The 56,015-nt window shown below is 65.3% G+C and carries 55 protein-coding genes and 4 pseudogenes (1 of these 59 running past the window's edge); 33 read left to right on the forward strand and 26 right to left on the reverse strand.

The window, feature by feature from the left end; genetic code table 11:
- Positions 1–549: 30S ribosomal protein S2 (locus J1902_RS19350; protein WP_242701918.1), on the forward strand; the 549-nt coding region annotated here is incomplete at its 5' end.
- A 643-nt stretch (positions 550–1,192) separates the two neighbouring features.
- Here J1902_RS19350 and J1902_RS11355 read toward each other — a convergent pair.
- Positions 1,193–2,629 (reverse strand): AAA family ATPase, encoded by a 1,437-nt coding sequence (locus J1902_RS11355; protein WP_207616370.1) that lies wholly within the window; start codon positions 2,627–2,629, stop codon positions 1,193–1,195.
- 301 nt (positions 2,630–2,930) lie between these two features.
- On the opposite strand from J1902_RS11355, the gene J1902_RS11360 reads away from it, so the two are divergent.
- Positions 2,931–3,854 (forward strand): SMP-30/gluconolactonase/LRE family protein, encoded by a 924-nt coding sequence (locus tag J1902_RS11360; protein ID WP_242701919.1) that lies wholly within the window; start codon positions 2,931–2,933, stop codon positions 3,852–3,854.
- 24 nt (positions 3,855–3,878) lie between these two features.
- On the opposite strand, the gene J1902_RS11365 is transcribed toward J1902_RS11360, so the two are convergent.
- The 3 genes from J1902_RS11365 to J1902_RS11375 are packed head-to-tail and all read right to left on the reverse strand — an operon-like array spanning position 3,879 to position 7,333.
- Positions 3,879–4,682, reverse strand: coding sequence for an enoyl-CoA hydratase/isomerase family protein (locus J1902_RS11365; protein WP_207616371.1), 804 nt, complete (start codon positions 4,680–4,682; stop codon positions 3,879–3,881).
- A complete protein-coding gene (locus J1902_RS11370; protein WP_207616372.1) occupies positions 4,679–5,911 on the reverse strand; it encodes a CaiB/BaiF CoA transferase family protein in 1,233 nt (410 codons plus the stop codon). The genes J1902_RS11365 and J1902_RS11370 overlap by 4 nt, the downstream gene beginning before the upstream one ends.
- Before the next feature lie 36 nt (positions 5,912–5,947).
- Positions 5,948–7,333, reverse strand: a complete 1,386-nt coding sequence (locus J1902_RS11375; protein ID WP_207616373.1) for an SLC13 family permease — start codon at positions 7,331–7,333, stop codon at positions 5,948–5,950.
- A gap of 122 nt (positions 7,334–7,455) precedes the next feature.
- On the opposite strand from J1902_RS11375, the gene J1902_RS11380 reads away from it, so the two are divergent.
- Both J1902_RS11380 and J1902_RS11385 read left to right on the forward strand, forming a co-directional pair.
- Positions 7,456–8,220, forward strand: a complete 765-nt coding sequence (locus J1902_RS11380) for an IclR family transcriptional regulator (protein WP_207616374.1) — start codon at positions 7,456–7,458, stop codon at positions 8,218–8,220.
- Between the two features lie 138 nt (positions 8,221–8,358).
- Positions 8,359–9,165, forward strand: coding sequence for a DUF2637 domain-containing protein (locus J1902_RS11385; protein WP_207616375.1), 807 nt, complete (start codon positions 8,359–8,361; stop codon positions 9,163–9,165).
- Positions 9,166–9,189: 24 nt separating this feature from the next.
- Here J1902_RS11385 and J1902_RS11390 read toward each other — a convergent pair whose 3' ends face one another.
- On the reverse strand, positions 9,190–9,831 hold the full coding sequence (locus J1902_RS11390) for an NADPH-dependent F420 reductase (protein WP_207616376.1): 642 nt from the start codon (positions 9,829–9,831) through the stop codon (positions 9,190–9,192).
- 130 nt (positions 9,832–9,961) lie between these two features.
- Here J1902_RS11390 and J1902_RS11395 point away from each other — a divergent pair, with 130 nt between their 5' ends.
- Positions 9,962–10,561 carry a DnaJ family domain-containing protein gene (locus J1902_RS11395; protein WP_307794433.1) on the forward strand — a complete coding sequence of 200 codons (600 nt, stop codon included), beginning with the start codon at positions 9,962–9,964 and terminating at the stop codon, positions 10,559–10,561.
- 116 nt (positions 10,562–10,677) lie between these two features.
- Here J1902_RS11395 and J1902_RS11400 read toward each other — a convergent pair whose 3' ends face one another.
- Entirely contained in the window at positions 10,678–12,018 is a 1,341-nt protein-coding gene (locus J1902_RS11400; RefSeq protein ID WP_207616378.1) for an ammonium transporter, read from the reverse strand.
- 448 nt (positions 12,019–12,466) lie between these two features.
- Here J1902_RS11400 and J1902_RS11405 point away from each other — a divergent pair, with 448 nt between their 5' ends.
- The 4 genes from J1902_RS11405 to J1902_RS11420 all read left to right on the forward strand — a co-directional run bounded on the left by J1902_RS11405 (position 12,467) and on the right by J1902_RS11420 (position 17,593).
- Entirely contained in the window at positions 12,467–14,218 is a 1,752-nt protein-coding gene (locus tag J1902_RS11405) for an ABC transporter ATP-binding protein (RefSeq protein WP_207616379.1), read from the forward strand.
- Between the two features lie 107 nt (positions 14,219–14,325).
- Entirely contained in the window at positions 14,326–16,272 is a 1,947-nt protein-coding gene (locus tag J1902_RS11410; protein ID WP_307794437.1) for an ABC transporter ATP-binding protein, read from the forward strand.
- 173 nt (positions 16,273–16,445) lie between these two features.
- Positions 16,446–17,018, forward strand: coding sequence for a hypothetical protein (locus J1902_RS11415; RefSeq protein WP_207616380.1), 573 nt, complete (start codon positions 16,446–16,448; stop codon positions 17,016–17,018).
- A gap of 101 nt (positions 17,019–17,119) precedes the next feature.
- Positions 17,120–17,593, forward strand: a complete 474-nt coding sequence (locus tag J1902_RS11420) for an SRPBCC family protein (protein WP_207616381.1) — start codon at positions 17,120–17,122, stop codon at positions 17,591–17,593.
- Between the two features lie 63 nt (positions 17,594–17,656).
- Here the strand turns inward: J1902_RS11420 and J1902_RS11425 are convergent, their stop codons facing one another.
- From J1902_RS11425 to J1902_RS11445, 5 genes and pseudogenes are all read right to left on the reverse strand, one after another.
- Positions 17,657–19,219, reverse strand: coding sequence for an APC family permease (locus J1902_RS11425; protein WP_207616382.1), 1,563 nt, complete (start codon positions 19,217–19,219; stop codon positions 17,657–17,659).
- A gap of 119 nt (positions 19,220–19,338) precedes the next feature.
- The gene (locus J1902_RS11430) at positions 19,339–20,979 is read right to left on the reverse strand and encodes a GMC family oxidoreductase (protein ID WP_207616383.1); all 1,641 of its coding nucleotides are present in this window, start codon (positions 20,977–20,979) and stop codon (positions 19,339–19,341) included.
- Entirely contained in the window at positions 20,980–22,518 is a 1,539-nt protein-coding gene (locus tag J1902_RS11435) for an aldehyde dehydrogenase family protein (protein ID WP_207616384.1), read from the reverse strand.
- A 98-nt stretch (positions 22,519–22,616) separates the two neighbouring features.
- On the reverse strand, positions 22,617–23,243 hold the full coding sequence (locus J1902_RS11440; RefSeq protein WP_207616385.1) for a TetR/AcrR family transcriptional regulator: 627 nt from the start codon (positions 23,241–23,243) through the stop codon (positions 22,617–22,619).
- 68 nt (positions 23,244–23,311) lie between these two features.
- A pseudogene (locus J1902_RS11445) lies at positions 23,312–23,730 on the reverse strand (LysR substrate-binding domain-containing protein); the annotation flags it as partial.
- An 83-nt stretch (positions 23,731–23,813) separates the two neighbouring features.
- Between J1902_RS11445 and J1902_RS11450 the strand changes: the two are divergent.
- From J1902_RS11450 to J1902_RS11480, 7 genes and pseudogenes are all read left to right on the forward strand, one after another.
- Complete coding sequence (locus tag J1902_RS11450) at positions 23,814–25,331, forward strand: purine-cytosine permease family protein (protein WP_207616386.1); 1,518 nt, start codon at positions 23,814–23,816, stop codon at positions 25,329–25,331.
- Positions 25,324–25,932, forward strand: coding sequence for a TetR/AcrR family transcriptional regulator (locus J1902_RS11455; protein ID WP_207616387.1), 609 nt, complete (start codon positions 25,324–25,326; stop codon positions 25,930–25,932). The genes J1902_RS11450 and J1902_RS11455 overlap by 8 nt, the downstream gene beginning before the upstream one ends.
- A 99-nt stretch (positions 25,933–26,031) precedes the next feature.
- A complete protein-coding gene (locus tag J1902_RS11460; RefSeq protein WP_207616388.1) occupies positions 26,032–27,021 on the forward strand; it encodes a nitrilase-related carbon-nitrogen hydrolase in 990 nt (329 codons plus the stop codon).
- Positions 27,018–28,037 (forward strand): agmatine deiminase family protein, encoded by a 1,020-nt coding sequence (locus J1902_RS11465; RefSeq protein WP_207616389.1) that lies wholly within the window; start codon positions 27,018–27,020, stop codon positions 28,035–28,037. The genes J1902_RS11460 and J1902_RS11465 overlap by 4 nt, the downstream gene beginning before the upstream one ends.
- Positions 28,038–28,133: 96 nt before the next feature.
- A pseudogene (locus J1902_RS11470) lies at positions 28,134–28,502 on the forward strand (SDR family NAD(P)-dependent oxidoreductase); the annotation flags it as partial.
- A gap of 53 nt (positions 28,503–28,555) precedes the next feature.
- Positions 28,556–28,822 carry a type II toxin-antitoxin system Phd/YefM family antitoxin gene (locus tag J1902_RS11475; protein WP_207616390.1) on the forward strand — a complete coding sequence of 89 codons (267 nt, stop codon included), beginning with the start codon at positions 28,556–28,558 and terminating at the stop codon, positions 28,820–28,822.
- Positions 28,819–29,079: a type II toxin-antitoxin system RelE family toxin gene (locus J1902_RS11480; protein WP_207616391.1), complete on the forward strand. Its 261-nt coding sequence runs from the start codon at positions 28,819–28,821 to the stop codon at positions 29,077–29,079. Before J1902_RS11475 ends, J1902_RS11480 begins: the two co-directional genes overlap by 4 nt.
- A 231-nt stretch (positions 29,080–29,310) precedes the next feature.
- Here the strand turns inward: J1902_RS11480 and J1902_RS11485 are convergent, their stop codons facing one another.
- Complete coding sequence (locus tag J1902_RS11485) at positions 29,311–30,105, reverse strand: hypothetical protein (protein WP_207616392.1); 795 nt, start codon at positions 30,103–30,105, stop codon at positions 29,311–29,313.
- Entirely contained in the window at positions 30,098–30,793 is a 696-nt protein-coding gene (locus tag J1902_RS11490; protein ID WP_207616393.1) for a helix-turn-helix domain-containing protein, read from the reverse strand. Before J1902_RS11490 ends, J1902_RS11485 begins: the two co-directional genes overlap by 8 nt.
- A 123-nt stretch (positions 30,794–30,916) precedes the next feature.
- Here J1902_RS11490 and J1902_RS11495 point away from each other — a divergent pair, with 123 nt between their 5' ends.
- Positions 30,917–31,678: a formylglycine-generating enzyme family protein gene (locus tag J1902_RS11495; protein WP_207616394.1), complete on the forward strand. Its 762-nt coding sequence runs from the start codon at positions 30,917–30,919 to the stop codon at positions 31,676–31,678.
- A 39-nt stretch (positions 31,679–31,717) separates the two neighbouring features.
- Here the strand turns inward: J1902_RS11495 and J1902_RS11500 are convergent, their stop codons facing one another.
- Positions 31,718–32,182, reverse strand: a complete 465-nt coding sequence (locus J1902_RS11500) for an NUDIX hydrolase (RefSeq protein WP_207616395.1) — start codon at positions 32,180–32,182, stop codon at positions 31,718–31,720.
- 127 nt (positions 32,183–32,309) lie between these two features.
- Here J1902_RS11500 and J1902_RS11505 point away from each other — a divergent pair, with 127 nt between their 5' ends.
- Positions 32,310–32,948 (forward strand): GOLPH3/VPS74 family protein, encoded by a 639-nt coding sequence (locus tag J1902_RS11505; RefSeq protein ID WP_207616396.1) that lies wholly within the window; start codon positions 32,310–32,312, stop codon positions 32,946–32,948.
- Between the two features lie 37 nt (positions 32,949–32,985).
- Here J1902_RS11505 and J1902_RS11510 read toward each other — a convergent pair whose 3' ends face one another.
- The 3 genes from J1902_RS11510 to J1902_RS11520 all read right to left on the reverse strand — a co-directional run bounded on the left by J1902_RS11510 (position 32,986) and on the right by J1902_RS11520 (position 36,585).
- Positions 32,986–34,422 carry an MFS transporter gene (locus J1902_RS11510; protein ID WP_207616397.1) on the reverse strand — a complete coding sequence of 479 codons (1,437 nt, stop codon included), beginning with the start codon at positions 34,420–34,422 and terminating at the stop codon, positions 32,986–32,988.
- 85 nt (positions 34,423–34,507) lie between these two features.
- Positions 34,508–35,518, reverse strand: a complete 1,011-nt coding sequence (locus J1902_RS11515; RefSeq protein WP_207616398.1) for a CapA family protein — start codon at positions 35,516–35,518, stop codon at positions 34,508–34,510.
- Between the two features lie 155 nt (positions 35,519–35,673).
- Positions 35,674–36,585: a helix-turn-helix transcriptional regulator gene (locus J1902_RS11520; protein WP_207616399.1), complete on the reverse strand. Its 912-nt coding sequence runs from the start codon at positions 36,583–36,585 to the stop codon at positions 35,674–35,676.
- Positions 36,586–36,713: 128 nt separating this feature from the next.
- Between J1902_RS11520 and J1902_RS11525 the strand changes: the two genes are divergently transcribed.
- The 5 genes and pseudogenes from J1902_RS11525 (at position 36,714) to J1902_RS11545 (ending at position 40,458) form a co-directional block, all read left to right on the forward strand.
- Entirely contained in the window at positions 36,714–38,087 is a 1,374-nt protein-coding gene (locus J1902_RS11525) for an MFS transporter (protein WP_207616400.1), read from the forward strand.
- Positions 38,084–38,494 carry a (R)-mandelonitrile lyase gene (locus tag J1902_RS11530; RefSeq protein WP_207616401.1) on the forward strand — a complete coding sequence of 137 codons (411 nt, stop codon included), beginning with the start codon at positions 38,084–38,086 and terminating at the stop codon, positions 38,492–38,494. Before J1902_RS11525 ends, J1902_RS11530 begins: the two co-directional genes overlap by 4 nt.
- A gap of 33 nt (positions 38,495–38,527) precedes the next feature.
- Positions 38,528–39,385: pseudogene (locus J1902_RS11535) on the forward strand (aldo/keto reductase).
- Positions 39,386–39,396: 11 nt separating this feature from the next.
- The gene (locus J1902_RS11540; RefSeq protein ID WP_207616402.1) at positions 39,397–40,092 is read left to right on the forward strand and encodes a flavodoxin; all 696 of its coding nucleotides are present in this window, start codon (positions 39,397–39,399) and stop codon (positions 40,090–40,092) included.
- 45 nt (positions 40,093–40,137) lie between these two features.
- A complete protein-coding gene (locus J1902_RS11545; protein ID WP_207616403.1) occupies positions 40,138–40,458 on the forward strand; it encodes a carboxymuconolactone decarboxylase family protein in 321 nt (106 codons plus the stop codon).
- A 1-nt stretch (position 40,459) separates the two neighbouring features.
- Here the strand turns inward: J1902_RS11545 and J1902_RS19695 are convergent, their stop codons facing one another.
- A complete protein-coding gene (locus J1902_RS19695) occupies positions 40,460–40,591 on the reverse strand; it encodes a hypothetical protein (protein WP_278253627.1) in 132 nt (43 codons plus the stop codon).
- Positions 40,592–40,972: 381 nt separating this feature from the next.
- On the opposite strand from J1902_RS19695, the pseudogene J1902_RS19355 reads away from it, so the two are divergent.
- Positions 40,973–41,461 (forward strand): annotated as a pseudogene (locus tag J1902_RS19355) (phosphoribosyltransferase); the annotation flags it as partial.
- A gap of 831 nt (positions 41,462–42,292) precedes the next feature.
- A complete protein-coding gene (locus J1902_RS11555; RefSeq protein WP_207616464.1) occupies positions 42,293–42,859 on the forward strand; it encodes a type 1 glutamine amidotransferase domain-containing protein in 567 nt (188 codons plus the stop codon).
- A gap of 48 nt (positions 42,860–42,907) precedes the next feature.
- Here J1902_RS11555 and J1902_RS11560 read toward each other — a convergent pair whose 3' ends face one another.
- Complete coding sequence (locus tag J1902_RS11560; protein WP_207616404.1) at positions 42,908–44,137, reverse strand: NYN domain-containing protein; 1,230 nt, start codon at positions 44,135–44,137, stop codon at positions 42,908–42,910.
- Between the two features lie 100 nt (positions 44,138–44,237).
- On the opposite strand from J1902_RS11560, the gene J1902_RS11565 reads away from it, so the two are divergent.
- Positions 44,238–44,600 carry a TfoX/Sxy family protein gene (locus J1902_RS11565; protein ID WP_207616405.1) on the forward strand — a complete coding sequence of 121 codons (363 nt, stop codon included), beginning with the start codon at positions 44,238–44,240 and terminating at the stop codon, positions 44,598–44,600.
- A gap of 45 nt (positions 44,601–44,645) precedes the next feature.
- Here the strand turns inward: J1902_RS11565 and J1902_RS11570 are convergent, their stop codons facing one another.
- Genes J1902_RS11570 through J1902_RS11590 form a run of 5 tightly spaced genes read right to left on the reverse strand, consistent with a single transcriptional unit; the run spans position 44,646 to position 48,580 of the window.
- Complete coding sequence (locus tag J1902_RS11570; RefSeq protein WP_307794434.1) at positions 44,646–45,461, reverse strand: alpha/beta fold hydrolase; 816 nt, start codon at positions 45,459–45,461, stop codon at positions 44,646–44,648.
- Positions 45,458–46,618 (reverse strand): pyridoxal phosphate-dependent aminotransferase, encoded by a 1,161-nt coding sequence (locus J1902_RS11575; RefSeq protein WP_207616406.1) that lies wholly within the window; start codon positions 46,616–46,618, stop codon positions 45,458–45,460. Before J1902_RS11575 ends, J1902_RS11570 begins: the two co-directional genes overlap by 4 nt.
- A 14-nt stretch (positions 46,619–46,632) precedes the next feature.
- On the reverse strand, positions 46,633–47,223 hold the full coding sequence (locus J1902_RS11580; RefSeq protein WP_207616407.1) for an RraA family protein: 591 nt from the start codon (positions 47,221–47,223) through the stop codon (positions 46,633–46,635).
- A complete protein-coding gene (locus J1902_RS11585) occupies positions 47,220–47,885 on the reverse strand; it encodes an RraA family protein (RefSeq protein ID WP_207616408.1) in 666 nt (221 codons plus the stop codon). The genes J1902_RS11580 and J1902_RS11585 overlap by 4 nt, the downstream gene beginning before the upstream one ends.
- A complete protein-coding gene (locus J1902_RS11590) occupies positions 47,885–48,580 on the reverse strand; it encodes an RraA family protein (RefSeq protein WP_207616409.1) in 696 nt (231 codons plus the stop codon). The genes J1902_RS11585 and J1902_RS11590 overlap by 1 nt, the downstream gene beginning before the upstream one ends.
- 74 nt (positions 48,581–48,654) lie before the next feature.
- On the opposite strand from J1902_RS11590, the gene J1902_RS11595 reads away from it, so the two are divergent.
- Together J1902_RS11595 and J1902_RS11600 are read left to right on the forward strand one after the other, a co-directional pair.
- Positions 48,655–49,548 (forward strand): LysR substrate-binding domain-containing protein, encoded by an 894-nt coding sequence (locus J1902_RS11595; RefSeq protein WP_207616410.1) that lies wholly within the window; start codon positions 48,655–48,657, stop codon positions 49,546–49,548.
- 103 nt (positions 49,549–49,651) lie between these two features.
- On the forward strand, positions 49,652–50,428 hold the full coding sequence (locus J1902_RS11600) for an alpha/beta fold hydrolase (RefSeq protein ID WP_307794435.1): 777 nt from the start codon (positions 49,652–49,654) through the stop codon (positions 50,426–50,428).
- A 17-nt stretch (positions 50,429–50,445) separates the two neighbouring features.
- Here J1902_RS11600 and J1902_RS11605 read toward each other — a convergent pair whose 3' ends face one another.
- On the reverse strand, positions 50,446–51,630 hold the full coding sequence (locus J1902_RS11605) for an epoxide hydrolase family protein (protein WP_242701920.1): 1,185 nt from the start codon (positions 51,628–51,630) through the stop codon (positions 50,446–50,448).
- 137 nt (positions 51,631–51,767) lie between these two features.
- Positions 51,768–52,070 carry an ArsR/SmtB family transcription factor gene (locus tag J1902_RS11610; protein ID WP_207616411.1) on the reverse strand — a complete coding sequence of 101 codons (303 nt, stop codon included), beginning with the start codon at positions 52,068–52,070 and terminating at the stop codon, positions 51,768–51,770.
- A 102-nt stretch (positions 52,071–52,172) separates the two neighbouring features.
- Here J1902_RS11610 and J1902_RS11615 point away from each other — a divergent pair, with 102 nt between their 5' ends.
- From J1902_RS11615 to J1902_RS11635, 5 genes are all read left to right on the forward strand, one after another.
- Complete coding sequence (locus J1902_RS11615; protein ID WP_207616412.1) at positions 52,173–53,252, forward strand: NADH:flavin oxidoreductase/NADH oxidase; 1,080 nt, start codon at positions 52,173–52,175, stop codon at positions 53,250–53,252.
- 18 nt (positions 53,253–53,270) lie between these two features.
- The gene (locus tag J1902_RS11620; protein WP_207616413.1) at positions 53,271–54,140 is read left to right on the forward strand and encodes an arginase family protein; all 870 of its coding nucleotides are present in this window, start codon (positions 53,271–53,273) and stop codon (positions 54,138–54,140) included.
- An 81-nt stretch (positions 54,141–54,221) separates the two neighbouring features.
- Positions 54,222–54,554: an ArsR/SmtB family transcription factor gene (locus J1902_RS11625; protein WP_207616414.1), complete on the forward strand. Its 333-nt coding sequence runs from the start codon at positions 54,222–54,224 to the stop codon at positions 54,552–54,554.
- Between the two features lie 13 nt (positions 54,555–54,567).
- On the forward strand, positions 54,568–55,053 hold the full coding sequence (locus J1902_RS11630) for an SRPBCC family protein (RefSeq protein ID WP_207616415.1): 486 nt from the start codon (positions 54,568–54,570) through the stop codon (positions 55,051–55,053).
- Positions 55,054–55,185: 132 nt separating this feature from the next.
- Positions 55,186–56,015: the 5' portion of an LLM class flavin-dependent oxidoreductase gene (locus J1902_RS11635; RefSeq protein WP_207616416.1), read on the forward strand. It continues 214 nt past the right edge of the window; the window shows 830 of its 1,044 coding nt (coding positions 1–830); its start codon is at positions 55,186–55,188; the stop codon falls past the right edge of the window.

Genomic DNA, 56,015 nt, shown 5'->3' on the forward strand with positions numbered 1-56,015 from the left:
ACCAACTGCGACCCCGACGAAGTTGACTTCCCGATCCCGGGCAACGACGACGCCATCGGCTCCGTCTACCTGCTGACCCGCGTTGTTGCCGACGCCGTTGCCGAGGGCCTCATTGCCCGCAACCAGCGCGCAACCGGCACCACGGAAGCTCCGGAAGAGCCGGTGGCCGAGTGGGAGCGCGAGCTCCTCGAAGGCAGCAAGGCAGCACGGTTTGTCTCGTCTGAATCGAGTCCAAGGTTTAGCTTTACGCTGGCGTCAACTATCCTCCCCTTGGACCGGCCAGTTCTTGCATTTCTCGAGGGGGACCTGGGCCTCAAATTCAGGAATTTATGGAATAAAGAGGAGTGGGTTATCGGTGCCAGAGTACTCAGCCACGACGAATACGGCACTGTATTGATGCGGGCCGTGCGCGCAGGTGAATCCAAGTTGGGAATGGAGATAGAAATTGTTTGGACCACTCCAACCGAACCGACCGACTTAATCTCACAATACCTACTGGAAGTTCCTGCCCACGTAGAAAAATTGGAAGTTGCCCACCAGGGCCACTAGCCTCGACGTTGACGCTAATTCAAGGCCGCAACATATCGATCGATTCCCTCTAGGGTGTGCTGCCAACTTGGCAAAGCCGACAATGCCTCAAGATCCAATTGATCAAGTAGAATGCGTCGGTGGGCGCTAAATTTTCCGGCGGTTTTTTGCCGTCTTCGCCCAGTTTCTTGGCTGGCCAAAAGTATCGCCTCCTGAAGGAGTTTCTTTGGATCCCTGACATCCTCAATATGCTTCGGCGCAGGTAGTCGTAGATCAACCCCGGAGCTTGGCTTGCCAGCCACCCTTCGAATTGCTGCATGATTTAGAAGCGCCCATGCTTCAGTCATGGTTCGGGGGACCAGTGCGATCGTGGGGAATTCTGGTCCGAGTGCGTCCGCGACTGCCGAAGATATTTCTTCTAGTCGAGTTGAAGGTGCTTGATTGTCACAATCTCGGTGAATTACCAAGAACTCGAAGCCGGAGAAGAGTTTTTGCGCAGCCTGGATCTTTGCCGAGATGCTCTTACCAGCAGCTCCCAGTCGATCCGCGCCCAAGCTTCGTATATCGGCGTCTATGCCCCTCACGCCAAAGGCATCTGAAACGAGCCTGGCGAGGGGGTCATCAGAGGATCCCTCGCCAATGAACAAGCCCTGGGATCTTGGCATCATTTGAGGCCCGCAAATAGGTCGTCGGGCAGGGAAAGCTGAGCTCCGTGGGGAGTGGTCAAGTATGGGATGAGGTCACCCTTTTCGAACGATGGCTCATTAATCTCAGAACGCCATGAGCCCTTGTAAGGCAAGCATCTAAGTGCACGCACTGGAGTGCCTTCGTCGGAGCGAGTCCGTCGAACATCGGCCATGATCAGATCCTCCGGCGCGCACAGCTGTATCACGCCGGGTGAGTGCGTGTTTATGATGACCTGGCGGAAAGGATTGCCGTCGCCCGGTGCTTCACTGACATCCACTGCTATGTCTCGCACTAGTTCCACGATTGAGGGAAGATTCGCGGGGTGTATTCCGTTCTCAGGTTCTTCAAGACAAACCACGCCCGTGAACGATGGGTCCTCTAGAAGGACGCAAAGGGCCAAGAACCTCAGCGTTCCCTCCGACAGGGCCCTTGCCGGAAGGCGAAGCCCGCCGCGTTCTGTCATGAACAGGGTAAAGACTTCGCGAACAGGATCGAGTTCAACCTCGATCCTGTCAACGTCGATCCCTATGAGCTCGGACAGCCTCGTCGCAACCTGGGCATAGAGGTCATCGGCACTTCGACCACCGATGATCGACTCTGCGTCAGCGGCGATCCTGTACAGTGTCGCGGCTAGGTAGTTGCCATCTGAGGCCAGGTGCTTGGAATCGTTGAAGCTATTGGGTTTCCTCAGTGAAGATGGCTCAAGGGCTAGTTGCTGCCAGCTCTCCATTTCTCGGCGGGCAGCAAGAATGGTGGGATAGTCTTTGACATTCACAGTGCTGAGAATGGTGCGGCCTGTTTTTTGTGCTGCTCGAGGGGATGGTTTGCCTGAGCTGCCGCCATCTCCATGCATATTGATAACCGTGACGCCGTCCTTTTCGGCTGTGGACAGAAACAGACCGGCGCGTCGCTCGTTGGTTACGACGCTGTCGCGGAATTCCTTTGCAGAGTGTGGAAATCGCAGATGCTTCTTCGCCTCGCCCTTATTAATATGCGATAGCTGCTCGTGTCTCAGGATTAGTCGGCCAACGCCAGCGGGGCCATGAGGCTCCTCATACCCGAGTCCCAGTTCGTACCTCAAGAATGTGGTCTTAACCTCAGTGATAGCACCAAGGTCGTCCTCGACTACTCCAGGAACGATCATTTCGACGGCAAAATTCATCTCTCTCTGAGTCGCGGAGAATCCGTTCCAGAAGAGCTCGCGGGGATCTGCTGAGCGCGTTTCGGCGGACCCTCGAATCAGTTGACATGCTTCGTGAAGAGGTCTGCGTGCGGCATGGGCAAGGAACATTATCGCGTCGAAGATATTCGATTTTCCGATGCCATTGGGACCTGCTATGCAGGTGAAGGATCCGAACTCTAGCGTGACGTCCTGAAGATTCTTGAACCCCTGAACTTCGATTCTGGTCAGCAAATCAGGCCTTTCCTGCGAACGACGGACAATCGTGCCGAGTATCGACAGCAGTCTGTCGTTGCCTTCCAGTCTAGGCGGTTCGAGCCGCGAAGCTCGTGTAGTCGAGGCATGGCAGTCGCATCAGGTTGCTAGAGGCTGACAGTTTGCGTGTGGCGCGATGCTTGAATGTTCGCGATGACAAGGGTCGCTTCGTTTTCAGGGAGCCGAAAGTCCGGAGTCCTGCGCATGTCCTGTATATGGCATCGCTGTTACCGCTCGCATGTGCCCGCAGCAACCGGTCGGCCCTTCTGCGAAGAGTCAGTTGTCCCCATCGCCCTCTGGCAACCATCCCCACACCTGCCTAAACTGGCAGGACAATCGTGCGGAGCTCCTGGTCATCCCCGCGCCACTCGCCAGCGCCAAGCCGCCCGCTGCGCCGTCGGTCATTGAGCTGACAGGCGCTTCTTCCGCCGAAGGGATCGCCGCCGGACGTGGAAGCACGTTTTTCGCCGGCGACCTGGCCCTCGGCGACATCCGCGAAGGCACCGCCCAACTGTTCATCGACGCCCCGGCCGGCAGAGCCGCCGTCGGGATGACAACGGACCTGCGCAACAGCCTGCTGTTCGTCGCTGGCGGCGGCACGGGCCAGGGCTACGTCTACAACACGGACACCGGAGCCGCCGTGGCCGAGTACCAGCTGACCACGCTGGGAGGCTTCATCAACGATGTCACCCTGGCCCGGGACGGCGCGTGGTTCACCAACTCAAACCGCGGCGAACTGTACTTCGTGCCGGTCGGGCACCACGGCGAGCTGGGCGACGTCGAGACCCTCACCCTGAGCGGTCCGGCGGCGGACACCTCCTCCGCGTTCAACCTCAACGGCATCGCTGCAGCCGCCGGCGGCAGGATGCTCATCGTCGCGCATTCGGGCAACGGCGCGCTCTACACGGTCAACCCCGCCACCGGCGCGAGCGCGGCCATCGCCGGAGTCAGCGTCCCCGCCGTCGACGGCACCACGGTCAAAGGCGACACCCTTTGGGCCGTGCAGAACCAGCTCAATCAGATCAGCCGCGTCAGCCTCGCGTCCGATCTCTCTTCCGGCGTGGTGCAGGGCGTCATCGCGAGCCCCGGCTTCCAGACCCCGACGACGGCGGCCCTGTTGGGCAATACGCTCGCCGTGGTCAACGCGAAGTTCTTCACCCCTGGCGCCACCGATTTCGAGGTGGTTCTGGTACCGGCCCGCTGAGTTGCGTTCCCCGCACTGCTGCCCTCACCCCACCGGCGTCCACGTGAACTGCGGCTGCTCCCGGTTCAGGAACGCGTTGATGCCGATGCCCATGTCCGGGCTGTCCGGCATGGCGGCCCAGGCGTCCGCCCATTCCTGGTCGATGCGCGGGTGGTTCATGTCCGTCAGGTCCACCAGGCGCTTCATGGAATGCATTGAGAAACGTGAGCGGTTCCGGAGCGAGCCGACAACGGCGCTGCAGCGCTCCTCGAACTCATCATCCGGAACGGCCTCCGCAACCAAGCTGAGCGCCTGGGCCTGGGCCGCGGTGAACGCCTGGCCAGTGAGGAGGATGAACTTCGCGTTGGCGTGGCCCACCTGCCGGACGAGCCGCTCGATGCCCGGCCTGGGGTAGATGATGCCGATCTTGGCCGGCGTGATGGCGAACGCGGACCGTTCGCTCGCGATGATGAAATCGCAGGCCGCGGCGATCTGCCAGGCCCCTCCCATGCAGGCCCCGTCCACCAAGGCGACCGTGGGTTTCGTGATGGACGAGATGGCGAGGTCGGCCCGGCTCAGGTGATCCACGCTGGTGCAATCGTCCTGCCGGTCCAGAAGCACCGAGGACAGCTCGCTGATGGCCGCGCCCGCGCAGAAGGTATCGCCGACGCCGCGCAGCACCACCACGTTGACGTCCGGATCGGCCTCAAGCTTGGGCATCAGCTCCTGGATCTCCAGGCACATGGCCTTGGTCAGGGCGTTCCGCTGGGTGGGGTTGTCGATCTCGACGGTCGCCACGCCATCGCTGACGCTGACGTTGATCCTGGGGTTGCGTTCGGTCTTGCTCATCGCCGTGCTCCTACCGTTGATTCGTTGCTCATGACTTCGTTGTTCATGACCTTGCCGTTGGCCTCGAGCCGCTCGATGTCCTCCTCGGAGAATCCCATCTCCCGCAGCACCCTTGCAGTGTGTTCCCCCAACAGAGGCGGCGGCGACAGGATCTCGCTCGCATCGCCGTCGAGACTCAAGGGCCCCCGCAGGAGCGGCAGAACGGAACCGTCACGGCGCCGGCGCTGCTGGACCAGCCCCAGGGCGGCCACCTGCTCGGACGCCAGGGCCTGCGTGTAGTCGTAGATCGGGCCGCAGGGGATGCCTGCCTGGCTGATCATCGGGACCCACTCCGCCGCCGCCTTCGAGGACAGCGCCGATTCGATGAGCTCCGTCAGCTGGTCCCTGTTCGCTGAACGGTCCGCCGCGGTGAGGAAGCGCGGATCCCCCACAGCCAGCGGGATGCCGAGCAGGCCGCAAAAGGCCCGCCACTGCTTGTCGCTGCCGACGGCGATGTTAACGGGATCCGTGGCCGTGGCGAACATGCCGTAGGGGGCGATGACCGGGTGGTTGTTGCCCTGCGGCGAGGGGGCCTCGCCGAGGCTGAGGGCCTTCTGGCCCTGGAACGCCGAGAGGTTCAGCGCAGTCTCCAGCAGCGACGTCGAGACCCGCCGCACCGGCTCACCGTTGCGCCGCCCCAGCAGCGCCGCCACGATGCCGAACGCGCACACCATCCCGGAGGTGATGTCCACAATCGGGACCCCCACCCGGTAGTTGCTCCCCGGCCCTGCGCCCGTGACGGACATGAGCCCGGACATTCCCTGGATCACCTGGTCCAGCCCGGCGTCGTCCTTGAGCGGTCCGGCGTTGCCGAAGCCGTTGACGGACCCGACGACGAGACCCGGGTTAAGCTCCTCGAGCCGCTCTGCCGTCAGCCCCATTTTGTCCAGGGTGCCGGGCTTGAAGTTCTCCACCAGCACATCGGCGTCGGCGATCATCCTGCCAAGGATTTCGCGGCCTTCGGGGGAGTAGAAGTCGAGGCAGACGGACACCTTGTTCCGGTTCACGGAATCGAAGTACAGGCTGTGCCCGTCCTGGAACGGCGGCCACTGCCGGGCCGTGTCGCCGCCGTTGATGCTTTCGACCTTGATGATCTTGGCGCCCATGTCGGCCAGCAGGGCGGTGCAGTACGGGCCGGCGAGGGCGCGGCTGAGGTCAACCACGGTGATTCCGTGGAGTGGCTTGATCATGGTGGAGTCCTTCATTTGTGAGGCCAGGAGGTGCGCTCAGAAACTGGACGGCAGCACCAGGGCGCCGACCAGAAGGAGCGGGCCGACGACAACCATGGAGAGGCCCCAGCGGGTGAGCAGTTTGGTGATCCGTGGCCGGTCGTCCTCATCGACGGTGGCCACGAAGGTGGCGCCGACAGTGGAGAACGGCGAGACATCCACGATGGAAGAGCACACGCCCAAGGCGGCGATGACTGCCCAGCCGGCGATATCCCCGGACGCGACCAGCGGCAGGGCAAGCGGCACCAGCGCCGCCAGCATTCCGGTGGTCGAGGCGAAGGCCGAGACGAGGCCGCCGATCGCGCAAATTACCAGTGCCGCAATGATGGGGGTCCCGACGCCGCTGGCTGCTTTGCCGAGCAGCGCGACGGCTCCCATGGTCTGAAGCACGCCGACGAACGTAATGATGCCGCCCACCAGCAGGACCGTGGACCAGTCGATCTTGGAGACCGCCGTCTTGCCGGACTTGGGATCGCAGAGCGTGAGGACCGAGGCGAAGGCGAAGCACAGGACGCCGATGTCCGGGCTCGCGCCAAGGAAGGCCATCAGGATGACAGTCAGGACCAGGCCAGCCATGCACAGCACGGTGATGATCTGGTTCCGGTTCATCTTTTCCGCCGCGGCAGGCGGCGTGCGGCGCGGGTCGTCGAGAACCTGGACGCCCTGCGTGACAAGCTGCCGGCTGCGGACGGCGTTGCCTTCGCGCTCAAAGGGGTGCGACGGCGTCGGGCGGTTTGTACTGAAGCGGGGAACATTGCCTCCGAGCCCATCAACGGTGCGGTTGTTCAGCAGCTTGAACCCGCCAAACAGGATGTAGGCGGTGGCCAGGAGGAGCACGTTGGCGGCCAGGGCAACCGTGAAGAGCACCAGTGGATCGAGGTCGATGCCTGCGGCCCGTGCCGTGCCGTACGTGACGATGCCGTAGAGGCTTGTCGGAGCGAATCCGCCCGCGCTGAGGCCTGCGCCGATCGCGATGCCCATGAGCATGCGGTCGATGTTGTACTTCTTCGCCAGCGGCATGCCGATGGGTGCCATGACCAGGCCGGCCAGGGGCGATCCCATCGCCGAGATGCCGACGGTGAGCGCGAAGAACGCCAGGGGAAGGAAGAAGGCCCTGTCCCCGACCTTCGTGATGGCTATGTCGATAATGCGGTCGATGGTGCCGTTGGCCTGGGCAATGGAAAAGAAGTAGGTCACGCCGACCAGCAGGACCAGGATCCCGATGGGGAAGCCGGCCACCACCTTGTCGATGCCCATGCCTGCCATCCACACACCGACGCCGGCCGCTGCGGCAAACATGAGCACACCAATGTGCACCTTGCGCAGGGTCCCGACGACGAACACGCCGACAAAAATGACGAGGGCCGCAATTTGAACACCCATAGGGTCCTTCTCCAATCAAACATCTTCGGTTCACTGGATGAACCATCGGTTCATTTTTGGAATTCGCCTGTAATCTAGATCACGAAAGGTGAGCGGTCAATAGTTGGCGAACAGGAGATTGGATGAGCACGCAAAGCGTCGTCACGGCAATGAGGGTTCTCGAGGCGGTGTCGGACAACCAGCCGGCGGGACTGTCCGAGCTGAGCCGCGAAGTCGACGTCCCCAAGGCCACCGTGCTGCGCATGCTGCGGACGCTCGGCGAACTTGGCTGGGTGGCGCAATCGGGACCGCAGGCCGGGAAATGGGTTCTCACGAACCACGCCTTTGCCGTTGCCAGCCGGGGCAGCAGCGGTTCGCTGATCCGCGACGCGGCCATGGGCCCGATGAACGCCCTGCAGCTGGATACGACGGAGACGGTGCACCTGGCAGTGCCTGATCGCCGGTTCATGGTGGTCATCGAACGGCTGGATACGCCACACGTCCTGCGCGCCTTCCTGCCACTGGGGGCACGCCTGCCCCTGCATGCTTCCGCCAACGGAATCGCCTACCTGGCCGCGGCGGACGAAAGCTATGTTTCCGAGTATCTGGCCGGCCCTTTGGAAGCCGAGACCCCGCAAACCGTGGTCGATCCCAAGGCGCTGCGGAAGGTGATCGCGGAAACCCAGGCACGCGGCTACTCCATCAATGAACAGGGCCTGAGCACCGGCATCACCTCCATTGGCGTCGCCATCCTGGGACCGGGCCAGGTGCCGGCGGGCTCGATCTCGATCTCGGGCCCGTCCAGCCGGATCGTCCCAGCCAAGTTCGAGGAATACGGCGAGGCCGCCGTCGGGACCGCCCGGGAAATCAGCCGGGCGCTGGGAGCCTACTCGGCGAAGGGGTACTGAGGCTCGGCGCCGTTGACGCACAACCAGAGTGTGGAGCAGGCCGGTAAGATCATCCAGTAGTCGCGTTTTGCGTCCGGGTCCCCGGCAGCGCCGTCAGGCGCCCCCACGACGGATGCGTCAGCAGAGAAGCCGGAGAACATGAACACCAGGATCCCCAACGAGCCGCACAAGGCCGTCCTCCTCACTGCGGTGGGCACCACCGTCCTGATCGCCGTCGGCGCCTTCATCCTGTCCTTCGCGGCACTGACCGACCTTGCCCAGCGCTCCGGCATCGACACGCAGCTTGCCTGGATCTGGCCGATCATCGTGGACGGTATGATCGTTGCTTCCACCGTGGCAATCGTCGCGCTCAACGGGCACAGCCGCCGGGCCATGATCTACCCGTGGACCCTGCTCTTCTTCGGCGCGATCGTCTCCACCGCCGCCAACTCGGTCCACGCCATCCTTACTGTGGACACCATCCGTTCCGGCATCCCGCCAGTGGTCTCCGCGCTCGTGGCCGCCATGCCACCGGTTGTACTGCTCGCCATCACCCACCTCACCGTGCACATGTACCAGAAGCGCGCGGAAGTTGCCGAGCTGCATCATGAACAGGCCGCCCAGGAGCAGGCAGAACTGGCACAGGCCGATGTGGAACGGGCAGCCCTCGAAGAGGCCTACTACGCGCCTGAATACATGGCCTCGCACCTCCCGGTACATGTCCCGACGGCTCCGGCTCCGACGTCCCCACCCGCACCTATGGCCACTCCGGTTGCCGCTCCGGCTGCCCAGCCGGAGGCCGACGTCGCGCCTGCCCTGTACGAGGAAATGGTCCAGGCACTCGGCCCCGTGGACACCTCCGCCAGCCCTGAGGCGCCCACTGACGTGACGATGTCGGACGAGGATCTGCGCCAGGAGGACCTGCCTGACGACGACCCCAGGCTCCGCGAACCGGCCAACGCTTAAGCCCAAGCCGTTAGTCAAAGATCCTCAGATGGTCCGCGGTGCCTTGGCCAGGTTTGCAGCGAGCTCGGCCGCGTTCTGGCGAATGACGTAGGCAGGGCGGTCCCGTTCCGCACGCCAGCTCTCGGAGAGCGGGCCCATGTTCACGGTGTCGAAGCCGAACTCGTCATACAGCCTGGTGACCAGCTCCGAAGCCTCCGGATGGTCGCTCGCTGTGGCGAGGGCGCGGCGGTTCGGCGTGCCGGCGGGGGTGCCGTCCGTGGTGATCTCGCGGTAGTTGATGTGGTTGAAGGCCTTCGCCACCTTGGACGTCGGCAGGTGTTCCTGCACCAGCCCGGAGGTGGTAGCCTCGCCGGCGTCGAGGGCAGGGACATGGCCGTCACGCTCCCAGTAGTAGTTGCCGGTGTCGATCACGATCTTGCCCGCGAGCGGTTCGGCCGGGATCCTACCGAGGCTCCTGAACGGGACGGTCACGACGGCGAAATCGCCTGCCGCTGCTGCCTCGGCCGGCGTCGCGGCCCGGGCGCGCGGCCCCAGTTCCGCCGCAAGCGCGGCCAGGGTTTCCGGTCCGCGGGAATTGCTGATCACGACGTCGTAGCCGAGTTCGACCGCTTTCCGGGCAATCTGGCTGCCAATGTGTCCTGCACCGATGATTCCGATGGTTGTCATATCCGGGGCAACACCGGCGCCGGTGGGGATATTTCGCGCGCTACGCCCGGCGACGGCGGACAGGGCACGCCGTTGTGGCGAATACTGGAGGCACAACCACGATTCCGGCAGCCAAGGACGGTGGTCAACGGTGAGCGCAGAGAACAGTGCCTTCAGGCGGAGGCTGGAGCGGGCCGCGGAGGTGCGGACGGTCAGGGCCTCCGGCGGGAACGCCCAGGAAGATGCTGAGCTGCAGGCTGCCGAGGAGGAAACCCGGCAGAAGCGCAAGAAGGTGGACGACGCAGCCCGGGTGGAATACCTCATCCGGGACGCCATGGCCCAGGGGAAGTTCGACAACCTGAAGTACACCGGCAAGCCGATTCCCGGGCTGGGGGAGGCCTACGATCCCGAATGGTGGGTCAAAGGCCTGATCCAGCGCGAGCACCTCAGCGGGCTCGGACCCAAGGCGATTCTTCTGCGCACCGAGGACGCCGAGCTGGACTCGAAGCTCGATGCCCAGTTCTCCGAAAAGCAGGTGCGCGACATCGTGGAGGACTTCAACGCCCGGGTCATCGACGCGCGGCGCCAGCTCCAGGGAGGTCCGCCGGTCATCACCAAGACCCGTGATGTGGGCGTAGAGCTTGAACGCTGGCGTGAACGCCGCGCGGCCGTGGCTGCCGACGTCGGGCCTTCGCCGGAACCGGAAGCGAAGCGCTCCTGGTGGCGTCGGATCTGGACCGGAACGGGCTGACGCGCCGGGGCCGCGGACATTCTGCTGGATCATTCCCGTTGCCACCATCGGATGCCCCCGTCATTGCGGGCATCGAAGGGTGGCACCAGCGGAATGATCCAGCAGAAAGTGCTGGCTTACGCGAAGCTGTCCTGCTTCGCCCGCTCGGCATCAGCCGAGTGGGCGGCGCGGGCATCGCCGGCCCGTCCGGCGGCCGGGGTGTGGTGCTGGAACAGGGCGTGGAAGTGGCCGCGGAGGATCTCGCCGAATTCGTAGGCGGATTCGGCGTGCTCGGAGCGGTCCACGCCGGCCACTTCGTTTTCGTGGCTGACGCGGAAGCCGATGGTCTTGTGGATGGCGAGGGCGATCACGGCGGTTCCGATGCCGGAGACGGCGATGGTGATGAGGACCGCAACGGTCTGGGCGATGAGCTGCTGGAGGCCGCCGCCGTAGAGGAGGCCGCCGCCTTCGCCGTTGACGGGCAGGGCGATGAAGCCCAGGGACAGGGTGCCCACGATGCCGGCACCGAAGTGGACGCCCACTACGTCGAGGGAGTCGTCGTAGCCGAACTTGTATTTCAGGTCCACGAAGATGGCGCAGGCGGCGCCGGCTACCAGGCCCAGGCCCACTGCGGCGAGCGGGCTGATGTTCGCGCACGACGGCGTGATGGCCACGAGGCCGGCGACGACGCCGGACGCTGCACCCAGGGAGGTGGGGTGGCCGTGGCGGATCTTTTCGGTGAGCAGCCAGCTGAGCATGGCCGCGGCCGGGGCCACCAGGGTGTTGACCCAGACCAGGCCGGCCTGCTCGGCGGTGGTGGCGGCGCCGGCGTTGAAGCCGAACCAGCCGAACCACAGGATGGCGGCTCCCAGCATGATGAAGGGGACGTTGTGCGGGCGGTGGCTGGGGTCCTTCTTGAAGCCGTGGCGGTTGCCCAGGATGAGCACCAGGACGAAGGCGGCCACACCGGAGCTGATTTCCACCACGGTGCCGCCGGCGAAGTCGATGACCTGGCCGAAAACGGCGGTGACGGCGCCGCCGGCGCTCATCAGCCCGCCGCCCCAGACCATGAAGGCCAGAGGGCAGTAGACCAGGGTGATCCAGGCGGGGACGAAGAGGACCCAGGCGCCGAACTTGGCACGGTCCGCGATGGCGCCGCTGATCAGGGCGACGGTGACGATGGCGAAGGTGCCACTGAAGCCGACCTTGATGAGCTCGGAGGCCGGAACGTTGGCCAGGCCGAAGCTGGCGAAGGGGTTGCCGAACAGGCCCAGGATGCTCTGGCCGCCTGTCATGGAGTAGCCCCACAGGACCCAGACCACGCCGACGATGCCCGCGGAGACGAAGCTCATCATGATCATGTTGAGCGCAGCCTTGGCCCGCGTCATGCCGCCGTAAAAGAGGCCGAGGCCCGGCGTCATGAACAGCGCGAGCGCCGCGGAGATCATCACCCAGACATTTCCCGCAGTGAGTTCCACAGGGTGTCCCTTCCATTCGAACCAGCCGTGAACGGGCCCGCATGTTCCGGCCCTGTGTCGCCCCCTGATCAATATTCGGTGAGCTTTGTTTCGGGTTCCGAAGAGCCAAGTTGCGGGAAAGTTACAGAAATCCCGGCTTCGTGAACATCGCATGACTGTGATGTTTCGGGGGTGTTAACGGGGGTTCATCCGGTGCGCAGGCCAGCCAAGAGTACGCTGGGGCTCATTGCGCTGTTTGCCGCGCTGGTTCCTGTTCCTGCCGCTGCAACGGCGCTCATTCACATTGAGCTGCCGATCCTGATCATTGGCTGCGCCTGGGCCGCGGCGGGAGCTACGGTCTTGGCCAGGTCTTCGGCGGCAATTTCCCCCTAGTTGCCCTCAGCAACCAGTCGTAGACTGGCCTTCGAATCACTGCGTTTCGAATCACTTCGCGTGAGTGGGAGACCGGATGCTCTGGAAGCTTCTCCTTCAGTACCTGCGGCCGCAGCGGCGGCTGCTGGTCGCCGTCGTGGTTTTCCAGCTGGCGCAGTCCATCGCCTCGCTGTACCTGCCCACGCTCAACGCCGACATCATCGATGAAGGCGTGGCCAAGGGCGATACCGGCTACATCCTGCGGCTGGGCGGCGTCATGCTGCTCATCACCCTGCTGCAGATCGCCTGCGCCATCACGGCCGTGTACTTCGGGGCGAAGGCGGCCATGGCCGTGGGCCGGGACCTGCGCGGTGCGGTCTTCACGCGGGTGGGGGAGTTCTCCGAGCAGGAGGTCACGCGCTTCGGGGCGCCGAGCCTGATCACGCGCTCCACCAACGATGTCCAGCAGGTCCAGCAGCTGGTGCTGATGTCCTGCACCATGATGGTGGCCGCGCCCATGCTCAGCATCGGCGGCGTGATCATGGCCATCCAGCAGGACGTGCAGCTGTCCTGGCTGATCGCGGTCAGCGTGCCGGTGCTGCTGCTTTGCGTCGGGCTGATCGTGGTGCGGATGGTGCCGCTGTTCCGCAAGATGCAGCTCCGGATCGACACCGTGAACCGCGTCCTGCGGGAGCAGCTCGCCGGCATCCGGGTGGTGCGGGCGTTCGTGCGCGAGGACCTGGAGACGGCGCGCTTCGCCCAGGCCAACGGGGACGTCACCGAGATGGCCCTGCGCGCCGGGCGGCTCATGGCGCTCATGTTCCCGGTGGTGATGCTGGTGCTGAACGTCTCCAGCGTGGCCGTGATCTGGTTCGGCTCGTTCCGGATCGAGGACGGCTCCATGCAGGTGGGCACACTGATCGCCTTCCTCAGCTACCTCATGCAGATCCTGATGTCCGTCATGATGGCCACGTTCATGGCCGTGATGATCCCGCGCGCGGCCGTCTCGGCCGACCGGATCGGGGAGGTGCTGGAGACGGAGTCGAGCGTGCGGCCGCCGGAGCACCCGGTCACCAAGTCCGCCGGGCGCGGCGAACTGGAACTGGGCAGCCAGCTGGAACTACAGGATGTCGGGTTCGCCTACCCGGGTGCCGAGCAGCCGGTCCTCTCCGGCATCAGCTTCGAGGCCCGCGCGGGGCAGACGACGGCGATCATCGGCAGCACCGGCGCCGGCAAGACCACGCTGGTGAACCTGTTCCCGCGGCTGTTCGACGCGAGCAGCGGCTCGGTGCGGATCGACGGCGTGGACGTCCGCGAGCTGCACCCGGAACTGCTCTGGGGGCACATCGGCCTGGTGCCGCAGAAGCCCTACCTGTTCTCCGGCACGGTGCGCAGCAACCTCCTCTACGGCAAGCCGGACGCCAGCGAGGACGAACTCTGGGGGGCGCTCGGCATCGCCCAGGCGCGGGACTTCGTCGAGGAGATGGAGGGCGGCCTGGACGCGCCCATCTCACAGGGCGGCACCAACGTCTCCGGCGGGCAACGGCAGCGCCTCGCCATTGCCCGGGCGCTCGTGAAACAGCCCGAGCTCTACATCTTCGACGATTCCTTCTCCTCCCTGGACACCGCCACCGACGCCCGGCTGCGACAGGCCCTCAAACGCAGCACCGCCGGGGCCACCATCGTGATCATCGCGCAGCGCGTCTCCAGCATCGTCGACGCCGATCAGATCCTGGTGCTCGACGACGGCAGGATCGTCGGGCGCGGCACGCACACTGAGCTGTTGGAGACGTCCGAAACGTACCGGGAGATCGTGTCCTCGCAGCTGGCAGCGGAGGACGCGGCGTGAGAGGGCAGCGCCGGCCGCCGTCGGGCGCTGGAGGAAGCGGCGCCGCGGGAGGCGGAGCCGCCCCCGGCGGCACCGCACCTGCCTCGAAAACCGGGACGGCCGACGTCGTGCGCATTCCCCGTCCGGCAGGCGGACCGGGACGAGGCGGACCGTTCGCCGGAATGAACGTTCCGGCCGAGAAGGCCATGAACTTCCTGCCGTCGGCCAAGCGGCTGCTGGGCACCCTGCACCCCGAGCGGCTGTGGCTGACGCTGGTCCTGGTGCTCGCCGTCGCGAGCGTGACGTTCTCAGTGATCGGCCCGCGGCTGCTGGGCGAGGGCACCAACCTGATCTTTGCCGGCGTCGTGTCCAAGGAGCTGCCCGCCGGGGTGGGCAAGGCCGAGGTGATCGCGGGGCTGCGGGCCGCCGGGGAGGGCGCGAGGGCGGACATGCTCAGCGCCATGGACCTGACTCCCGGCGTCGGGATCGACTTCGCGGCGCTGTCCTCTGTGCTGCTGTGGGTGCTGGTGCTGTATGTGCTGGCCTCGGCGTTCGGCTGGGTGCAGGCGTATGTGCTCAACGGCATCGTGCAGCGCACGGTGTATCGGCTGCGGGAGCAGATCGAGGCGAAGATCAACCGCCTCCCCCTGCGGTATTTCGATTCCATCCAGCGCGGTGAGCTGCTCAGCCGGGTGACCAACGACGTCGACAACATCTCGCAGAGCCTGCAGCAGTCCATCAGCCAGGCGGTCACCTCGCTGCTGACGGTGGCGGGCGTGCTGCTGATGATGTTCCTGCTCTCGCCCGTGCTGGCGCTGCTTGCGCTGGTGACCGTTCCGCTGACGCTGGGGATCACGGCGCTGATCGCCAAGCGCTCGCAGAAGCTGTTCGTGGCGCAGTGGAAGAACACGGGGGAGCTTAACGGGCAGATCGAGGAGACGTACACCGGGCACGCCCTGGTGAAGGTGTTCGGGCGGCAGCGCGAGGTGGAGGAGCGGTTCCGGCAGAAGAACGCCGAGCTGTTCGCCGCGAGCTTCGGCGCCCAGTTCATCAGCGGCCTCATCATGCCCGCCATGACGTTCATCGGGAACCTGGTGTACGTGGGGATCGCGGTGGTGGGCGGCCTGCAGGTGGCCTCCGGGGCGATGCAGCTGGGCGACGTGCAGGCCTTCATCCAGTACTCGCGCCAGTTCACCATGCCGCTCGCCCAGCTGGGCTCGATGGCCAACCTGCTGCAGTCCGGCGTCGCGTCCGCGGAACGGGTGTTCGAACTGCTGGACACCCCGGAGGAGTCTGCGGAGCCTTCTCCTTCTCGTGCTCCCGACGGCGGGCGGGGGCGGCTGGTGTTCGAGAACATCTCGTTCTCCTACTCGGCCGAGAAGCCGCTCATTTCTTCTCTGAATCTCGTGGCGGAGCCGGGGCAGACCATCGCGATCGTGGGACCCACCGGGGCGGGCAAGACCACCCTGGTGAACCTGATGATGCGCTTCTACGAGCTCGACGCCGGGCGGATAACGCTCGACGGCCTGGACGTCGCCTCCATGTCGCGGTACGAGCTGCGCTCGCGGATGGGCATGGTGCTGCAGGATACCTGGCTGTTCGGCGGGACCATCCGGGACAACATCGCGTACGGGCGGCCTGACGCGTCCGAGGCGGAGATCCTGGAGGCGGCGCAGGCGACGTACGTGGACCGCTTTGTGCACTCGCTGCCCGAGGGCTACGGCACCGTTTTGGAGGACGAAGGTTCCAACGTTTCGGCCGGCGAGAAGCAGCTGCTCACGATTGCGCGGGCGTTCCTGTCCCGGCCGTCCGTGCTGATCCTGGACGAGGCCACAAGCTCGGTGGACACGCGCACCGAGGTGCTGGTGCAGCAGGCAATGCGGGCTTTGAGGTCAGACCGGACCAGCTTTGTCATTGCGCACCGGCTGTCCACCATCCGCGACGCCGACCTCATCCTGGTGATGGAGTCCGGGCAGATCGTGGAGCAGGGGACGCACGCTTCTTTGCTGGAGGCGGGCGGCGCGTACGCGCGGCTGTACGAGGCCCAGTTCGCGGCGCCGGTGGCGGAGGTTTGAGCGAGGCTGCTGGCGTCTTAGAACGACGGGTTGGGATGAAGCGTAGTCCCCGGCCGGAACAGTCCCGGGCCTGCTTCGCCCTGTATAAAGAGAACAAGCTGATGCCCTGCTCAAAATGCAGTTGCCGCTCGCTGGCCATCCTGTCTGGCTAAAGCCCGAGGAGAAAAGTCTTGGTGGATACCGCAACACCGCGTTCCCTGCTCGAAGTAGCGTCCTTGTCTGCCGCCATCTTTGAGGATCTGGACCAAGCAAAGGGCGGAATCCGCTGGTGGTCGGCTTACGATCTTCCGACTAAGGCCCTGTACGGAATCTCCGATTATCTGCTGGACGTTGTGGATGGGATCGGCACGAACCTAGAAGTCGCTGATTCTTTCCTGCAGGAATATTCCGAGACGCGATATTCGGCTGACTTCCTGTTGCGGGGTCGCATGCGGACAAATGGAGGAAGCCCCGTAAGCCGCGATTCGAGGCAACGGAAAATGGACGAGGCTACCGATCTGAAACTGAAGTCTTATCTCTACGGATTTTTCAGCGCTGCTAGCTCTGTCCTGGACACTCTGGCGGGGACCATCGTGGGGGTGGGCGGCCTGGGAACACCCATTGTCAAGGCCGACTTTGGCCGATTGTTCGCACCAGACATCAACAATTCCGATTACCCGTCCGGAAGGACGCGACTTGCTAAGTCCCTTCACTCCGGTCCCGATGACGTCGACGTCCGGGGATTCCGAAGGTCTGGACACGGGTAGCCGCCGGACTTATCGTGCAGAGGTGGCGGCTGCCTGACTTGCAGAATGGCAAGCGCTGCCGGTCCGTTGTTGCGGCCGTCCGTCATGACAGGAGGAAGCAGATGGAACACGTTGAAGAGACCGTTGAAGTCGCAGTTCCGGTGCGGACCGCGTACAACCAGTGGACCCAGTTCGAATCCTTTCCGCAGTTCATGTCCGGTGTGGAATCAGTAACCCAGCTGACTGACACCACCAACCACTGGGTTACCAAGGTGGGTGGCGTCCAGTGGGAATTCGATACCGAAATAGTTGACCAGGAGCCTGACGACCGGATCGCCTGGCGCAGCACCGACGGAAAGTCGCATGCCGGCATCATCAGGTTCACACCGCTGGATGCCAATCACACGAAGGTCAGAGTCCATTTCGAATGGGCGCCGGAAACCGTCACTGAAAAGGCAGGCGCGGCGCTGAAGATCGACGAGATGCAGGTCAAGGCCGACATGCGGAAGTTCAAGGACTTCATCGAATCGCGCGGTACCGAAACCGGCGCCTGGCGTGGTGAAGTCAAGGACAGCGGCCCGACCGGGCAGTTCTAGAAGTGCAAAGGCCGACGGCGGCGCTCAGGTGAGTGCCGTCGTCGACCTTTTCCGTTGGTGTTACTACGCTTCCGACCCGGGCACCAGCGCATCCTCCGCGGCTTCGTGCTGCGCTCCGCCCGATGACGGATGTGCTGCGACTGCCGCGGCGTGCTCGGCCAGCACCCCGGTCTGGTGGCGGATCTTCAGGCGGTAGAGCAGGGCCCCGCCAATGATCACGGCGGCCACGAAGATCACCCCGCCCCACTGCAGGTACCACTCGAACGGCGGCACGGAGTTGTAGATCTCCGGCCGGGGCCAGACCAGATTCACCGTCATGGCCCCGCCCCACAGGACCGCCAGGATGTTCACGGGCAGCCCCCATTTGCCCATGCTGAAGCCGGGCTCGGAGCCGTCTGCGGCCAGCGGCCACTGCTTCAGGAACCGCTTGCGCAGCAGGGGAACCGTGACCAGGAGGTAGGACAGGTAGATCAGGACGATGCTGATGCTGGACAGGATGGTGAAAATTGCTGGCTGCATAACGTTGACCAGCAGCGGGATGACGGCCATGACACCGATCACGATCGCCGCGACCTTGGGGGTCCTGCGGACCGGATCCACCTTGCTGAGCTGCCGGCTGAACGGCAGGTTGTTGTCCCGGGCCATGGCGAACATCATGCGGATGGCGGCGGCGTGGACAGCCAGGGTGCAGACCACAACGGCCACCACGATGCATGCCAGGAAGGCCTTGCCGAAAGGTCCGCCGAGGACGGAGAGCACGATGTACTGGAGCCCGCCGTCGGCTGCTCCCACTTGAGGGTCGGCCAGGTCCGGTGCGGCGAGGATGCCGAAGAGCAGGATCAGCCCGCCCAGCACGAACGAGGCCGTGACGGCGCGCAGGATGGCCTTGGGCGCGGTGCGCTTGGGGTCCTTGGTTTCCTCGCCGAGGGAGCTGGCGGTGTCGAAGCCGTACATGACGTAGCCCGAAGCCATGGCGCCGATGAGGAAGACGCCGAAGAAGCCGAGGTCGTGCCCTTCGCCGAAGCCGGCAGTGTTGAAGAAGACCTCGGGCCCCCGCACCACATGCCAGCCAAGCGCCAGGATCAGCAGCACTGCCGCGCTCAGCTCCACAAAAACGCCGATGCTGTTGATCCTGGTCATCAGCTTCACGCCGAACGCGTTGATGAGGGTGGAGATGGTGATCATGATGGTGGCCAGCACCACGCCGTTCATGGCGAAGTCGTAGGGGCCGGTGCCGTCACCGACAAGCTGGAATCCGGACCACAGCTGCGGCAGGGTGAGCTGCAGGGCCAGTGCCACTGACGCCAGCGCCATGATCGAGGACAGCATCAGCAGCCAGCCGGCCAGCCAGGACGAGGTCCCCGACGAGAGCCGCTTGGCCCAGTTGTAGACCGATCCCGCCACGGGGTAGCGGCCGGCCAGCTCGGCGAAACAGAGCGCCACCATCAGCTGGCCGACGAAGACGATGGGCCAGGACCAGGCATACGCCGGGCCGGCCATGGAAAAACCAAAGTAGAACAGTTGGAAGACGCCGGTGAGGATGGAGATGTAGCTCACGCCTGCGGCGAAGCTGGCAAATTTGCCGATGCTCCGGTCCAGGGTCTGGGTGTAGCCAAATTCATCCATGCCGCTTGAATCAATACTCTTGCTGGGTTCCAAAATGTGAACTCCTAAGTCAGAAAAGTACGACGATGCAACCCGCGGCGCCATTGGCCGCGGGATCAATAGCCTCCGGAACTTGCCTCTCAGGCGAAGGACGGGCTGAGCTCCACCTCTTTCCTTACAGCGCCACCGGTGTAGCCGGCGCGGATGAGATCGGCACAGCGCTCGCCGATCATCATGACGGTGATGTTGGGGTTGACGGTGACGTGCTCAGGCATCACGGAGGCATCCGCCACGCGCAGGCCCGTGACGCCCTTGACCCGAAGCTCGGGATCCAACGGTGACATCCCGTCGTCGGCCGGACCCATCCGGACCGTGCCCACCGGGTGGTACACGGTGTTGTGGGTCTTGCGGATATATTCCCGCAGCTCCTCGTCCGTCTGCGCCTCGACGCCGGGCGATAGCTCGCGGCCGGTCCATTCGGCCATCGCGGGCTGGGCGGCGATTTCGCGGGCCTTGCGGATACCGGCCACCATGACCCGCATGTCGTGGCCTTCGGGATCCGTGAAATAGCGCGGATCCACCATGGGCTTGTCGCGGAAATCGCGGCTGCGCAGCCTGACGGTGCCTCGGGAGCGGGCGTGCGTGACGTTCGGGGTGAGGCTGAAGCCGTTCTCCGTGGTGGGGTAGCCGTGCCGCAGGGTGTTCATGTCGAACGGGACGGATCCGTAGTGCATCATCAGGTCCGGGCGGTCCAGGCCGTCCTCGGTGGGGGTGAAGATGCCGATCTCCCACCACTGGGTGGACGTTTGCACCATGGGCTGCTTGGCCTCGAACTGGACCACGCCTTCGGGGTGGTCCTGCAGGTTCTCGCCCACGCCGGGGGAGTCCGCCAGCACCTCGATGCCGTGCGCGGCGAGGTGGGCTGCAGGGCCGATGCCGGAGAGCATCAGCAGCTTGGGGGAGTCGATGGCACCGGTGGACAGGATTACCTCGCGGTGCGCGGAGAGCCGGTGGGTCCGGCCGAACGCGGAGTCCACCACGTCCACGCCGGTGCAGCGCTTGTCCGCGTCGAACACCAGCTGGCGGGCGCGGAGGCCTGTGAGCAGGGTGAAGTTGTCGCGGTCGATAATGGGGTGGATATAGGAGACCGAACTGGAGGCGCGGGTGCCGTCCGCGCGGCGGTTGATCTGGAAGAAGTTGGCGCCGTTGATCACAGTGGTGCCGGAGTTGAACTTCGCACGGGGAATGCCCGCCTGCTCGCAGGCGTCCAGGAGTGCGACGCCGGCAGGGTCCACCGGGGGCACGTTCATCAGGTGCACGGGTCCTGAGTCCCCGTGGTGGGGCGCGTCCGGGCAGGCGTCCTCGTTGGTTTCCAGCCGCTGGTAGAGCGGCCAGGCAGCGTCGGCGTTCCAGCCGGTGGCGCCGTACTTGGACTCCCACTCATCCAGGTCTTCACGGGGAGCCCAGAACGCGATACACGAGTTGTGGCTGGAGCAGCCGCCCATCACCTTGGCGCGCGCGTGGCGCATGAAAGAGTTGCCGTTTTCCTGCGGTTCCACCGGGTAGTCCCAGTCGTAGCCGGATTCGAGCAGCTCCATCCAGCGGTCCAGCTGCAGGATTTCGGGCAGGTTGCGGTCATCCGGGCCGGCCTCCACGAGGGCCACGGTCACGTCCAGATCCTCGCTCAGCCGGGCGGCGACGGCGGCACCCGCGGATCCCCCGCCGATGACGACGTAGTCGAACCCGCGCTCGGTGACATCGTCGATGTTGTCGTAGTGCATCTAGTTCTCCTTGCCGTGGTCAGCAAACCAGCCGGTGACCTGCGGGCTGGTGTTCTGGTAGATGTGCTTGGCTTCCTGGTATTCGGCCAGGCCCGTGGGGCCCAGCTCGCGGCCGACGCCGGACTGGCCGAAGCCGCCCCACTCGGCCTGGGGGAGGTAGGGGTGGTAGTCGTTGATCCAGATGGTGCCGTGCCGCAGCCGGGATGCCACGCGCTGCGCCTTGCCGGCATCCTGGGTCCAGACCGCGCCGGCCAGGCCGTAGATGGTGTCGTTGGCGGTGGCCACCGCTTCGTCCTCGGTGCGGAACGTTTCCACCGTCACCACTGGGCCGAACGCCTCGTCGGTGACCACGGACATCCCCCGCTGGACGCGGTCCAGGACGGTCGGCTGGTAGTAGAACCCGCCGTCGTACTTTTCTCCATGCGGCGCCGCACCGCCGGTCCGCAGCCGCGCACCCTCCTGGATGCCGCGCTGGACATAGGCGTTGACTTTGTCCCGGTGGGCCGCGGAAATCAGCGGCCCGGATTCTGCCGCGTCATCGAACGGCCCGCCCAGCCGGATGTCCCGGGCGCGGCGGACCAGCTCGTCCACGAAGCGTTCGGCGATCGATTCCTCCACCACCAGCCGTGCCCCGGCGGAGCAGACCTGCCCGGAGTGGACGAACGCGCCGTTCAGGGCATTGTCGACGGCGGCGTCGAAGTCCGCGTCCGCGAACACCACGTTGGGGTTCTTGCCGCCAAGCTCCAAGGCCACCTTCTTGACAGTTCCGGCGGCGGCTGCCGCGATGCGCTTGCCGGTTTCCAGCCCGCCCGTGAAGGAGACGAGGTCGACGGCGGGGTGTTCCGAGAGCGGTGCGCCCGCCTCCGCGCCGGGTCCGGTCACGAGGTTGGCGACGCCGTCCGGCAGGCCGAGGTCCTGCAGCAGCTGCATGGCCAGGATGGCTGTGGACGGGGTTAGCTCGGAGGGCTTGAGGACGAAGGTGCAGCCGGCGGCCAAGGCGGGCGCGATCTTCCACGCCGCCTGGAGCAGGGGGTAGTTCCACGGGGTGATCAGGCCGCAGACGCCCACGGGTTCGTAGACGATTTTGCTGACGACAGCGGGGTTCCCGGCGTCGACCATGCGGCCCGCCTGCTGCCCGGCGAGCCTGCCGAAGTACTCGAAGCAGGCGGCAATGTCGTCCATGTCGATGCGGCTTTCGACCATGCGCTTGCCGGTGTCCAGCGACTCGGCGCGGGCGAACTTTTCCCGGCGTTCGCGCAGTCCGGCTGCGACCTTGAGCAGGAAGGTGCCGCGCTCGGGTGCCGGGACGGAGGACCAGACGCCGGAGTCGAAGGCTGCACGGGCTGCGGCGATGGCCCGTTCCGCGTCCTCCCGGCCGGCCTCGGAGACGGTGGCCACCAACTCGCCGTCGGCGGGGTTGCGGATTGCGCGCACAGCGCCGGAGGCGGCCGGCTCCCAGGCGCCGTTGATGAACAGGGTGGATGCTGTCCCGGTTGTTGAGGTTCGAATGACGTTATGGGCTGGTGTGGCGTAAGTCATACGAAGGACACTAACGCAGATTGAACGAGTGTTCAATGTTTTTTTGAACACTCGTTCAATGCTACCTACGGGAACTCAACGTGCCCGGTGCTGGTGGTTCAGGACTCGTGCAGCCCGTGGTCCTGGATGGTGTGGTCATGAAGCGGTGCGAAGGCGATTTGCTCCGTGCGGGCGATGCTTCGCTGGATGGAGGCCTCATCAACGCCGAGAAGCGTGGTCAGCCACATGCCGTTTTGGATGACGACAATGTCAGCGGCCCGCTCCCTGCATGCCTCCCATGACAGATCGGGTTGGGCGTTGGAAACCAGCGCGGCGAGGCCGTCGAGATAGCGGTCGAAGGCCTCGGCGTTGATCTGTGCATAGCCCTCGTCCGCCTGGGCGAGGGCCCAAAGGTGCAGGCGCAGCGACAGGTAGCGGGTGGTCAGCAGGTCTGCGGATGCCACTCGCCGCAGGGACCGGCGCAGCTGTTCCTCCGGGTCTGACGACGGGTCGGGTGCCACCAGCAGGAGGTCGTGTTCGTCGACCCGGCGCAGGGCTGCCCGTATCAGGCTGGTCTTGTCGTCGTAGTAGTAGTTCACCAGGCCGAGCGCGACGCCGGCTTCGCGGGCCACAGCCCGCATGCTCACACCCGAAATCCCATGGCGGGACAGCAGATCCAGCGCCGCCTCGAGAATGCGCGACTGCCTGTCCATCTGTTCGCCGGAGTTCACGGCATTCGTCCCCATCTGGCCAGACTATTGCCTAACCCGTAACGAGTGCACTTTCAAGGGCCGCATGACCTTGCTGTAGTCGGTCAGGATGTCGACCGAGTGTCGAACGCCGCCGCCGATTCCCGGAGGAGGCGCGCCACTGTGTCCACGGGCAGGCTGGCTGCCCGCCGCCGGTCGAACCGTCGCAGGACGATGCGCCGCGTGCCCAGTCCGGGGACGTCCAGGACGTCCACCCCGTCATGGCTGACGCCGCTCAACGCCAGGTGGGCACGATGGCGACACCCTCGCCTGCCGCCACGAGTGCCAGTGCGGTCAGCGTTTCCTGGTACTGATGCACCGTCTCCAGCTCGGCTCCCGTGGACTGGCGGAGCCGGCCGAGCACCGCAGAGTTGGCGGCTGAAGAGTCAACGCCGAGCCAGGGAAGTGGCAGATTCCCAAGGTCGATGTTCTCTGTGGTGAGCAGGGCACCCGCGGGAACCACCAGCTTCCAAGGCTCGTCCAGTTGCCAGCTATTGACTGAAAATTCAGTCAGGCCTTATGGTTGATGCAATGCATCAACATGATGTAGCTCACGAAAGGCTTGCCATGATCAGCACGCGCAACCGCAAAGACGCGGATTCCGTCGGTGCCGCATCCGCGCACAAGGACCGCTTCGGCCGCATTGAGTCGGCCGGCATTGAGTTCATTCCCGACGAACAACGCACCTCCCGCCCCCGGAACCTGTTCACCGTGTTCTTCGGCGGCAACTTCGCCTTCTCGGTCATCGTTTTCGGCTGGCTTCCCATCACCTTCGGCCTGGACTTCGTGGGCGCCGCCACGGCCAGCCTCACCGGTCTCCTCGTTGGTACGGCCCTGATCGCCCCGATGGCTCTCCTGGGGCCACGGACCGGCACCAACAACACCGTTTCCAGCGCCGCACACTTCGGCACCCGCGGGAGGTTGATCGGTTCCGCTCTGACCCTGTTGTTCGCCCTTGCCTACGCCGCCATTGCGGTCTGGACTTCGGGTGACGCGCTGGTTGCCGCCGCCGAGCGGCTGCTGGGAGTACCGGTCGACGGCGTCACGCTCGCCATCGGCTACGCCCTGATCTCCGTGGAAATCGTATTGGTTGCGCTCTTTGGCCACGGCACCGTGGTGGCGATGCAGAAGTTCGTCGCACCCGTCGTCGGCGTCCTGCTGCTGATCGGCGTCGTTGCCTTCGCACCGACGTTCAGCCCCACAACAGTCCATGCCGACTACCTTCTGGGCGATTTCTGGCTCACCTGGATCCTCTCCGCCGTCATTTCCGTCGGCGGTCCCCTCTCCTATGCACCCACTCTGGGCGACTACAGCCGGCGCATCTCGCGGACGCTGCACTCGGACCGCTCCGTGGTGACGTCCGCATGCCTCGGCGTGTTCCTCGGGCTGTTCGTTACTGCCCTCTTCGGCGCCTTCACAGCCTCGGCCATCCCGGAACTCGGCGGCTCCTACGTCGCAGACCTGGTGCGGTCCGCGCCGGCCTGGTACCTGATGCCAATCCTCATCATCGCCCTGGCCGGCGGCCTCGGCCAGGGCGTGCTCAACCTCTACGCCAGCGGTCTGGACCTCGAAGCCTTGTTCCCGCGGCTCCGACGCATCCACACCACCCTCATCACCTCGGCGATCGCCGTCGGGCTCCTCTACGTGGGTGTCTTCGTCTTCAACGCTGTCGACTCCATTACGGCCATGACGCTGGTCCTCAACGGATTCGCGGGGCCGTGGGTGGCCATCAACGTCCTCGGATTCCTGGTCGCCCGCCGCGGCAAGTACCACGCCGCGGATCTCCAGCTCTTCCGCGCAAGCGGCCCGCGCGGACGCTACTGGTTCAGCAATGGCTGGAACCTCCGCGCGGTGATCCCCTGGGCCGCGGGTTCGCTCTTCGGAGTCCTGGCCACGGACACATCCCTCTACACGGGCCCACTCTCGCAGCTCGCCGGTGGAATCGACCTCAGCTTCATCGGCTCCACGGTCATCGGAGCCGCCGGCTACCTCCTGGCGCTCCGGCTCTGGCCCGAACCGCCTGCCTCCCTGGCCGAGGCCGCACCAGAGCGGGGTGAGCACGTATTACTGTCAAACCATGACTGACAAACTAGCCAGGATCCTCACCGCCGCCACCACCTGCATCGCCAGGAACGGCGTCCGGGGAATGCGGGTCAACGATGTGGCAGCAGAAGCCGGTGTCTCGCCAGGCCTCCTGTACTACCACTTCACCGACCGGGCCGGCCTGCTTGCCGCAACACTTGAACACATCAACAAGCAGGTCAGCAAGGACGACTCCCCCACCTCCCCTGACGCCGAAGACCGCGCCCGGCACTTCAGGCACCTGCTCCTTGACGAAATCAAAGACGACGCTGATGTCCGCCGGAATTCGGTGGCCTGGAACGAGCTCCGGGCCTGCTCCATCTTCGAACAGGAGCTGGCGGAACCGCTTTCCCGGACAACGGCGGAATGGAACCGTGAGATCGCCCAGGCCATCGTGGCCGCCAGCGAAGGCACCAGCGAGGACGAGGCCGCAGTCACCGCGGAGATCCTCACCAGTTTGGTGGAAGGGATCTCCGGCCGCTGGCTCAACGGTTTCATCACCACAGACCACGCGCGTTCCCTGTTGACGACGGCCATCGACTCACTCACCACAGCACGCCCGACCACCTTGAAGGAACCTTCCGAACAGGGTCTGGGCAAATGAACCACCGACCCAACTCTCAACCACTTATCAAACGACGCGATTCCAGCGGAATCCCGCGATCATGCAAGGACCCCTAGGGTCCCGTTAGGAAGCACCACCATGGACATCATCGCCAACACCGAACCGCCCGCCTCCTTCGCCCGGAGCCAGGAAAGCACCCGCCGGCCCCTCCGCGTGGCCCTGGTCCAGCACCGCTGGCGGGAAAACGCCGCAGAGCTGAGGTCGGTGCTGACCGGGGCCGTCGGCAAAGCCGCCGACGCCGGAGCCAGGGCCGTGTTCCTGCCGGAACTTACGCTGTCCAAATATCCGGCCAACGTCCGGGCCGGCAGCAACCCCGCCCGGAATGCCGAGGACCTGCTCAACGGCCCCACCTTCGAGTTCGCCGCCAACGCGGCCCGGAAACACTGCGTCACCGTGCACGCCTCGCTCTACGAGCGCTCAGACGGAAACGACGGACTGGGCTTCAACACCGCCATCCTCGTCGCGCCCCAGGGCGAGCTGCTGGCACGCACCCGCAAGACCCACATTCCCGTCAGCGCCGGCTACTACGAGGACACCTACTTCCGCGCCGGACCGGCCGTCGACGCCTACCCCGTGTACCGCCCCGCGGAACTGGACGGGGCCGCCGTCGGACTCCCCACCTGCTGGGACGAATGGTTCCCGGAGGTCGCCCGGCTATATTCGCTGGCCGGCGCGGAAATCCTGGTCTACCCCACGGCCATCGGCTCGGAGCCGACCTTCCCGGAGTTCGACCACCAGCCGCTGTGGCAGCACGTGATCACAGGCCACGGCATCACGAACGGCACGTTCATGGTGGTCCCCAACCGGACGGGCGACGAAGGCGACATCAACTTCTACGGTTCCTCGTTCATTTCCGATCCCTACGGCCGAGTCCTGGTCCAGGCGCCGCGGGACCGGGAAGCCGTTCTGGTAGCCGACCTCGACCTGGACCAGCGCAAGGACTGGCTGGACCTGTTCCCGTTCCTGACCACGCGCCGCCCCGACACCTACGCCGGGCTCACCCGGGAAGTCGATTTTGACCGCCCGTACGGGGCGGTATCCGCCAAGCAGACCGCGGCCCAGCCATGAGCTGGATGATGCCGAGCGAGACGGCCCGCCAGGAAAAGGTCTGGATGGCATTTCCGCCGGAGAGATCCTCGATAGGGCACACCGCGGAAGAAACCCATGAGGCCCGCACAGCGTGGGCAGCCGTGGCACATGCTGTGGCGGAATTCGAGCCGGTCACCATGGTCGTGGACCCGCCGGACATGGCGGCCGCGCGGACCTATCTTTCGGCTGGCATTGACCTCGTGGAAGCGCCCCTCGACGACGCCTGGATGCGGGACATCGGGCCCACATTCGTGACCGGAGACGACGGCCGGCTGGGCGGGGTGGACTGGGTCTTCAACGGCTGGGGGCAGCAGGAATGGGCCAGCTGGGGCAAGGATTCCGGGGTCGGTGCGGAAGTGGTGAGGCTGGCCGGGGCGGAGCTGCTGGACAGCCCGCTGGTCAATGAAGGCGGCGGGATCCAGGTGGACGGTCTGGGCACCGTGCTGGTCACCGAGACGGTGCAGCTGGATAAGTTCCGGAACCCGCACCTGACCAAGGCGGACGTCGAAGCCGAGCTGGCCCGCACCATCGGCGCCACGCATATCATCTGGCTGCCGCGCGGGCTGACCCGTGATTCGCAGGAACTCGGAACCCGCGGACACGTGGACATCGTGGCCGCCATCCCGTCGCCCGGTGTGCTGCTGGTCCACTCCCAGCGCAACCCTTCGCACCCGGACTTCCAGATCACCGCCGATATCATCGCGATGCTCGCCGGGACCCGGGATGCGCAGGGCCGTGCCTGGGACATCGTGGAGGTACCGGCCCCGGACACGCTGCGTGACGAGCTCGACTGGGTCGACTACAGCTACATCAACCATCTGGTGGTGAACGGCGGCGTCATCGCCTGCAGTTTCGACGACCCCGCGGACGCGGGAGCCCGCCGGATCCTGGAGCAGGCGTATCCGGGCCGCGAAGTAGTGATGGTCGATGCCCGCCCCATCTTCGCCAGGGGCGGCGGCATCCATTGCATCACCCAGCATCAGCCCGCCGTCTGACCGCGGCAGCCATGCAGCCCGCTGCTGTGGGCGACGTGCCCGTCGCCCACAGCAGCGGGCTTTCCACGGCAATACCACGGGTAATCTCGTCTGAGCCGCTGCCCGGCACTGCACATCAGCAAGGAACGCCTGGACGACCTGGTGGCCGAGAACGCCGGACTGGACCTGGTCCCCGTGGCCGGCGACATCTCCGCCGAAGAGACCGTGGCCGCCGTCGTCGCGGCCGCCGGCGGACGGGTCGACGCCCTGGCGAACGTCGCCGGCATCATGGACAACTTCGCCCCGATCCACGAGGTGGACGACGACCTCTGGGGCCGCGTCTTCCGGATCAACGTCACCGCCCTCATGCGCCTCACCCGCGCCGTGGTGCCGCTGATGCTGGAAGCCGGCACCGGCTCCGTTGTCAACGTCGCCTCCGAAGCCGGCCTGCGCGGGTCCGCCGCCGGTGCCGCCTACACGGCGTCTTAGCCGATTTCGCGCTAATGTACATTTCAGCGTAGGCTGCCTAAAATTGTGTCATGAGCGAGATGACTGTGACCGATGCGCGGAGCAGGCTCTCCGAGGCCGTCGATACCGCGCGCGTAAGCCATGAACCGGTGTACCTGCTGCGCCGTGGCCGCCGCGTGGCTGCGTTGATCGACGCCGAGGACCTGGCCCGCCTGATTGAGGCTGCCGAGGATCTGGAGGATCTCCGGGCGGCTAACACGGCTCGGACCGAAATGGCCGAGACTGGCGAAGGCCCCGTGCCTTGGGAGGAAGTCAAGGCGGAGCTGGGCCTGGCGTGAGCTATGCCGTGCAGCTCGCGCCGGCTGCCGTCCGGCAACTGCGCAAGCTCCCGCCCGACGCCCGCCGGCGCATCCAGGCCGCCATCGAGCTCCTCGCTGAAACACCCCGCCCACCTGGCGCCAAGAAACTGTCCGGAAGCAGCGGCGACTGGCGTGTCCGCACAGGCGATTACCGGATCATCTATGAGATCCGGGATGAACAGCTCATCGTCCTGGTTCTCGCCATGGGCCACCGGCGGGATATCTACCAGCCCTAGGCACGGCCCACCCCGACACCCTCCGACAGCGGGTCTCGCCAGTTCGCGGTGCCGGTCCCTGAGGCTTGAGGCGCTCCGCGTGGGCCGCGTTGCTTCCTGACCTTCTTTGGATTCTCGAAGGCGGAAGTTCAATCTAAACGGGTTGAACTTGCACGCTGAGCTTCGCAAAGAAGGTCAGGAAGGAGCGGCATCAGGGAAGGCGTGGAGAGCCGCGGTGGAGCCGCCAAATCTCTAGCTCTTCTTGAGCCTGTTCACCGGTGGCAGGCTGTGGTTGGCGGCCAGAATCCGGAGCGCATCCATGGCGATGATCCGCTCGGCCGGCTCCAGCAGCTGCCAGGACCTGTGCCCGTCGTCGGAGAGCACCCTGTGCAGGCTCAGGACGCGGGATTTATCGCTGCCTTTCATCAGTCCCACGGTTACCAGCGGGTTCCGGATGGTCGCACATAGGACCACGGCATCGTCGAGGTGTCTGTCCTTGTCGCGGGAGTCCTCCCTGTAGGCGGCACCCTTCAAGACCAGTGCGCCAAGGGGGTTGGGGATGCTGACGAGCACCGGGCCGTCGTCATCGGCGGTCATCCGGCAATTAACGGTGCGCTGTAAAGCCTGGGTGCCTCCGGGGATCTGGAAAGGCCTGCGTCCTCCGAGACGCGGGATCTTGGCCGGTGCCAAGTGATCGGCAATCATCACATCGATCTGCTGTGCCCCTCGGACGAACCGGTGCGCCGGGGCGTCGTCGTCGATCGACTGCTGGAGCGTATAGCCCAGCTTGCTCAGGACGGCCACAACTGACGACGTCGCTGCCGCGCCTGTTTCGATGTGGAGGACGATGTCGACGTCGGCTGTCGGCCTGGAGACGGCAAGGCCGGCGGCTGCGGCATGCAGTTGGACCATGAGGCCACCGACCAGGGTCCACTGCGTGGAGGGGAGTGTCCTGGCCAGTTCTACGCACTGCGGCCAGGGAGTGCCCCAGCCGCCCGGTGGGACAGGGACGTCCCACAATTCGCGGTCATCGGCTGGCTCAGGCATGGAGGAGTTCACTGATGACGCGCTGGCCGGCGCTGCGCTCACGGGAGGCGAGGGAGTTCATCATGTCTACGGCAATGGCGGCCACCGGTGCCCGGCCCGCCGCGAAGGGTTCGGCGAAGTCGACCTCATGGATGATGGCGTTGCCTTCGGGGTCCTGGACCATGCTGAACGCGTCGGCCAAGGCTTGTGCGTCCCCAGCCATTACATAGCCTTCGGCTATACCGCCGCCGCCGGCCATGCCGAATGTTGCCGCTGTGTTCTTGTCGCGCATGGCAGCGGCACCGCTGGCGATCAAATGATCGTTCAGGGCGGCGAGTCCGTCCGGGCTGATCCTGAAACGGATCGTCTTGTCTTTGTTCCTGGCAAGGATGCACACGGCGTCGGCGTCCAGTTCGCGGAGCCTGGATTTCAGCCGGGACTTCTCTGAGGAAGAGATCCATGTGGGGTTCTGTCCCGAGAGCAGGGCCAAAGCAGCCCAGGCTGTCTTGGCCGTCCATGCCCGGCCGCGGCGGGTCCCCCTGGCAGCGATTCGCTCGACTGAGGACCTGTCGATGAGAATCGTTTTCCCTGCTGTCCCAGCCGAGGTCAACTGGCCGGAGCTCAACAGTCGGTGGACGGACATCTTGCTGCGGCCGAGGCGGTCGGCGGACTCTGCGACGGTAAGTGCCGTGATTGCTGCTGCTGCCATGCACTAATAGTTACGCGTCTATCGAATAGTGTCAAAGCGCTAACCGTTATACATCTAACGATAAGTGTCAACTCTCGTGCTGCATCGGACGCTGGTCATGCGCGCCATTTAGGCTTAGCTCCCATGGACACCAAGCCGCCACAACTCCTCAGCCTGCCCGGCGGCGAAATTGAGCTCCGTGACGCACGCACTGGCCGCAGCAACGCGGTGACCCTCACGGCCTTCCAAATTGGAAGAACCGCGGTGACGTGGGCCGAGTTTGGAGCGCCAAGGTATGGGAGCGGGCGCTCCCCTCACGCGCCGGCCCACGGCCTCACATGGTTTGACGTCATCGAGTGGTGCAACGCCGCGTCTGTTGCGCAGGGCCTCACCCCGGCCTACGCGCGGAGCGGCCGCAAGGTCGAATGGGACGTGGCGGCCGATGGCTACCGGCTGCCCACGGAGGCCGAATGGGAATACGCCTGCCGCGCGGAAACTGCCGGGCCGCACTACGGTCCGCTCGATGAGGTCTCCTGGACGGCGCTGGACGGGCTGTCTGCGCCAACCGACGTCGCGCTCAAGGCTCCCAACGATCTCGGTGCGTACGACATGCTGGGCAACGTCTGGGAGTGGTGCTGGGACTACGCCGATCCGGCCAGATACGCGGACTACAGGACATTCCGCGGTGGAGGTTGGGCTGACGACGCGTGGAACGTGCGCGCGTCGGTGCGCCGTGGCAGCGCGCCTGACGCTGTCCTGGAAGACGTCGGATTCCGGGTGGCACGTAGTGCCTGCGGGCAGCCCACCGTAAAAGCCGCGCAGGGGTGGTCAGACGAAGCTGACCGCGATCGGGCTAAAGTCCGCGGCCCGATCCCGTTTGGCTGGACCCCTCTGCGGTTTGACTGAACTGGAGAGAGCGACACCTGAAGATGGTCAGCAGCCCGGTTAGCGGAGGTGCTGGATGAGGGCGTCGAGGATCGGCAGTTGGCCGCCCACCAGTTTGGTGCGGGCTTCGGTCTCGCTGGCCCAGCAGGCGTCGTCGATCTCAGGGTAGCTCCGGACTATGCCGGAGCCCCTCGGCCATTCCAAGTCAAAGGTGTTGCTCACGATTCGTCCGGGTTCAAAGTCCGACTCGGCCGTGAAAACAGTGACGACCTTGCCCGAGGGTTGCCGGAAGGCGCCCAGCAGTAGGTAGTCGACGGCGGGTGCGGGAGTGCCGATCTCCTCGGCGAACTCACGGTGCGCGGCCGCCAGAGGGTCCTCGTCTTCGGTGTACTCGCCTTTGGGAATGGACCAGGCCCGGGCGTCCTTGTGCGCCCAGAAGGGTCCGCCCATGTGCGCTATCCACACCTCCAGTTCCGCTGCAGCGCTCCGGCGGTACAGCAGGATGCCCGCGCTCCGAACGGTCATTTTCCCTCCCACAACGGGCCGTTGATGCAGAGCACCACTCAAGGCAAGAGTACGACGGCGGGAGGCTCCCGCCGTCGTACTCTCGCCTGCCGTTGTAGTGGCCGCCCAACTGCGCCACCATGATCCTATGGATGCTGAAACACCGAAAGACGGGGAGCTGAGCCTTCCCCAGGCATTTCTACTACTGGCAACGGACGACAAGGGCGGCGAGCCCGAACTGCCGGCGTTCGTCCTCAGGGTCGCAGTGGCAGGCGCAGTCTTGGCCGAGCTGGAACTGCTCGGCGCAATAGAGCTGCAGGGGAAGCGCGTCAGGGCCACCGGCGCCGCCCCGGAATCGGAGTTCCAGCACCAGCTGGAACTCATCCGTGAAAAGTCACGGCCCCACACTCCCAAACGCTGGGTCGCCATGCTGGAGAGCCGCGCCGAACTGCACCGTCTCTACGAGGGGATGGCGTCGCTGGGCGTCGTGGAGCATGTCGGCGAAAAACGCCTGGGCCTGTTCAAGACCACGCGGTATCCGGAGAAGGACCACGCTCCGGAAGCCGCGCTGCTGCAAAAGGTCCAAGCCGTACTCGGCGGTGCGCCGTCCGATTCCAGGACCACGGCTCTGACGGCCCTGCTTTATGCGGCAGGGCTGCTGGACAGGCTCTTCCCGGGAGCAGAACAAATCCGGGCGAGGGCATTGGCGAAGGACCATTGGCCCTCCCGTGCGGTGGTGGACGAACTGCGCATGGTCAGGATGGCGGAAGCGGAAGCCGCAACGTAGAGCGCACTGTTCGCCGGAAGCGGACGGCGGTACGCCCCTACTCGTCCACAGGGGGCGGTGCTGCCGTCTCCTGTGCTTCTGCAGCCGCCTGCGCATACGTCGCCGAGACCCGGCGGTAGACCGGGGTCAGGAAGGCCAGCAGCGCGGCCGCGATCATGATGATCCCGGCCACCAGGAACACCAGGGCAATGCCGCGGGACACGCCCTCGCCCAGCAGCGGGGCCAGTTGGGCGGCGCCCTCAGCGGACCGCGCGTACGGGATGATCCAGACCTGGGCTATCGGCGCAATGAGGAACGCAGTGATCGGCGCGGCCGCGGACTCGAACGCCATGGCGAATCCGAAGACCCGGCCCTGCCGGGGCAGGGGCACCACCTGCTGGATGACAGTCTGTTCGGCGGCCTCCACGAAAGGTATCAGGACCAGGTACAGCCAGATGCCGGCGACGTACAGCCATGCCCACTCCCGCAGCGTGAACACCGCACCGAGGAACCCCATCAGGAGCACCGCGATGAGCAGGGTGCGCAGCGGGTTGGACCCGAGCCCGAACTTGCCGATCAGCGCGCCGCCCACGAGCAACCCGGTGGAGCCGACGGCGAAGAAGGTCCCCCACAGCTCCACGGGGAACATCTCCAGGCCGTAGGGATCCATCAACGCCATGTAGACGCCACCAATGAAGTTGTTGAACGTGGAGAACAGGATCAGTGCGAACAGTCCGGCAATGGCCAGCACGGCGGCGAGGGAGCCGCGCAGGTCGAAACCGCCGTGCGCGTCCGAGGCGGCCGCGCGCACCTCCTCGGGCATGCGCAAAGTGAGCAGGTGCACGAAGGCCAGCGCCGTGAGCACCAGGGAAACGACGATCGTCCAGCCCATGCCCAGCAGCCCGATCGACAGCCCGGAGAGCACCGAGGTGACGATGAACATCAGTCCCTGCACCATGCCCACCAGCCCGTTGGCATTGGCCCGACGATCCGGGTCGATGAGGATGGTGACCGTGGTGGAGAGGGCGATGTTCCGCATGTTTTCCACCACCGCGCCGATCAGGATGACCATGGTGAAGATCCAGAACCACGGCTGTGTCAGGTCCAGCAGCCGGGCGGTGGGTATCATCAGGAACATGACCCCGGACAGCACGAACATCACCAGGGTGAAACCGGCGGCGAAGCGCATCACGGCCAGCTTGCGGTAGCGGTCCACGAAGGTGCCGAAGCTGATGCTGGAAAGGGCGATCAACAGCATGTACGCGCCGCCGACCACCCCGGTGGCGATCACGTTGCGCGTCTCCAGATACACCCAGAACGTCAGGGCGAACCACAGGTAGCTGGTGGTGATGTTGGCCAGGGCAGTGTTCACCAGGATCCCGGCGAACGTGCGGGACCGCTGTGCCGGACTGCGCAAGGACGTGTCGATGGCGTTCGGATCGGTCAGGCCTGGAGCCGCAGCGACCCCGGCCGGGGCCGATTCGTGCTCGGTCATGCGTCCCAGTTTACTGACAACAGACGGTAGTGGACACGGTCACAGCGATGTATCTCGCCTGCCGCCCGGGGCTAAGCTGCCGCAGTCACACCACGGAGGAGGCGTCCGTTGAGCCTTCTCGGATCGAGCCGATCGGGATTTCCAGCACATTCTCGCCCTCGATCCAGACGCTCCGCGTGCCGAGCTGCTGGCTCAGCCGCTGCATCCGCTCGGCAATATTCCGCGCGCTCCGACGCGCCAGGCGAGTCTGGAATTCGGTGATTGTCGTCGGATGCAGGCGCAGCTTGCGGGGTGCGCCTCCGAGGGTTTCCAACAGGAAGATGAATGATTGATCGTTGCGTTCAGTTGGGTCCACGGCGTAGTCATCCACGAAGTCGCCAGCGCTGTAGATAATGGGCCGGTCCCCGTAGATTTCGACGCCGCGGAAAATGTGCGCCGAATGCCCGAACACGACATCGGCCCCTGCATCTATCAGCGCCCGCGCCAGACTCTGATGCGCGGTCGGGACAGCGGCCCCCCAGTTGGGGCCCCAGTGTGCCGAAACGATCAGCAGCTGAACCCGGACCTTCGTCCGCCGGACCAGTTCCAGCAAATCCGTCACCCGCTGGTCACCGGGGTCCACGGGCACGTAGTGGATTCCCGGGGACCGGGCGGTCGCCTCCCAGCCCGGCTCGTTGTCGGTGAAGGCAATGAAGCCGACCGCGGTTGGGCCTACCCGCCGGACTGCCGGTCGCCGGGCAGCTTCGGCGTCCATCCCAGCCCCTGCCCGCAGGATCCCGTGCCGATCGAGTGCCGGCAACGTCTCCCGAAGCGCATCAACCCCGAAATCCAGCACATGGTTGTTGGCCAGGGACACCACGTCGATCGCCGCGGACCTCAGACTCTCCACGTTTTTGACGTCCGAGCGGAAGTGGAACACCTTGCCCACCTCAGGCGTTCCGCCGTTCGCCAGGACGCATTCGAGGTTGGCAAACCTGATGTCCGCCTGCCGGAGGACTGGGAGGGTATCGCCCCAGGGATAGGCGGGATCGGCCACTCTCAGCTGCTCGTTCACCAGCCGTCCGAGCATGACGTCCCCCAGGAGTGCGATCCGCATGCTCCACCTCCACGTTGGCAGGGCCTTTTCTATCAGAATGGACCGCTTCCTGGTCTGGTGCCAGTTCGGTGCGTCAAATCATGATGCCGGCTCTTTGCCCGGTCAGCTATGGCGGGGTTTGAAGCGCTTTTGGCAGTGCTACTCGGTCCACGTGGTCACGCCCGCACGTCCCCTTCGTGTGGGTTGCGCACTGCGGGGCTGGCGGCAGCTGGGTCGACCGGGAGCTTTCCGGTGTTGCTCCAGCTGGCGAGGAAGTCGAGTTGTTCCTGGGCATGGCTGTCTGGTTCGGCGGTATAGGCGATGAGGGTCATGCCTTCTCCGGGAAGTTCGAGTGCGTCGCCAGTGAGTTCAATCTCACCGACGAGGGGGTTGCGCATGGTTTTTCGCGCTGTCCGGTGGAAGCGGACGTTGTGACGGGCCCAGCGGGTGGAGAACTCGGTGCTTCCTGCGGCGAGGTCACCGATGAGGTTGTTGAGGTATCGGTCTCGGGGGTTGCGGCCGGACTCGGTGCGCAGTGCGGCGGCGAAATCATCGGCGAGGGTGCTCCAGTCGACAAAGAAGTCCTGTGAGCGGGGATCGAGGAACATGAACCGCGCGAGGTTGAGGGGCAGGGTTTCCGGGCTGAGGATGCCGGTGTAGAGGGCGAAGCAGAGGTTGTTCGCTGCCAGGATCTCCATTCGGGAGTTCCGGACGTACGCGGGCGTGCCGGTCATCCCGGCGAGGATCCGTTCGACGCTTGACCGTAATTCGCCGTGTGCTCTACGGTTGCCGGCTGGGCGGGACGGTGCGGCAGCTTTGGCCAGATCAAACAGGTGGGCTCGTTCGGCCTCATCCAGCTGCAGGGCGCGGGCGAGCGAGTCAAGGACCGAGTCGGACACGCCGCGCAGGTTTCCGCGTTCGAGGCGGGCGTAGTATTCGGTGCTGACGCCGGTCAGCAGGGCGACTTCCTCGCGTTTGAGTCCGGCGACCCTCCGGGTTCCGCTGTAGGCGGTCAGGCCGGCTTGGGCGGGGGTGATCCGCGATCTGCGGGTCATGAGGAACTCGCGGACGTCCTTGTTGTTGTCCATTCCTCTACGCTACGACGGCTTGGAACGGGCTAACAGGAACTGGCAGTACACCGTACAACAGGCACTCTTACGCGTCTAAACGAGCTGGTCTTCTTGAATCAGTTGCTTTTCCAGCCTGAAAGGACTTCATGCCTTTGTCTGCTGTCACCTCGTCGATCACGGCGACCCGTCCGCGCGCATCGTTGGCTGTTGCCATGCTGGGCTTCTTTGTCGTGGCCCTGGACGCCCTGATCCTCAACGTAGCCCTCCCTGCGATCCGGAATGATTTCGGCGGAGGACTGGCCGGGCTGCAATGGGTGGTAACCGGCTATACCCTGATGTTCTCGGCGCTGCAGCTGTTCTCGGGAACGCTCTCTGACAGGGTGGGAGCCCGCCGCGCCTACGGGATCGGCATGGTCCTGTTCACCGTGGCGTCCGCTGCATGCGCCTTCAGTCCGAACCTCGCGGCTTTGGTTGCGGGACGGATCCTGCAGGGCATAGGAGCCGCGCTGATCACCCCGGCATCCCTGGCCCTTATCCAAGAGGCTTACCGCGACGCTGTGCAGCGGGGCCGGGCCATTGTGTACTGGGGTTTGGGCGGCTCCGTCGCAGCCGGAGCCGGACCGGTGCTCGGCGGTGTCCTCACAGAAATAGACTGGCGGCTCATCTTCTTCGTCAACCTGCCGGTCGGGGCCGCAGCGCTCATGGTCCTTGCCCGCGTGGCCCGATCGCCGCGCCGGCCGATGCCTTTCGACTGGGCCGGGCAGGTCACCGCGGTACTGGCATTGGCAAGCTTGACCTACGGCATCATCGAGGGCGCCTCCGCCGGCTACGGAGGCCCCGAAATCCTTGCCACTTTTGCCCTGGCTGCCGCATCGCTGACGGCATTCATGGTGGCGCAGGCCAAGGGACGGGCCCCGATGATCCCACTGGACATTTTCAGTTCGCGCAGCGTCTCCACCACACTTGGCGTTGCCGTGGCCACGATGGCGGCCTTCTACGGCGTCGTATTCCTGCAAAGCCTGTACTTCCAGCAGCAGCGCGGGGCCACGGCGCTGGAGACCGGGCTGCTGTTCTTGCCGATGACCGCCCTGGTTGCCCTCCTGAATCCCTTGGTGGCCCGGCTCATGGCCCGTTTCGGGCAGGTGGCCATGATCGTGGCTGGACAGCTGGTCATGGCCCTGGGCCTTGCCGGGCTCTGCCTGCTGCCGGATGACTCGCCGGTGCTGCTCGTCGCATTCGTGATGGTGCCGGTGGGTGTTGGCGGGTCCTTCACTGTGCCTCCGATCATCGCGCTGGTAATGGACCATGTGCCCACGGAACACGCCGGGACGGCCAGCGGCGTCGTCAATACGGCCCGGCAAGTGGGAGGTTCTCTCGGCGTCGCGATTTTCGGCGCCGTCCTCACAGCGCAGGGCTTCATGGAAGGGCTACGGGCAAGCCTGGGGTGGACCGCGCTGATCCTCGTCATTCTCGTATTTGCCTCCCTGAGGCTGCGCCACGATCAAAGGAAAGCATCATGAAACTCGTTGACCTTGCACCTGCTGCAAAGGCCCCGGCCGAGAGGTTCACAGGAGACGTTTACCTGACGCCGCTCCATGCCGGCGGGGCGCCGTCGAGGCTGGTTGCTGCGTTGGTGCACTTCACCCCCGGGGCCCGCACTAACTGGCATTCCCACGTCCTCGGGCAGACCCTGTGGTGCACCGAGGGAACCGGGCTTGTTGGCACGCGCGATGGCACGGTCATCCTCATGCGCCCGGGAGTCACGGTCCACACCCCGCCCGGTGAAGAACACTGGCACGGTGCCGTGCCCGAGAGCCTGATGTGCCATCTGGCCATGGGCGAGCACGACAACGGGCAGAGCGCCACATGGCTCGAACCCGTCACTGACCTCGACTACGCAACAGCCCACACCCAAGCAATCCGATAACCCCCACACCCCTACCCAAACACAAGGAAAACCATGAAAACCGTGACCCTGAACAACGGCGTCGAAATGCCCATCCTCGGCTTCGGTGTCTTCCAGATCCCCGAGGAAGAAACCCAGGCCGCCGTCGAAGCTGCCCTCGCAGCCGGTTACCGCCACCTGGACACGGCCGCGTCCTACGGCAACGAAGCCGCCGTCGGCGCGGCGATCAAAGCCAGCGGAATCGCACGGGACGAGCTCTTTGTCACCACCAAACTCTGGATCCAGCACGCCCCAAACGGCAACGTCCAGGACGAAACAAAGCGCGCCTTCGACAACTCACTGCACCGCCTCGGCATGGATTACGTCGACCTGTACCTGATCCACCAACCCCTCGGGGACTACTACAGCGAATGGCGGGCCATGTAGGAGATCAACAAGGAAGCACGCGCCCGGGCCATCGGTGTCTCGAACTTCCACCCCGACCGTTTGATCGACCTTATTGACCACAACGAGATCGTCCCCGCAGTCAACCAAATCGAAACCCACCCGTTCCACCAGCGCGAAGCCGACCAGGCGCTGATGCGCGAACGCGGCGTCCAGATCGAGTCCTGGGGGCCCTTCGCCGAAGGCCGCAATAACCTGTTCACGGATCCCGTCCTGAGTGCCATCGCCGAAGCTCACGGCAAGTCCGTCGCCCAGGTGGTGCTGCGCTGGCTCATCCAGCGCGACGTGGTGGTCATCCCCAAATCCGTCCGGCCGGAGCGGATGGCGCAGAACCTGGACGCCTTCGACTTCACCCTCACTGAAGAACAAATGGGCCGGATCGCCGCACTGGACACTGGCGCCAGCCTGTTCTTCGACCACCGCGACCCTGCCATGGTCAGCTGGCTGGGCGGACGACGGTTCGACTGATCCTGACGGACATGAACACCCCGGACGCCGTTGGCCGGCGCTCCGTGCTGCACCTCGGAGCGGGAGCACTGGCCAGCGCGCTCATGGGCGCCACACTATCGGGCTGCACCTCAGGACCAAACCCCATGCCTTCACAAGATGCCGACACGGCACCAAACACGCCCAAGCCCACGAAAAATGAAGGCCGGCTCCTGCTGGCCTATTTCTCGCGCGCCGGGGAGAACTACTACTACGGTGGCCGGACCCACCTCACGGTCGGCAACACTGAAGTGCTCGCCGGGATGATCAGGGACCGCACAGGCTGTGACGTGCACCGAATCGAAGCCGCCGAGCCATACCCCGGAAGCTACGATGCCACCGTCGCGCGGAACGTCCGCGAGCAGAACAACGATTCGCGCCCGGCCATCGCCAACCCGCTGCCCTCCATCGAGCAGTACGGCACCGTTCTCCTTGCCAGCGGAATCTGGAATGTCCGGGCACCGATGATCATGTCCACGTTCGTCGGAAGCTACGACTTCACCGGCAAAACCATTCATCCCATCACCACGCACGCCATGAGCGGGCTCGGAACAACAAAGCAGGACTACGCCAGCTCCTGTCCGGGCGCGAACATCGCCGAAGGACTCGCCGTACGGGGCGAAGAAGTCCAAAGCGCAGGCGCACAGGTCGACTCCTGGCTTCGCCGCACCGGCCTCCTTTCAGCCTGACCACAACAGCACCCCTGCCCCTCACCAATCCAAAAGGACCGCTCCATGACCGAAATACCCCAGACCCGCGCCCAACAACTCATCGGCGATTTCGCGCCCAAACTCGTAGAACTCACCGACGGCGTGCTCTTCGGCGACATATGGGAGCGCAGCGAACTCTCCCCACGGGACCGCAGCCTCATCACCGTCGCCAGCCTGATCACCAGCGGCAGCACCGAGCAGTTGCGCGGACACCTTGCCCGGGCAAAGACCAACGGCCTGACCGAAACCGAACTCAAGGAAGCCATCATCCACCTGGCCTTCTACGCGGGATGGCCCAAAGCCATGTCCGCGATCGCAGCAGCCAAGGAAATCTTCCCGCATTAAATTATGAAAGTCCCCCTACGGCCAGGAATTCCCGGTCTGCAGGCGGTTTGCCGTGTTCGTTGATGATGGCCACGCGGTGTGTGTTGGCGTGGGTGTCGATACCGGCGATGATTTTGGTTGTTTCGTTTGCCAAGATGGAAATGGCCCCCAGTCGGAATCAATGGCTGATACGGGGCACAGGTCAGGTGGGCAGACAAACGGTAATGGGACTGGTCGAATCAGGGTCCTATGAAGTCATGTCCGCCTGGCTCAACACCCCCTTTGACGGACCTTGAGCCGGCGGACAAATCGTCGAAAAGGCAGTGCCGCCAGGCACGTCAGTTTTTTGCTGGGTCACGCCGGCTCAAGACCATTTCCAGCATCACCGTTCTTTGTTGCCGCAAAAAGCCTCGCGTGGTTCCGATTCCTGAGGGATAGAGAGATAGTTGGAGCAGGCGGCCGTCGTCGTTCATTCCGTGCTGATCGCTGGTTTGGACGGGGCTGCGGCCGCTGTCCTGATGGGAACGTCTCGGCGATGGGCATTTTTGAGGACAGGCGTGATGCGGGGCGGCAGCTGGGGCTGCGCCTGGCGCATCTGCGTGCCCAGGATGCAGTTGTCCTGGGACTGCCTCGGGGCGGCGTTCCGGTAGCGTTCGAGGTTGCGGCGGCCCTTGACGCGCCGCTGGATGTGATCGTCGTGCGCAAGCTGGGCGTACCGGTTGAGCCCGAACTCGCGATGGGAGCCATTGGGGAAGATGGTACATACGCGCTCGACAAGTATGTCCTCTCCCTCATGAAGGTCAAGCAGGAAGAACTGCTGGCTGTCGAAAGACAGGAACGGGCCCTGCTCGATGCCCGGGTGGCACGATTCCGGGCAGGCCGGACCCGCATGGATCTGCACGGCCGCATCGCCGTCGTCGTCGATGATGGGATCGCTACCGGGTCGACTGCCCGGGTGGCATGCAGCATCGCGCGAAAGCTTGGGGCTGCGAGGGTGATCCTGGCCGTTCCTGTTGCCCCTGCCGACACCCTCACCACCCTGTCGGAGCCGGACGAGGTGGTGTGCCTTGCCACGCCCCGGCAACTCACGGCTGTCGGCTACTACTACCGCAACTTCTCGCCGACGAGCGACGACGAAGTCGTATGGCTGCTGGACGCTGCTGCCGAGCGTCTGGTGCGTGCGCCTTCAGCAGCCGCCGGAAACCCTGGCCTCGATGAAGACGTGCAGATCCAAACGGACGGGGTGTGGCTCCAGGGACACATGAACCTTCCCGTACCGGCTACTGGAGTGGTGGTGTTCGCCCACGGCAGCGGCAGCGGCCGCCACAGTCCGCGAAACCAATTTGTCGCCACCACGCTCCAGCGGGCAGGGCTGGGCACCTTACTGCTTGACCTGCTCAGCCCCGAGGAGGAGCTCAACCGCGCGAATGTGTTCGACATCGAACTGCTTGCCCGCCGGCTGGCCGCGGCAGCGGGCTGGCTTGGGAGCCGGCCGGACACGGCCTCATGCAGCGTGGGATACTTCGGAGCGAGTACCGGAGCCGGAGCCGCGTTGTGGGCAGCGGCCGAACACGAGGCGCAGATCGGCGCAGTCGTCTCAAGGGGAGGCCGTCCGGACCTGGCCGGCCCGAGGCTTGCCCTTGTCCGCGCCCCCACGCTCCTGATTGTCGGCAGTGCGGATCACAGGGTCCTCGAACTCAACCGCCAGGCGCAGGCCCTCATGCACTGCCCCAGCCGACTGGAGCTTGTCCGGGGAGCCACGCACCTGTTCGAAGAACCTGGGACACTGGAGAAGGCGGCGATTCTGGCCAGGGACTGGTTTGTGCAGTACCTGCTGCCAGGCCAAGGAGGACACATGTCAGGGCACAATATTGCAGGCAAGAAGGTTGCTTTCCTGCTGACCGACGGTGTGGAACAAGTGGAGCTGACAAGCCCATGGAACGCCGTCAAGGATGCCGGCGGAGAACCTACCCTTGTGGCCCCCAGAAGCGGAACGCTTCAGGGTTACAAGGGCACCGAGAAGGGCGAGACCTTTCACATCGACATGACGGCGGCGGAGGCCGACGCCGCCGACTTTCACGCCCTGGTACTCCCCGGTGGCGTTGTCAATGCAGACCACCTTCGCGTGGACAAGGACGCCCAGGCCTTTGCTCGGAGCTTCTTTGAACAGCACAAGCCGGTGGCAGCCATCTGTCACGGCCCCTGGCTCCTCATCGATGCCGGAGTGGTCCGCGGCCGGAACCTCACGTCCTACCGCACACTCCAGACGGATCTGAAGAACGCGGGCGCCAACTGGAGCGATGAAGAAGTGGTGGTTGACCATGGCCTCGTGACCAGCCGCAATCCGCGCGACCTGCCTGCCTTCAACGCCAAACTGCTGGAAGAGATCGCAGCGGGCGAGCACCGCGGCAAGACTGCCTGAGCAAACCGGAAAGCGCCCGACGGCGGGACCTCCCGCCGTCGTCGGCCGTCAGGCATCGACGAAGCCGCCGCTGGCCCAGCGCCGCAGGGCCAGCCGCTCGGCGTCGTCGAACTCCATCAAGGCCACCCGGCACAGCTCCTCCACGTCGTGGGTCCAGGCGGCCGCCAGCTCTTCCGCCGTTGACGTGTCGGTGAGCTGGAAATCGACGTATCCCAGGCCCTGAATGACAAAGTTCACGGCGTTGCGGGACACCGGCTGACCGGCGGTGACACAGTCATCCCTGACAAGCTTTGCCAGCTCATTGCGGTTGACCGGCTGCTCGCGAAGCCTCGCCGCCATGGCCGTGAACAGTTGCCGGAACTGGGCGGCGGAAAGCGCAGGAACATCCGTGACCCTGGCGACCCGTTCCTCGATGCCGGATTCGGTGCCGGTTTCGGCGGGCAGGTCGTCGCTGGAAAACCTCTGCGCATCCCAGACCCAGCCGCCACGCGTTGCCGAGTATTCAACGCCGTGGCCGATCTGGGCCACCCAGGTCCCGAACTTGCCGCAGCCGCCCCAGTCCGTCTTCAGGGACGGATCTGCCGTGAGTGCCCGGTGGGCCACCATTGCCCCGACAACCGGGCCGGGGGCAGCACGGACAAAGTCGCAAACCTCCTTGACCGCGGCGGACACAGCCTTCGCCTTCACAGCGCCCCCTGCCTGCGACGGCTGAACGGACGCCACCGCGTGGATCGGCTCCACCGTGGTGCCGTTGAGGATTGCCACAAAGTCGTGGGACTCCACCACGTTGTCCGCCATCTCGCGGTACGCGAAGGCTACGGCGCCGGCGGCGATGACCGTGGTCATCTTGTCAGCGGCCCGGAAACGCTGGATGAGTGAGGTGAAGTCCGCGTCGGCCGACGCGATGAAGAACTCGTCGATGCCGGCGCTGCCGGACAGTGTGTCCATCGCATCCAGCACCAGGTTGATGTCGGTGCTGCTCTTTCCGCGTTGCGTCAGCGACGGGCAGTCGATCACACGAAAACCGGCCCGCGTCCAGTACGTCCGGTACTTCGAGAACACCACCGGGTTCAGGTAGCAGTTGCGGATAAGGAACCGGCGGGAGCTCTCACCGGGCCCGCCGGCGGACAGTGCATCAGCCCAGTGCTTGGGGTCTTCCGCGAACCGCTTGGCCGCCAGTGGATCCAGGGCCTGAAGGCCCAGGTAGACGTTGTCGAAATCGACAAACATGGCGGCCCGGAGCCCTGGCCGTCGGGAGGGAAAATGCGCCTCTTTCATTGGCCCAGTGTGCCAGCAACTTGGCCGCCGTGGTGAGGTTTTCCTGCGACACGCCAAGCCGCGGGGGTGATAATGGAGGCCCCGAGCGGAAGGCGCCTCCATGGAAATCGCAAAGCCCACCGAAGCTGACAAGGAGCAGTTCAAGACGCTGCTGGCAGGGCTGCCGGGTGTCGAGATCAAAGCGATGTTCGGGAACCTGGGCGCCTTCGTCAACGGGAACATGTTCGCCGGGCTGTTCGGCTCGACCGTCGGACTGCGCCTCTCGGATGCGGACCGCGAAGAGCTGACGGCCAGCAGCGAGACGCTGCCCTTCGGCCCGGCTGGACGGCCCATGGCCGGCTACGTCGGGCTGCCCGTTCAGGACCCGGCCGCGAAGATCGAGTCGTGGGCGGCCCGGGCGCTGGACCACGTTGCAACGCTGCCACCCAAGGCGCCCAAGAGCCCCAAGCCGAAAAAGAGCTGACGACGGCGGGACGCCCCGCCGTCGTCGGCAGTGCTCCTCGTCGCTTCACGCCCTCTCGCTGCCCTGGACGAACGAGGTTATCCGTGACCACATTTCCGGAGCGTTGGAGTACATGGGGAAGTGCGCGCTGTGCGATATCTCGGCCAGCTCCACACCCTTTTTTGTCAGGAGATCCAGGTAGGACAGCGTGTTGTTCTGCGCGCCGTACATGTACATCCGGGGGAACGGAAGGGCGAGGAAGCGGTCCAGGAGGTTTCCGTTGTCGGACAGCTCCACCATGGATTCAAAGATGGGCCTGACGGCACCGGCCCGCACCTTGTGGGGCAGGCTTGCCGCGTAGAGGCTGCTGGAGAAGTACCGGGATTTCCATACGCGGTCCTGGAAGTCCCTGAAGAAGTCCTCGGGGTCCGGGTGCGGGTGGCTGATGATCTGCCGGCTGAGGAAGCAGTCTTCGGGTGCCACGTTTCCCTCGATGTCGATGAAACTGACCACACGTGACGGGTCCTGGTCGGCCAGCAGCAGCGCGGTCAGCCCGCCCATGGAGTGTCCCACGAGGTGGAACCGGCCGATGTTCTTGGACCGCAGGACTTCAAGGGCCACGGACACCAGGAACGGCACCGAAATGGCACCAAGGTCGGAGCAGGTGGTGGCCCCGCACCCCGGTGCGTCGTACGCCAGTACAGGACGGTCGGCGAGGGCTTCCTGTTGGATGACGTCTGCGTAGTCCTCCTTGGTGGACCCGAAGCCGTGTAGGAACACCAACGGGATGCCCGTGCCGGCGCGGTACATGCCCGCAATCTCGAGGTCGGTGCCCCCGATGGTGACCGGGAGCCTGAACGATTCGAGCTTGTTCGCGGTCACAGGAAGTCCCTTACTGCTGTTTCGAAGCGGCGCAGCCCTTCCTTCAGGCTGGCATGGTCGGTGGCGAACGAGAGCCGCACATGGCCTTCACCGGAAGGGCCAAACTCGCTGCCGGAGCGGACCGCCACTCCGGCCTGGGCAAAGCGGGCCGCCATCTCGTCTGAGGATAGCCGCGACTCGATGCGCGGGAACGCGTAGAAGGCTCCCTGCGGTGCAAGGACCTCGACGCCGGGAATCCCCTTGAGTGCCTCCAGAACCAGATCGCGGCGCTCCTGATAGGAGGCCGTCGCGGCGCGAAGATCGGCGTCGGGCGTCCCCAACGCCGTCAGCGCCGCGTCCTGGACGAAGGTGTTCAGTGGGCCGTTGATGGTGCGGTGGATCAGGTTGATCTTGTCGGCAACCGGGCCGGAGGCCACCACGTACCCAAGCCGCCATCCGGTCATGGCATAGGTCTTGGAGAACGTGCTGCAGTAGACCACCTGGCCGGAAACACCGGCAAGGTCCAGGGCTGACACCAGCTCCAGTCCGTCAAAGACGATGCTCCCGTAGGCCTCGTCGGAGAGGAGCAACAGGTCTGGATTCTCTGCCAGAAGGGCGCCAACCCCGGCAAGATCAGCGGCCGAATACACGCGGCCGGTGGGGTTGCCCGGGTTGCACAGGATGACCATGCGCGCCGTCGGGGCTTCCCGGCGCAGGGTGTCCAGGTCCAGCGAGCCGTCCGGATTGGCGGCGACCCACACTACGTCCGCTCCGACCATGGCCGCGTGGTCCGCGTAGAGCGAATACGTCGGTTCGGGGATCAACACGCGCTCGCCGGGCCCCACCAGCGCCAGCATCGACGCCGCGAGGCCGGCGCTGCCGCCGTGGGTCAGGACCACCTCCCGTGGCGTCGTGGGCCGGGCATGCTCCGCGGCGATCTTTTCGGCAAGGGCTTCCCGCAGCGCGGGCGCGCCGGTCATGGGGGAGTACCGCGTCCGTCCCTCAACCAGGGAACGGACGGCGGCCTCGACAACCGCGGTGGGGGTGCCGGCGTCGGGCTCTCCCATGGCGAGCGAGATGGCACCGGGGGCCGCCGCGCCCAAGGTGGCGGGGCGGCGGCTGGATGCCGCGATGCGCTCGGCGGCGCCCAGGTTTGCGTTAGCAGTGATGGTGTTCAAGATACTTCTTCCGATCAGAGCGAGTAGATCTCGAGGGTGGTTTTGCCGGTGCTGATCTCGGCGAGGAAGCGCTGCTCGTCGGCCACCCGCTCATCGGCTTTGTCCAGGACCGTGTCCGCTGCGTCGCGGGGAAGGACCACGACGCCGTCGGAGTCGCCCACCACCAAGTCGCCGCTGCGGACGGTCAGGCCGCCCACGCGCACCGGGGAGGAGAAGTCGCCCGCGTAGTCCTTGGCGGTGCCGACCACGGTGATGCTGCGGGAGAAGACGGGGAAGTCCATCTGGGCCATTTCGTCGCTGTCGCGGACGCCGCCGTCGATCACCAGTCCGGCGATGCCACGGTGCTGGGCCGCGGCGGCGAGGATTTCGCCCCAGTGGCCGTGCTCGGCGCCCTGCATGTCAACCACCAGGACGCTGCCCGCCGGTGCTTTCAGGACCGCGTGGTGCAGGGCGAGGTTGTCCCCGCCCACGCCCCGGACGGTGAAGGCAGGCCCGGCCACCTTGGCGCCGCGCCATGCCGGCTTCAGCCCTGGATCGCAGGCGCAGGGCAGTTTGGATGCTTCGTACAGGGTGGCCGAGGAATGTCCCCGGGCTGCGTTGTTCACTTGTTCCTCCACTGAAGGTCGTGGTAGCCGAGGTCCTTGCGGGCCTGGACCAGGGTGGCGCCGCTCTTGACGGAGGCGACGATGCGGGCCTCGGTGTCCTCGATCCTTTCGGCGATCCCTGCGATCTCGGCGGCGCGGGCCTGCGGCACGGCCAGGGCGCCGTCGGCGTCGGCGCAGATGATGTCCGACGGCGAGATGCGGACGTCGTTGATGGTGACTTCGGTTTGGACGGCCACGAGCTGGACGCGGTCCTTGCCGGTGCGCATGAACCTGCCGCGGCTGAAGAGCGGGTAGTTCTGCTGCAGGGACGTGGAGATGTCCCGGCAGACGCCGTTGATGACGGTTCCGGCGATGCCGTGCTCGGCGGCGACCGCGGTCATGATGCCGCCCCAGACCGTGACGTCGGTGCGTCCGTCGTTGTCGATGACGATCACGGCGCCCGGCGGGACGTCGTCCAGGAAGTCGCCCACGCTGCCGCGGGACTTGCCGGCCGGTGCGTATTGGACGGTGAAGGCCGGTCCGGTGGCCCGGAAATCGTACGTCAGGCCGGCCAGGCCGTGGAGCGTGCCGTGGAGGCCAAGGGAGTCCATGGCGTCCGAAATGGATGCGGTGGGCAGAGCTGCCAGGCGGTCGATGACGCTGGCTTCGGTGGTGGTGTTCATCAGTGTTCCTCTGTGATTCCGGATTCGGGGGTTCCGGTTTCGGGGGTTCCTGCCAGGCGCGTGTCGCGCATGGCTTCGTGAAGCGCGACGCCGGCTCGCAGCTCGGCGGCGATTGCTTGCTCGCGTGCGGCCACGCCTTGTGCGCGTTCCAGCACCTCTTCGAGGTGGCTGTGGGGGACAACCGCGACGCCGGTCTCGTCTGCCAGGACCAGGTCGCCGGGGGTGACGGTCACCCCGCCGAGCCGGACGGGTTCGCCGGTGGAGCGCTGCTGCAGCCGGCCGCGGGCGGTGGCGGGAATGCGGCCCTTGGCGAAGACGGGAAAGCCGATGTCCCGGGCCTCGTGGACGTCCCGGCACGCGCCGTCGGCAACGACGCCGAGGACGCCGTTCAGGGAGGCGCCCAGGCTGAGCAGTCCGCCCCAGCAGGACACGTCCGTGCGGCCATCGTTGGCCACGACGATCACGTTGGTCTCATCGGCGCCGGCCACGGCGGTCGCTCCGATGTGGGCGCCGGACGGGCTTGGGACATAGGGCTCGAGCTGGACGGTCACGGCGAAACCGACGATCTTCGGCGTGCCCCACACCGGCAGGAAGCCTGCCTGGCCCGGAGGAAGGCCGAGCGCGTCAAGGGCGTCCGACACGGCTGCCGAATCCAGGGCTGCGTAGTGTTCCAGAAGAGCTGTTTGCGAAGTCATGCTTCCAGTAGACAGGCGCCGATCGATATAGTGAAGGTCTGGTTCTATATAGCTGGAAGAGGAATAGCGACTCAATGATCGAGGTGCGCCAAGCAAGATACTTCGCTGCCGTCGCGGAAGAACTGCACTTTGGGCGCGCAGCCGAGCGGCTCAACATGTCACAGCCGCCGCTGAGCCAGGCCATCCTGCAGCTTGAACGCCAGCTCGGAACGGAACTGCTGACCCGGTCCAGCCGCTCGGTGCTGCTGACGGACGCCGGAAAGCTGTTCCTGGATGAATGCCGGCTGCTGGTGCAGGCCTCCGAGCGGGCCGCGGAGGTAGCCGCCCGGGCCAAGTCCGGCATGGCGGGCACGCTGCGGATCGGTTCGGTGACCTCGGCCTTTGACCGGGTGCTGCCGGAGGTGCTGGAGCGCTTCCGGAACGACTGGCCCGACGTCGAGCTGCAGGTCTCGGAAATCGATACGCACCATGGCCGGGACCGGCTGCTGCGGCGCGAGCTGGACGTTGCGATCATCCGGCAGTCGGGATCTGAACGCGGGCTCAGCTCGGTGCCCTTGCACCGGGACCGCTTCGTCATCGCCCTCCCCGCCTCGCATCCCCTGGCGGGCGAACAGGGGGCGGTGGATCTGGCCCGGTTCCGGGATGACAGCTGGGTGTGGCTGCCCCGCGCCATTTCGCCCGACTACCACGACGAGATGGTGGCCGCCTGCCGCCGGGCCGGGTTCAGCCCGCAGGCCAAGCACTTCGCCAACTCGATCCAGTCGCAGCTGGCTATGGTGGGCTGCGGACTGGGCGTCACCCTGGCGCCGAACTCGTCCATCGGCGTGGCCCAGCACGGTTCCGTGGCCCGCGAACTCTCCGAGCGCGTGGACCTGGTGGAGCTGTCCCTGGTCAGCCGGGCCGGCGAGCCGGAGCCCATCACCCGGCACTTCATCGCCTGCGCACAGCAAAGCGCCGGCGGCGATTAATCGAGACAGCAAGCGGACGACGGCGGCGGCGTTTGTTGGCGTTGGATGGTCCAGGCCTGGCGCGCTACAGCCTGAACGCCACCGGGAAAGATAGAGTGTCACGGTGAAGATTGCCCTGGCCCCCGACGGCGCCGAGCTCGCTTGGGCCGAAGAAGGCGAGGGCGAGCCCCTGCTCCTGATCGCCGGCCAGGCAACGGCCATGGACGGTTGGGGCCCGACGGCGGAAGCCTTGTCCCGCTATCACCGCGTCATCCGCTTTGATCACCGGGGGATCGGCGCCAGCGGCGACGGCGATGCCGGGCGCTACAGCACGAGGCTGCTCGCCGCCGATGCGGCCGCCGTCTTGGACGCCGCGAACGTCGATGCGGCCCATGTGTACGGCCATTCCATGGGAGGAAGAATCGCCCAATGGCTGGCCATCGACCATCCGCACAGGGTGCGCGCGCTGATCCTCGCCGCAACGAGCGGCGGGAAACTCTCCAGGGCCGGGCCCACCCAGGCCGCCATGGAAGCGCTGGTCAGCGGCGATGCCGCGCGGCTGGAACCCCTGTTCTTTGACCCGGAATGGGCACTGAACCACCCTGACGCAGTACGCACCTTCTTCAACTCACGGGCCTCCGCCTGGGCCAAGGCACGCCATTTCCGGGCGAGCCGCGATCACGACGCGTGGGGCGAGCTCGGCTCCATCCAGTCGCCCACCCTCATCCTCCACGGCACCGACGACGCGCTGACACCCCTGCCCAACGCCGTCGAACTCCACCGGCACATCCGCCGATCCACGCTGGTCAAGGTTCCCGGCGCCGGCCACGGCCTCCATCTGGACCATCCGGAGACCATCGAATGGATCCGGCAGTTCATCGCGGCCAAAGCACCCCGCTGACGCAAGCTACTCGCAGATTAGCGGAGGCCGCGGAAGAAGGTGCGCACATCGTCCACTAGGAGATCGGGGACCTCCATGGCCGGAAAGTGGCCGCCGCGCTCGAATTCCGACCAGTGGATGACGTTGTTGTCGCGCTCGGCAATGCTGCGGATCCCGAAGTCGCCGGGGAACACCGCCACCCCGGAGGGCACCTCGGACCGTTGTTCCTGCTGCCCCCAGCTGGCCTGGCCCTCCTTGTAGAGCCGCGCCGCCGACGTGGCCGTGCCGGTGAGCCAGTACACGCTGACGTTGGTGAGCATCAAGTCGCGATCAACGGCGTCCTCGGGCAGTTCGGCGGCGGGATCGGTCCATTCCTTGAATTTTTCGACGATCCAGGCGAGCTGCCCTGCGGGCGAGTCGGAGAGCCCGACGCCGAGCGTCTGGGGCCGCGTGGATTGGATAATCGCGTAGCCCGTGCCATCCTGCATCTGCCATTGCATGCCTGCGAGGCGCGCCTGCTCGGCGTCGCTCAGACCGGCCAGCTCTGCCGGATCTCCCGAGGGGAACCCCAGGCTGCCGTTGACGTGGACGCCCACAACGTGTTCGGAGTCGATGCGGCCCAGCATCGGTGAGATCACCGAACCGGTGTCGCCACCTTGGGCGCCGTACCTCTCGTAGCCGAGCCGGCCCATCAGCACCGCCCAGGCGCGGGCGATCCGGGCCATGTCCCAGCCTGTCTCCCGGGTCGGCCCGGAGAACCCGAACCCGGGCATGGACGGTGCGACGACGTGGAACGCGTCGGCGGGGTCGCCGCCATGGGCGCGGGGATCCGTGAGCGGTCCGATGATGTCCATGAACTCAACGATCGAGCCAGGCCAGCCGTGGGTAATGATGAGCGGCAGCGCGTCCGGCTCGGGGGAACGCACGTGCATGAAGTGAATGTTCTGTCCGTCGATGGTGGTGGTGAACTGCGGGAAGTTGTTGAGCTTCGCCTCGTACTTGCGCCAGTCGTAGGAGGTCCGCCAGTACTCGGCCAGCCCCTTCAGGTAGCTGATGGGGACGCCGTAGGCCCAGCCGACGCCGGGCAGTTCATCGGGCCAGCGGGTGTTGGCCAGCCGGTCATTCAGTGCGGTCAGCTCGGCTTGCGGGATCTGGATGCGGAAGGGTCGGATGTCAGCGCCGTCGATTTCCATGGGCTCGACGATACCGGGCCTTGCGGACAATTACTGTCCTCATGGGACGTCAATCTGCTGGTGACGTCGATGCCGAATTGAACACGGACGACGGCGAAACCTCCCGCCGTCGTCCGCTTGCGTGAAGTGCCTCGCGTCCCAGCTGCCGCTCCCCTGAACTCGCGTTTTTAGCTCGCGTTGAGGACGGCCTGGAGGAGGCCGGGAAAGCGTCGGTCCAGGTCCTCGCGGCGGAGCGTGCTGTTGATCGACGTTCCGCAGTACTGCTGCTCGATCAGGCCCGCCTCACGCAGGACGCGGAAATGGTGGGTGGAAGTCGACTTGCTCACCGGAAGGTCAAAGGACACGCAGGCCTGCGCTGCGTCCGCATTCGCGAGCTGCTTCACGATCATGAGCCGGACCGGATCGGCCAGCGCCGCAAGGACGGTGTCTATTTGGAGGCCGTCTCGGGAGGGGTGGGTCAGGATGCGCACCCCACCATTCTCTCATTCGAACGGTACTACGACGCATTTCGTAGTACGTTTGTGACCGTACTATGCTTGCCGTGAAAGAGATTGCCGCGCTGAGGAGTACTTGTGTCACACGCTTTGTTTGAGCCATTCCGCCTTCGTGGAGTGGAGATCCGCAACCGGATCTGGGTCCCGCCGATGTGCACGTTTGCTGTTGACGCCCAGGATGGTGTCCCGACGGACTGGCACCTCATGCACCTTGGCTCGTTGGCGCGCGGTGGCGCAGGTGCCGTCATTGTTGAAGCCACAGGTGTCGTCCCGGAGGGGCGGATCAGCCCGCAGGATCTTGGTCTTTGGAATGATGAGCAGCGCGATGTGTTTCGCCGCGTCACGGACCTTATTCATTCGCAGGGGGCCGTGGCCGCGATCCAGCTTGCGCACGCCGGCCGCAAGGGCTCGACCTGGCGCGGCTGGGGTGAGCGCAAGGCGGGGACTGTTCCGCGGGAGCATGGAGGCTGGACTCCGCTGGGCGCGTCGCCGATTGCGTTCCCAGGGCTCGCTGTCCCCGTTGAGCTTGACCTTGAAGGCATCCGGTTCATTGTCGAGGCCTTTGCTTCTTCTGCCCGCCGTGCGGTCGATGCCGGGTTTGACGTGCTTGAGCTTCATGGGGCACACGGATACCTGCTTCACCAGTTCCTTTCGCCCTTGAGCAACCACCGGCAGGATGGCTACGGAGGCTCCCTGGGAAACCGTGCGCGCCTTCTCTTGGAGGTTGTTGATGCCGTCCGTGCCGAGGTTGGGGAAGCGGTTCCAGTGATCGTGCGCCTCTCGGCGACTGACTGGACGGAGGGCGGGCTCACCCCCGATGACACGGAACAGATCGTCCTCTGGCTCAAGGACCGCGGCGTGGACATGATCGACGTCTCCACCGGAGGCAATGTGGCCAACGCTGCCATCCCGGTCGGTCCGGGCTACCAACTGCCCTTTGCTGAACGCATCAGGAGCAATACGGGTGTTCCCGTGGCGGCGGTCGGAATGATTGACCAGCCCTACCAGGCCGAACAGATCGTTGCCACCGGCCAGGCGGACGTCGTGCTCGTAGGGCGCGAATCCCTGCGTGATCCCAATTTCACGATCCGGGCTGCCGATGAGCTCCGCTATGAGTTGCCCTACAAGCCTGCGCAATACGAGCGGGCATACGTCTAGCCCCCAAGGAGTGACCACGTGAGCACGTCAAAAACGATGAGGCTTGTATTGCCGCAGTGGCAAGGTGGAAACAACGAGCTGTATGTACTCGGATCAGAGCTGCTCGCTTGGCTGGCGCCACTCACGGAGGATCCCGTGGTTCGGGTGCCGGTCGAAGAGTTCCGCCAAGACGGCACTCTCGACGACGGCATGCTGTACCGCTCTGCGCTGCTTCGCCAACTGAGGACCGCCCGGGAGCTGATCGATCGGGAGCGCCCCGACAGAATAGCGGTTCTGGGCGGGGACTGCCTCGCGGCCCAAGCACCATTCGCGTACCTGAATGAGAAGTACGGCGGCGGGCTGGGCATCCTGTGGATCGATGCCCACTCCGACGTCAAGACGACAGCCGATACCCCGAATGCGCACGCCATGGTCCTGGGCAATCTGCTGGGGGAGGGGGATCGGGATTTCAGCAGGGAGGTGGCCCGGACCTTCAACCCCAAAAAGGTCATGTATGCAGGGCTACGGGAGGAGATCCTCTCACCAGCTGAATCTGCGGTAATCGACAGGCTGGGCCTGAAAAATGCCACCCCGGAATCTCTGGTGGTCGACAGCTCTCCGGTGTTGGACTGGGTCCGGGAGAACGGTATCAAGCGCCTGGCTATTCATCTGGACCTTGACGTGATCGCACCCGCCCAGTTCCGTTCCGTGATGTTCGCCAAGCCAGGTCTGGAATCCGGCCCGGATGGGCAGCACCGTGGCGGCGAGATGGAGTTCTCGCAGGTTACCCGGCTTATCGCCGATGTCACTGGAGCGACTGAGGTGGTTGGCCTGAGCATCTGTGAGCACCTTCCATGGGATGCGATGCAACTCAAGCAAGCCCTGGCCAGGTTCCCCATTCTCAACTGAACACGCGGGACAACGTGCCCGGAGCCGCCGCCTGGTTGAAGCCATTGACATCCCCTGCCCGCGGACATATCGTACAACCAAATGGTTGTAGATCAGCTCAGTGAGGCAGAAGCCGACCGTCTTTTCCAGGCCTTCGCGGATGCTACCCGCCGTGATATCGTGCGTCGGGTGACGGTGGGCGAGTATTCGGTATCCGGCCTCGCCGCGCTCTACGCCATGAGTTTCGCCGCCGTCCAGAAGCATGTGGCGGTGCTGGAACGGGCTTCCCTGGTCACCAAGGAGAAGCGCGGAAGGGAGCAGATTGTGCGGGGAAACCACGAAGGACTGCAGAAAGCCCGCCGGCTGCTTGACGAGTACGAGGCGATCTGGCGGCAACGCGTCGAGCGGATCGCGGACATTCTGGCTGAAGCATAGGAAAGGTTCCGAAATGACTGTCATCAGTTCCACCAAGAATCCCGAGGCGCTGAGCTTCACCCTGATCGCCGAGTTCGACGCCGGCGTGGAGCGCGTCTGGCAGATCTGGGAAGACCCGCGCCAGCTCGAGCGCTGGTGGGGACCGCCCACCTGGCCGGCCACCTTTGACGACTTCGACTTCCAGCCCGGAGGCAAGGCCAGCTACTACATGACCGGCCCCGAGGGCGAGAAGGCCGGGGGCTGGTGGGATTTCACCGCCATCCAGGCCCCCACGCAGCTGCAGTTCGACGACGGTTTCGCAGACGAGGACGGCGACCGCGTCGAGGAAATGGGCACCACTCACGCCACGGTCACCCTCGACGATCTCGGCGGCCGCACCCGGATGACCATCCAGTCCGACTTCGAGTCCGAAGAGCAGATGGAGAAAATGGTCGACATGGGCATGGAAGAAGGAATGCGGGAGGCGGCCGGCCAGATCGACGCGCTCCTGGCCGGGTAGCGCTAGTGCCGGGCGCCACTTAACAGCAGAGGACGACGGCGGGAACCTCCCGCCGTCGTTCTCTGCCGTGTGCTGCCTGCCGGCGTTGCCCACCGCGGGAATGAATACCAAAGCTTGAATGTTCAAGCAATCATGGACTTTGGCATCTTCACCTTCGGCGAACTATCCCGCAACATCACCACGGGCAGCGCGCTGTCACCCCGGCAGCGGCTCAAGGAGATCATCGAGCTCGCCAAACTGGCGGACCAGGCGGGCCTCGGCTTCCTGGGCCTGGGCGAGCACCACCGGCGGGACTTCGCCCTCTCCGCCCCGGAAATCGTGCTGGCAGCCATCGCCCGCGAGACCACCAAGCTGCGGCTCAGCACCGCCGTCACGGTCCTGTCCACGCAGGATCCCGTGCGGCTCTTTGAGCAGTTCGCCACGCTGGACCTGATCTCCGACGGGCGGGCCGAAATCATCGCCGGCCGCGGGGCATTCATCGAGTCCTATCCGCTGTTCGGCCACGACACTGCGGACTATGACGGTCTGTTCGAGGAGAAGCTGCGGATGCTCCTCGAACTGCGCGACAACGCCGTGCTGGACTGGCAGGGGGAACTGACCCAAGACGTTCCGGGCATGGACATCGCACCCCGGCCCGTGCAGGAAAAGCTCCCCGTCTGGGTTGGTGTCGGCGGGACGCCTGCGAGCTTCGCCCGCGCCGGAAGGCTGGGCCTTCCCCTGTTCATCGCGCTGCTCTCCGGCCCGGCGCGGTTCCGCCGTCTCGCCGAGCTGTACCGCCAGAGTGCCGAGGAAGCTGGCCATGATGCCGCGGCCCTAGCTGTTGGCGTGGGCGGACACTTCTACGCGGCGCGCACCTCCCAGCAGGCGCGGGACATGTTCTACCCGCACTACCGGGCCTACTTCGAGCAGAACATGCCGCGCGCGGTCGAGCACTTCCCACGTTCCACCTTTGATGACTGGGC

The sequence above is a fragment of the Arthrobacter cavernae genome (genome assembly GCF_017368795.1).
GTDB lineage: Bacteria > Actinomycetota > Actinomycetes > Actinomycetales > Micrococcaceae > Arthrobacter > Arthrobacter cavernae.

Bases quoted from the DNA above. Each gene is read 5' to 3' on its own strand.
- J1902_RS11365 (WP_207616371.1), bottom strand. From the start codon at position 4,682: ATGAGCAAGACCGAACGCAACCCCAGGATCAACGTCAGCGTCAGCGAT.
- J1902_RS11370 (WP_207616372.1), bottom strand. From the start codon at position 5,911: ATGATCAAGCCACTCCACGGAATCACCGTGGTTGACCTCAGCCGCGCC.
- J1902_RS11375 (WP_207616373.1), bottom strand. From the start codon at position 7,333: ATGGGTGTTCAAATTGCGGCCCTCGTCATTTTTGTCGGCGTGTTCGTC.
- J1902_RS11380 (WP_207616374.1), top strand. From the start codon at position 7,456: ATGAGCACGCAAAGCGTCGTCACGGCAATGAGGGTTCTCGAGGCGGTG.
- J1902_RS11385 (WP_207616375.1), top strand. From the start codon at position 8,359: ATGAACACCAGGATCCCCAACGAGCCGCACAAGGCCGTCCTCCTCACT.
- J1902_RS11390 (WP_207616376.1), bottom strand. From the start codon at position 9,831: ATGACAACCATCGGAATCATCGGTGCAGGACACATTGGCAGCCAGATT.
- J1902_RS11405 (WP_207616379.1), top strand. From the start codon at position 12,467: ATGCTCTGGAAGCTTCTCCTTCAGTACCTGCGGCCGCAGCGGCGGCTG.
- J1902_RS11420 (WP_207616381.1), top strand. From the start codon at position 17,120: ATGGAACACGTTGAAGAGACCGTTGAAGTCGCAGTTCCGGTGCGGACC.
- J1902_RS11425 (WP_207616382.1), bottom strand. From the start codon at position 19,219: ATGGATGAATTTGGCTACACCCAGACCCTGGACCGGAGCATCGGCAAA.
- J1902_RS11430 (WP_207616383.1), bottom strand. From the start codon at position 20,979: ATGCACTACGACAACATCGACGATGTCACCGAGCGCGGGTTCGACTAC.
- J1902_RS11435 (WP_207616384.1), bottom strand. From the start codon at position 22,518: ATGACTTACGCCACACCAGCCCATAACGTCATTCGAACCTCAACAACC.
- J1902_RS11440 (WP_207616385.1), bottom strand. From the start codon at position 23,243: ATGGGGACGAATGCCGTGAACTCCGGCGAACAGATGGACAGGCAGTCG.
- J1902_RS11450 (WP_207616386.1), top strand. From the start codon at position 23,814: ATGATCAGCACGCGCAACCGCAAAGACGCGGATTCCGTCGGTGCCGCA.
- J1902_RS11455 (WP_207616387.1), top strand. From the start codon at position 25,324: ATGACTGACAAACTAGCCAGGATCCTCACCGCCGCCACCACCTGCATC.
- J1902_RS11460 (WP_207616388.1), top strand. From the start codon at position 26,032: ATGGACATCATCGCCAACACCGAACCGCCCGCCTCCTTCGCCCGGAGC.
- J1902_RS11465 (WP_207616389.1), top strand. From the start codon at position 27,018: ATGAGCTGGATGATGCCGAGCGAGACGGCCCGCCAGGAAAAGGTCTGG.
- J1902_RS11475 (WP_207616390.1), top strand. From the start codon at position 28,556: ATGAGCGAGATGACTGTGACCGATGCGCGGAGCAGGCTCTCCGAGGCC.
- J1902_RS11485 (WP_207616392.1), bottom strand. From the start codon at position 30,105: ATGCCTGAGCCAGCCGATGACCGCGAATTGTGGGACGTCCCTGTCCCA.
- J1902_RS11490 (WP_207616393.1), bottom strand. From the start codon at position 30,793: ATGGCAGCAGCAGCAATCACGGCACTTACCGTCGCAGAGTCCGCCGAC.
- J1902_RS11495 (WP_207616394.1), top strand. From the start codon at position 30,917: ATGGACACCAAGCCGCCACAACTCCTCAGCCTGCCCGGCGGCGAAATT.
- J1902_RS11500 (WP_207616395.1), bottom strand. From the start codon at position 32,182: ATGACCGTTCGGAGCGCGGGCATCCTGCTGTACCGCCGGAGCGCTGCA.
- J1902_RS11505 (WP_207616396.1), top strand. From the start codon at position 32,310: ATGGATGCTGAAACACCGAAAGACGGGGAGCTGAGCCTTCCCCAGGCA.
- J1902_RS11510 (WP_207616397.1), bottom strand. From the start codon at position 34,422: ATGACCGAGCACGAATCGGCCCCGGCCGGGGTCGCTGCGGCTCCAGGC.
- J1902_RS11515 (WP_207616398.1), bottom strand. From the start codon at position 35,518: ATGCGGATCGCACTCCTGGGGGACGTCATGCTCGGACGGCTGGTGAAC.
- J1902_RS11520 (WP_207616399.1), bottom strand. From the start codon at position 36,585: ATGGACAACAACAAGGACGTCCGCGAGTTCCTCATGACCCGCAGATCG.
- J1902_RS11525 (WP_207616400.1), top strand. From the start codon at position 36,714: ATGCCTTTGTCTGCTGTCACCTCGTCGATCACGGCGACCCGTCCGCGC.
- J1902_RS11530 (WP_207616401.1), top strand. From the start codon at position 38,084: ATGAAACTCGTTGACCTTGCACCTGCTGCAAAGGCCCCGGCCGAGAGG.
- J1902_RS11540 (WP_207616402.1), top strand. From the start codon at position 39,397: ATGAACACCCCGGACGCCGTTGGCCGGCGCTCCGTGCTGCACCTCGGA.
- J1902_RS11545 (WP_207616403.1), top strand. From the start codon at position 40,138: ATGACCGAAATACCCCAGACCCGCGCCCAACAACTCATCGGCGATTTC.
- J1902_RS11555 (WP_207616464.1), top strand. From the start codon at position 42,293: ATGTCAGGGCACAATATTGCAGGCAAGAAGGTTGCTTTCCTGCTGACC.
- J1902_RS11560 (WP_207616404.1), bottom strand. From the start codon at position 44,137: ATGAAAGAGGCGCATTTTCCCTCCCGACGGCCAGGGCTCCGGGCCGCC.
- J1902_RS11565 (WP_207616405.1), top strand. From the start codon at position 44,238: ATGGAAATCGCAAAGCCCACCGAAGCTGACAAGGAGCAGTTCAAGACG.
- J1902_RS11585 (WP_207616408.1), bottom strand. From the start codon at position 47,885: ATGAACACCACCACCGAAGCCAGCGTCATCGACCGCCTGGCAGCTCTG.
- J1902_RS11590 (WP_207616409.1), bottom strand. From the start codon at position 48,580: ATGACTTCGCAAACAGCTCTTCTGGAACACTACGCAGCCCTGGATTCG.
- J1902_RS11595 (WP_207616410.1), top strand. From the start codon at position 48,655: ATGATCGAGGTGCGCCAAGCAAGATACTTCGCTGCCGTCGCGGAAGAA.
- J1902_RS11625 (WP_207616414.1), top strand. From the start codon at position 54,222: ATGGTTGTAGATCAGCTCAGTGAGGCAGAAGCCGACCGTCTTTTCCAG.
- J1902_RS11630 (WP_207616415.1), top strand. From the start codon at position 54,568: ATGACTGTCATCAGTTCCACCAAGAATCCCGAGGCGCTGAGCTTCACC.